Genomic DNA, 57,671 nt, shown 5'->3' with positions numbered 1-57,671 from the left:
TTATGTAAAGAATGTATTTCGAAAAACAGATTATTACAAAGATATGAGGAAATACATTTTGTAAGACCTTTGGAGGCTAATATGCAAAATTTACTCGATAAGATAAGAAAAGTGAATAAAGTACTACAATACTCTATTAGTGACGATGTAGAGACATTTTCAAAAATAAGCGAAGTTTTAAGTGAGGTAATGAGCTGTAATGTATATATTGCCGATGAAAATGGCAAATTACTTGGTTATGCATTTACAGAATTATTTACATGCCAACTCAATGTTTCAACTTTAGAAGCCAAGGGGACAATGTTTCCCCAAAGCTTCACTAAAATAATCAATTCATTTGTGGAAACGTCCGCAAATATTAAAGAAATAGACCCTATTTGTGTATACAATAGCTCAATTAATTGTCCATTTGAAGGCGATCGTTATTCTACATATGTCCCTATCAATGCTAGTGGCTCTCGATTAGGGACTCTCGTCTTGGCAAAATTCAAAAACAGCTTTAGCGAAGAAGATCTTATTCTAGCAGAGGTATCTGCTACTGTAGTAGGACTAGAAATGCTTGGCATCAAAAACAGGGCATTAGAAAGAGAAGCTCATCATAAGAATGTAGTGCAAATGGCTATTAGCACCTTATCTTATTCCGAATTAGAGGCAATGATACACATTTTTAAAGAGCTAAACGGAAATGAAGGTATGCTAGTAGCAAGTAAAGTAGCAGACCGAGTAGGAATTACTCGCTCTGTTATCGTCAATGCTCTTAGAAAGCTAGAAAGTGCTGGCGTAATTCAAACCAGATCTCTAGGAATGAAGGGTACTTATATTAAAATATTAAATGATAAATTGTTAGAAGGACTTGAGAAAGCACACGATTAACCTTCTCATGGGCATTTTTCTGGGGTCAACCATCAGTAGCCAGCTATCAGCGTTCAGTTTAGGGCATTTCTTCTGGGTCTTATAGCTACCTTTAGGTAGCAAAAGGCTGGTGGCTGATTCCTAGCTGCTGAAATTTGTTAGTGCTTGAAATTTAATAGTTTAATAAATATAAAATAAACTTGCTAATATTAGCGAATTATGGTAGAATTACTACCGTCAAAACACACACCTTTTGATGCTTTGCATGGTGCCCTTTTTTGTTGTAAGTTGTAAGTTCTAGATTGTAAGAATTGTGTCACCTTTGGTGACTATGCTTTTACATAGAACTTAGAACATAAAACTTAGAATAAAAGTGGTCCGTAGAGTATGTGATAAAGGTGGAGGTTAAAAAACCAGGAGGTAAAATTATGTCACAAGTATCAATGAAACAATTATTAGAAGCTGGTGTTCATTTTGGACATCAAACAAGAAGATGGAATCCTAAAATGGCTCCATACATCTTCACAGAAAGAAATGGAATCTATATTATCGATTTACAAAAAACAGTTGGTCTTATTGACAAAGCTTATAACTTTGTTCGTGAATTGACTGATGCAGGTGAAAAAATCTTATTTGTTGGAACAAAAAAACAAGCACAAGAAGCAATTAAAAAACAAGCTGAGCGATGTGGAGCTTATTATGTAAACCACAGATGGTTAGGCGGTACATTGACAAACTTTGAAACCATCAGCAAGAGAATAAAAAAATTACATGAAATCAATGTAATGGAAGAAGATGGAACATTTGATGTTCTTCCTAAAAAAGAAGTATTAAACTTAAAAGCTGAAAGAGATAGATTAGAAAAATATCTTGGCGGTATTAAAGGAATGACAGAAATGCCAGGTGCTATGTTTATCGTAGACCCTAAAAAAGAAAGAATTGCTATTGCTGAAGCAAAAAATCTAGGAATTCCTGTTATTGCTATTGTAGATACAAACTGTGATCCTGATGAAGTTGATTACTTAATCCCAGGTAATGATGATGCAATTCGTGCAGTAAACTTGTTAACTGAAACTATTGCAAATGCAATTTTAGAAGGTAATCAAGGTGCACAAGGACAAGCTGAGTCTACTGAAAGTGTAGAAGAATCTGTTGCTTCTACTGAAGAAGAAACAACTACTTCCGAAGAGTAATTAGATAAGGAAGAAGTCAGGAGTAAAGCCTTACTTCTTTCTTTTTACGTATACTATAATTCAGATAAATAAGGAGGTCATTTTAATGGCTACTGCTCAACAAGTTAAAGAATTAAGAGAAAAAACTGGAGCTGGAATGATGGATTGTAAAAAGGCTCTAGTACAATGTAATGATGATATGGAAAAAGCAATTGAATTTTTAAGAGAAAAAGGACTCGCTTCTGCTTCTAAAAAAGCTGGTAGAATTGCTGCAGAAGGAATTGTAGAATCATATATCCATTTAGGTGGAAAAATAGGTGTATTAGTTGAAGTAAACTGTGAAACAGATTTTGTTGCTAAAAATGAAGATTTCAGAGCTTTTGTAAAAGATATTGCAATGCATATTGCTGCTTCAAATCCTCTTTATTTAAATGAAGAAGAAGTGCCAACAGATGTAATTGAAAAAGAAAAATCTATTTTAAAAGCACAAGCTTTAAATGAAGGAAAACCTGAAAAGATCGTAGACAAAATGGTAGAAGGTAGAATCAAAAAATACTATAGCGAAATATGTCTATTAGATCAACCATTTGTAAAAGATCCAGACAAGACAATTCAGCAACTAGTAAATGAACAAATCTCTACTATTGGAGAAAATGTTAAAATCAGAAGATTTGCTCGTTTCCAAATGGGTGAAGGTTTAGAAAAGAAAGAAGAAAACTTTGCTGAAGAAGTAGCAAAACAAATGGGTAACTAATTCCCGAACACAAAGCTGGATACTCTAAATACGCTTGTCTTTCTGATTTTGTTAAATCATTTGTATGGCAGGCGGTTTTGAGCTTGAAAAGAGTTTTATTAAAGGAACTCATTTTCTTTCCGGTTTTGTGTTATTTTTTTATATAAGTGAAGAAATTGTTAGGAAATAATGGTATTATATTAGGAGGATAAGATGTTACCAAAGTATAAGAGAGTGATTATCAAATTAAGCGGAGAAGCTTTAGCAGGAGATGCTGGCTTCGGTATAGACCCTGCAACCATACAAAATATTTGTTTAAGCATAAAAGAAGCCAAAAACTTAGGCGTTGAAATCGCTATTGTTGTCGGTGGAGGAAACATATGGCGAGGCAGAAATGGTGAAGGTATGGACCGTGCAACAGCTGATTATATGGGAATGTTAGCTACAGTGATCAATGCATTGGCTCTTCAAGATGCACTAGAAAATATGGGTGTAGATGTGAGAGTTCAAACAGCTATTGAAATGAAAGAAGTTGCAGAACCTTATATTCGGAGAAGAGCTATCAGGCATCTTGAAAAGGGAAGAATTGTCATCTTTGCTTCAGGCACTGGTAACCCATATTTTTCTACGGATACGACAGCAGCATTAAGAGCAGCTGAAATTGACGCCGAAGTAATTCTTTCAGCTAAAAAAGTAGATGCAGTTTATGACAGCGATCCAAATATAAATCCTGATGCTAAAAAATTCACTAAATTATCTTATATTGATGTTTTGAATAAGGGTCTAAAAGTTATGGATTCTACAGCGATATCACTTTGTATGGATAATAGCATTCGCATTTCCGTATTTGGTCTTCACGATCCTAATAATATTGTAAAAGTTCTTTGTGGCGAAAATATTGGAACAATCGTTGAGGAGGATTAATTATGATCAAAGAAATCAAAGATGAATGCAAAGTAAAGATGGAAAAAGCCATTGTTAGCTTAAAGTCCGAGCTAAATACCATTCGAGCAGGAAGAGCTAATCCAAAGATTTTAGACAGAGTAGTAGTAGAGTATTATGGAACGCCAACTCCATTAAATCAATTGGCTAATATTTCGACTCCAGAGCCAAGAATGATTATGATTTCACCTTGGGATGCAAAATCAGTAGGGGATATCGAAAAGGCTATACTAAAGTCGGATTTAGGACTAAATCCAAGTAATGACGGCAAGATTATTCGTTTAGTCATTCCTCAACTTACAGAGGAAAGACGTAAAGATTTAGTTAAAGTTGCTAAAAAAACAGGAGAAGATGCAAAAATAGCTATTCGTAATATTCGCAGAAACGCTAATACATCTTTGAAAAATGCTGAAAAAGAAACTCTTATTACGGAGGATGAATTAAAAACAGCAGAAGCGGATATTCAAAAAATGACAGATGCTGAAATAGTGAACATCGATGAAATTATCGCTGATAAAACAAAAGAGATTTTAGAAGTATAATTAACCATAGTTGAACAATTGTTTAACGTTCGTTTGACTATTGCTCTACAATCGTTTCACTATTGTTAGAAAAGACACCCTTTTAAAAGGGTGTTTTACATTTAGGAGGTGTTGTCATGGCATATGAAGCAGAAATTGACAAAAAGAACCTACCCAAGCATATAGCCATTATAATGGATGGCAACGGGCGATGGGCAAAAAAGAGATTTCAACCAAGGTTATTTGGCCATAGGGCTGGAATCGAGTCCCTACGTGAAATTATTCAAGTTTCTTCCGATTTAGGTATCAAAGCCTTAACAGTTTACGCCTTTTCTACTGAAAACTGGAAAAGACCCAAATCAGAAGTAGATGGTTTGATGAAGATGCTTATAGAATATTTTAATAAAGAAATTGATGAACTAAATAGGAATAATGTAAAAATTAGAATCCTGGGTGAACGATCTGCCTTGTCAAAAAAAGTAAAATCTACAATTGAAAAAGCTGAACGTAGAACAGAGGATAATAGAGGGCTTATTTTCAATGTAGCCATAAATTATGGTGGTAGGGATGAAATCATTCAGGGTATAAAAGCTTTATATCAGGACATGATAATGGGGAAATATTCCATAGAAGACTTAAATGAAGATCTATTTACAGAATATCTATTTACAGAATATCTAGAAGATCCTGATTTAATCATACGTACTAGCGGTGAAGTTCGAATGAGCAATTTCTTAATATGGCAAAGTGCTTATAGTGAATTGTATTTTACGGATATTTTGTGGCCCGATTTTAAAAAAGAAGATTATTATGATGCTATTTGTGATTACCAAAAAAGAAAAAGAAAATTTGGTGGCATAATTGTATAGGAGGCTTGTATGTTAACGCGAACTTTAACAGCCATATTAGGTATTCCACTTCTCATATTTATAATACAAAAAGGGGGGAGCTTATTATTTGCTTCCTTACTTGTACTTTGTAGTGTGGGCTTATTAGAATACTGCAATGCAGTAAATACAGATGAAAAAATAAATGTGAATCCAATGTTAGAAGCTCTTTTAGGTATCTTCTTATTGTGCCTCTTTTATTTTGAAATTCAATTTATTGTACCCGGCCTTATTCTTTGTTTTATGCTGATTTTCATTCATCAAATATTGAGTAATAAAGTTTACGTCCTACAAGGGATTTATGCGTTTTTGGGTTTGTTTTACGTAGCTTTTTTATTAGGTCATATCCTTTTATTTGAAAAGTTGGAAAATGGAACGTATATATTATGGTTGGTCTTTATTATTAGTTTTACTACAGATACTTTCGCCTACATATCAGGTGTGAATTTTGGAAAACACAAATTATGTCCACAAATTAGCCCCAAAAAGTCTGTAGAAGGTGCCGTTGGCGGTGTAGTAGGTAGTATCATTGCTACTGTCATTTATGGTTATTTTATGAACAAATACGGCTATTTGAATTTTCCACTCTTCTTTTATTTTATACTGTCGCTTATAGTTAGTGTTTTTTCACAATTTGGAGATTTGACGGCTTCTCTTATAAAAAGGACATTTGGAGTAAAAGACTATGGACATATCTTTCCTGGACATGGTGGCGTATTAGATCGATTTGATAGTATTATTTTTGCCACACCAGTAGTATATTATATTACGTATTACTATATTTTGTTGAGGTGATTAAATGACTTTTCAAACCATCCTTATGGCAATTCTCATATTCGGCTTTTTAATTGTCATACACGAATTTGGCCATTTTATATTTGCAAAATTATCTGGAGTTGTTGTAGAAGAATTTGCCATTGGCATGGGTCCCAAACTCTTTGGTTATCAAGGTAAAGAGACAAAGTATTCCTTAAGACTCATTCCTATGGGTGGCTATTGTCAAATGCTCGGTGAAGATGCTGAAGATTATCAGAGAGGCAGTTTTAACAGCAAAAGCAAGCTTGCACGAATTCTTATTCTTTCAGCAGGATCTTTAATGAATCTTTTAGGTTGCATTGTGCTTTTAATGATTATATTTTTTATAGTTGGCGTTCCTAGTACTACCCTTGACCTTGTAGAAAGGGATTATCCTGCCTATGAAGCTGGTTTACGTCAAGGAGACACTATTGTAGCCATAGAAGGAAAAGATGTTGATTCCTGGGAAGATGTAACATCTCAGATTAGTTCTGCAGAGGAAAAGATTTATTCTGTTGACGTCTTGCGTGATGGTCAACTATTGAACTTTAGTATAGCATCAAAATTTGATGAAGAATTAAATCAACATCGCATAGGTATTACTTCACTAAGAGAAAAGAGCATCTTTTCGTCTTTTACAAATGGCTTTAAACAGACTTTCTTATATGGAAAGCTGATTCTTGAAAGCATAGGTCAACTATTTACAGGAGAGGTGTCCACAGATTCTCTAACAGGGCCTATTGGAATCGTATCTGTTGTAGGGCAAAGCATGGAATATGGCATAGTAGCAGTATTAAATTTAGCTGCTGTAATCAGTATTAATTTGGCAATTTTTAATATATTGCCTATACCAGCTCTTGATGGTAGTAGAATTTTATTTGTAATTATTGAAGCTATAAAAGGCTCTCCGGTTTCTCCTGAAAAAGAAGGTAAAATACATTTTGTGGGCTTTGCTCTGCTCATGGTAGTGGCAATATTTGTAGCCTATAATGATATTCTAAGATTGAGGTGATTGATTGATTACGCGAAAGAAAACTAGAGAAGTTCGAGTTGGAGAGATCACTATTGGAGGAAATAATCCCATCGCTATACAGAGTATGACGAAGACGGATACAAGAGATGTAAAGGCTACTGTAAATCAGATAAAAGAATTAGAAGATGCCGGTTGTGATATTGTAAGAGTAGCTGTAGTAAATGAAGAAGCAGCAAAAGCTATTAAGGAGATTAAGAAGTCTATATCTATTCCATTAGTTGCAGATATTCATTTTGATCATCATCTAGCCCTTACAGCACTAGAAAGTGGCGTTGATAAACTAAGAATCAATCCAGGAAATATAGGCGATGAATCTAAAGTTAAAGAAATTGTGCAAAAAGCAAAAAAAAGAAGTGTACCCATTCGAATTGGTGTAAATTCTGGTTCCTTAGAAAGGGATCTCTATGAAAAATATAATGGGGTCACACCAGCAGGTCTTGTGGAAAGTGCTTCAAGGCATATTGAAATACTAGAAAACCTAAATTTTGAAGATATTGTAATCTCCATTAAGTCATCAGATGTGCTATTATCTGTAGAGGCTTATAAAATATTTAGTCAAAAGTACGACTACCCCCTTCACATCGGGATTACTGAGTCAGGTACCTACAATATAGGTTCTGTAAAATCTTCAGTAGGTTTAGGGATTTTATTATATCATGGTATTGGAGATACTTTGAGGGTTTCCTTGACGTCTAATCCAGTAAATGAGATTAACGTGGGCGAAGAGATTTTAAAATCCTTAGGCATTTTCGAAAAATCTCGAATCGAGTTTATCTCTTGCCCTACCTGCGGAAGAACAGAAATTAACTTAATGGAAATTGCAGAGAAGATTGAAAAAGAGTGCAAACATATTCGAAAGAATATAAAAGTAGCTGTTATGGGCTGTGTAGTAAATGGTCCGGGAGAAGCACGAGACGCCGATATTGGCATCGCAGGTGGTAAAAATAAAGCTGTATTATTTAAAAAAGGGGAAATACTCCGTACTGTAGATGAAAAAGATGTTGTGGCTGAAGTGTTAAAGGAAATTCATAATTTGTAACTGGATTATTTTTGGTTTTAATGGATTATTAAATATAAAACCTTCAATTAAAAATGAATAGTGAACATTGATCATTGAACAGTACAAATATGCGATATTTTATTCAATCTTTATATATTGTTAACTATTCATTGTGCTGTGAGTCGCATATTGGTTGAAAAGGGGGGTCTATATGAATTTAACGATCACAGATATGACTATACGACTTGTGCTCTCTGTAGTATTAAGTGGTTTTATTGGCTTTGAAAGAGAGTATACAAAGAAGCCAGCAGGCTTTCGCACTCACATTTTAGTTTCTATTGGAGCTACTACTGTAATGATAGCTGGCTTGATGATGTTTCGAGACTATAGTAGTTTGTCTAATATGGATCCTAGCCGTCTAGGTGCTCAAGTTATCAGTGGAATTGGTTTTTTAGGAGCTGGAACGATTCTAAGAGAGGGCTTTACAGTAAAAGGTCTCACTACTGCTGCAAGCATATGGGCCGTAGGATGTATTGGCCTTGTAGTAGGTGGAGGCTATTATGAACTAAGTACCATCTCTACCTTAACTGTTTTTATTACTTTAAAGATATTTGGAAAAGTACAATATAAATACGAAAATACTTATGAAGTATATCTATTTCATATAAAATATACAGATGATTTTAGCGTTGAAACCTTGTTTCAATACTTGGATAAAAGGAGTCTACAGCTTTTATCCTTACGTTATAATGAAGAGGATGCTGAGTTTACCTTGCGAATCAATAAAAGTTTAGACTATATCGCATTGCTTAAAAGAATATCTGAAGAGAAAAAAATATACTATATAAACACTCAGGTAGAATCAGAGATAAGATGAAGTCCTACTAGTCATACATTATATAAGCATTCTAGGAGGTAATAAATTGGGAAATCATTCGAATCCACTAAGTGAAATACTAAATTCTTGTCCAATTAAAATCACAAAAGTAGAAGTAAACCCTACTAGTTGTAAATGGATATTACATATAGAAGATCCAACGAAATTTGATAAAGAATCTCTTGAAAGTGATTTGATAAGCACGTTTCCAGGCTTAAAATGTGTAGAATTTAAGAATGCAAACAGTCAAAATTCTATAAAAGAGTATCTATCTGGAAAAAAAGAATTTATCAAACAGGTTATCCGTAGCAAACATCCCGAAGTATTCTTACCAAAGAACAATTGGTCTCTTAAAGGAAATATTATTGAAATACCAATTTTTCTTAAAGAAGATTTTGAAGATTTAACTCAATCGGATATATGTCAGCAGATTCATAATTATTTGAGAGAAGCAGATTCAGTAAATTTACAATTTAAGTTTGTATACAAAGGTAAAATTGAAGATATGGCCCAAGAAATTCAAAAAGAAAAAGAGAATTTAAAAGTACAGATTTCGAAAGAATCTTTTAGTACAAACAATAAAAAAGCATCTCCAGGACGGAGTGCGGATAAGGTCATATTCGGAAAGCGAATTACCTCAGATGCTATAAAAATTGTAGATTGCGCACCAGATGAGCAATCTATTATATTAGGAACTGTCTTTAAAGTAGATTACAAGGATATTAAGAATAATAAAGCCATCATTATATTTAACATCACAGACTATACAAGTTCTATGACTGTTAAATTTTTTATTCTGCAGGACAAAAGGGATGAAACATTAGAAAGAATAAAAGGAGCTAGTGCGCTAAAAGTAATGGGAAGAGTTGAGTACGATACTTTTGCCAGAGAATACGTTTTTATGGCCAATGGCATTGAAGAAGCGCAAATACAGATTAAGACAGATAATGCAGAAGAAAAACGAGTAGAACTTCACCTGCATAGTCAGTATAGTGCTATGGACTCTGTAGCCAAAATTGAAAAAGCAGTGAAAAAAGCCTTGTCTTATGGGCATAAAGCCTTAGCCATTACAGACCATGGAGTTTTACAGGGCTTTCCTGAGGCTATGGAGTACACTAGGGGAAAAGACATTAAAATGATTTACGGCTTAGAGGGCTATCTCGTTGATGATAAAAAAAGTGCCAAGTGGGGTAAGAAAGATGGAAATCTAGATGGTACATTTATCGTCTTTGATTTAGAAACAACAGGTCTATCTTCTAGAAAAAATGAAATCATCGAAATAGGGGCCGTAAAGGTTCACAATCATCAAATTGTTGAAACCTTTGGCTCCTTTGTCAAACCCAAAGAAAAGATCCCTATGAAGATTACTGAGCTAACGGGAATTACGGACAGCATGGTAGCTAATGCAGAGACTATCGAAGCAGTACTTCCTAAGTTTTTGGATTTTTGCCAGGATTATATTTTAGTGGCTCATAATGCAAAATTTGACCTATCCTTTTTAGAGAAGGCTTGTCATATTTGTAATATGCCAAAAGACTTTTCAGCAATTGATACCCTTTCTCTTGCCCGAAATGCCATTCCAGAAATCAGTAGACACAATTTAAAGGCGTTGACAAAATACTATAAAATCAATTTAGAAAACCATCATCGAGCAGTAGATGATGCTATGGCTACAGGAAAGGTCTTTATTCAACTGCTTAAAACCTGTAAAGACAAAGGCGCTAGTAGAGCTAATGATATTGATAAGGTCTTTGATAATGAGCTAGCCATTCAAAAGATGGATACCTATCACATTATTATCTTAGTCAAAAATAATACTGGACTTAAGAATTTATACAAATTAGTATCAATGGCTCATTTAAAATACTTTTACAAGAGGCCCAGAATACCAAAAAGTGTCCTAGCTAAGTATAGGGAAGGTTTAATTATTGGTTCTGCTTGTGAAAGCGGGGAATTGTTTCAGAGCATTTTAAAAGAAGCTTCCAATGAAGAGATTGAAGATATTGCGAATTTTTATGATTATTTAGAAATTCAGCCCTTAGGCAATAATCAATTTCTAATTGATAAGAATATCGTTAGTTCAGTAGAGGATTTAATTGATATCAATAAAAAAATCATTCAATTAGGAAAAAACTGCTCAAAACCTGTAGTTGCTACTGGAGACGTGCACTTTTTAGATCCTCATGATGAGTATTTTAGACGCATCCTGATGCATGGTCAAGGTTTTAGTGATGCAGAAAACCAACCACCATTATATTATCGAACTACACAAGAAATGTTGGATGAATTCTATTATTTAGATCAAGATACTGCAAAAGAAGTAGTTATCACAAATCCGAATAAGGTGGCAGATGCAATAGAGAAAATTTTGCCGATCCCTGATGGTACTTTTCCTCCAGTAATAGAAGGTTCTGATCAAGAGATTACAGACATGGTAATGAACAATGCCTATGAAAAATACGGAAACCCACTTCCTGAAGCTGTAGCTAAAAGAGTAGATCGAGAGCTGACTTCTATCATTAAAAATGGCTATTCTGTACTTTATTTGGTAGCCCAACGACTCGTTAAGAAGTCAAATGATGATGGATATTTAGTAGGATCAAGAGGTTCTGTTGGTTCATCTTTAGTTGCTACATTTAGCAATATTACAGAAGTAAACCCACTACCGCCTCATTATGTCTGCCCTCAGTGTAAGAATTCAGAGTTCCTTGACAGCAGTCAATACGGTGTCGGACCAGATTTACCAGACAAAGACTGCCCAAGCTGTGGGGCAAAATATCATAAAGATGGCTTTGACATTCCCTTTGAAGTTTTCTTAGGTTTTGATGGAGACAAAGAGCCTGATATCGACTTAAACTTCTCTGGGGATTATCAACCAATCGCCCACAAATACACAGAAGAACTCTTTGGAGAAGGTAAAACTTTTAAGGCTGGTACAATAGGTACTGTTGCTGAAAAAACAGCCTATGGCTTTGTGGCTCATTATTTAGAAGAAACAGGTAAGCAGGTTACCGGTGCAGAAATTGATCGGTTAGTGGCAGGGTGTACAGGTATAAAAAGGACTACTGGTCAGCATCCAGGGGGCATCATGGTTGTACCTGAAGATAAAGATATATTTGATTTTTGTCCTATTCAAAGGCCTGCTGATGATACAAATTCTACTATTACTACTACCCACTTTGACTATCATTCTATAAGTGGTCGTCTTCTTAAATTAGATATTCTTGGACATGATGACCCTACTGTTATACGCATGTTAGAGGATTTAACAGGAGTAGATGCAACAAACATTCCCCTGGACGATAAAGAAACCATGAGCATATTTACTTCAAATGAAGTACTTAAATTGGAAGATCCAGATATGGGATCTCCTCTTGGTACCTATGGAATACCAGAATTTGGAACAAGCTTTACTCAAAGCATGCTTCTAGACACAAAGCCAACGGCTTTCGCCGATCTAATTCGGATCTCTGGCTTGTCTCACGGTACAGACGTCTGGCTTGGTAATGCTCAAACCCTTATTCAAGAAGGAACTTGTACGATTAAAGACGTTATTAACACTCGAGATAGTATTATGATTTATCTTATGCAAAAGGGACTACCACCTAAAACTGCCTTTGTAATAATGGAAAAGGTTCGTAAAGGTAAAGGACTGACGGAAGAAGATATTATAATTATGAAGGAACACGATGTGCCAGATTGGTATATTGATTCTTGCCAAAAGATTAAGTACATGTTCCCAAAAGCTCATGCAGCAGCTTATGTAACGATGGCTTTTCGTATTGCATATTTTAAAGTTCATTATCCATTAGCTTATTATGCAACCTATTTTTCAATACGAGGAGAAGATTTTGACGCCCACGTAGCTGTACAAGGAAAAGAGTTTGTAAGAAAAGAAATTAAAATGATTAGAGATAAAGGTAATGATGCTACGACAAAAGAAAAATCAAAACTAACGGTTTTAGAATTGGTTTTAGAGATGTACTGTAGGGGATTTGGATTTTTGCCTGTTGATTTAATGGAATCGCATTTTAATAAATTCCTTATCAAAGAAGATAAACTACTCCCACCTTTTAATGGACTAGAGGGGATTGGAGAAAAGGCAGCACAAAATCTGTACGAAGCAAGAGAAGAAGGACCGTTTCTCTCTATAGAAGATTTGCAAAGAAGAAGTAAAATCAGTAAATCAAATATAGATGTCCTAAGCAAACACGGAGCCATTAACTTCTTGCCAGACACCAACCAAATATCTTTATTCAGTCTTTAATTAATAATCGTTGGACTTTACGCGTTAGAGGCTATACTTTGAATGCTAGTCTCTAGTCGCTAGACTCTAGCACTTAGGCTACCAATGGTAGCCATAAGCTAGTGACTAATGACTAGGGACTGACCTAATAGGAATACTCCAGAGCTAGCGACTGAATTTAGAAGGCATAATATTCCTTGAATTTGCATATAATTAATGATATGATATAATAAGACAAAAGAAAGTATCGATTCATGTAAAGAGTGGGGAGCATCCCACTCTTTACTGTTTAGATGGAGGTTTCTATGGCAAAAATCAAAACAGAAGAAGTAGTATTCGACCTTGCAAAACCAATTACTGATGAATATGATTTTGAATTAGTGGATGTTGAATATAAAAAAGAAGGTCAAAATTGGTATTTACGCGTTTATATTGACAAAGATGGCGGTATTACGTTAAATGACTGTGAAATGGTTAGCAATAGACTTAGCGACATATTAGATGAAAAAGATCCAATTGACGGAAGTTACTTTTTAGAAGTATCTTCACCTGGTTTAGATCGACCATTAAAAAAAGAAAGAGATTTCATTCGCTATATGGATAGAGAAGTTGAAATAAGTCTTTACCAAGCAGTAAATAATTCAAAGAATTATAAGGGAATCAATAAGGGGATTAAAGACGATATACTGACTATTGAGCTAGAAGACCATGGTTTATTAGAAATTCCCATGAAATCAGTAGCGTCGGTAAGATTGTATTTTGAATTTTAGTTGGAGGTAACAGATGAATAAGGAGTTTATTCAAGCACTTGATGAAGTGGAAAAGGCAAAAGGAGTAAAAAAAGACGAGCTGATTGATGCAATCGAAGCCGCTATTGCTTCCGCCTATAAGAAAAATTATGGAACAAGCCAAAATGTGAAAATTAATATTAATCGAGAAAATGGAGAAATAAAAGTATTTTCCTTAAAAGAAGTAGTAGAAGAAGTGTTCGATGAGTTGCTAGAAATTAATTATGAACAAGCAAAGCAATTAAATGAACAATACGAAATTGGTGATATGGCAGAAGTTGAGGTAAAACCTAAGAATTTTGGTCGTATTGCTGCACAAAATGCAAAACAGTTGGTTGTACAAAGAATAAAGGAAGCAGAAAGAAACATTGTATACGATGAATTTATTGAACGAGAAGATGAAATCCTTACAGGAATTATTCAGAGAAAAGAAAAAAACAATGTGTTTATAGACATTGGCAAAACGGAAGGAATACTCGCTCCTACAGAACAAATTCTCGGGGAAGACTATTCTCAAAATAAGAGGATTAAAGTTTATATCTTAGAAGTAAAGAAAACTACAAAAGGTCCTCAAGTATTCGTTTCTAGAACCCATCCTGGTTTAGTAAAAAGATTATTTGAAAGTGAAGTTCCTGAAATCTTTGATGGTACAGTTCAAATCAAATCCATTTCTAGAGAAGCTGGTTCAAGAACAAAAATCGCCGTTTACGCATCAGATCTTAATGTGGACCCTGTAGGCTCTTGCGTTGGTCCTAAGGGTGCGAGAGTTCAATCTATTGTAGATGAATTAAATGGGGAAAAAATAGATATAATTAAATGGAGCGAAAATCCAATGGAATATATTTCTACTGCTCTTAGTCCTGCGAAAGTTTTAAAGGTTGAGGCAAAAGAAAATGATAAATCTGCTCTAGTAATTGTAGATGATTATCAATTATCTCTTGCAATTGGTAAGGAAGGTCAAAATGCTCGATTAGCTGCTAAATTGACAGGTTGGAAAATAGATATTAAGAGCAAAAGCCAATATGAGGAACATGCAAAATTAGAGGATATTGAGGATTCCATTTTTGACGATTTAGATTTAGACTTAGAATAAGGTTCAAGCTTTAAGGAGGCCTATATATGAAGAAAATACCTCAAAGAACTTGTATAGTCTGTAAAGATAAAATTGATAAAAGAGACTTAAATCGCATAGTAAGCACAAAAGAAGGAGATCTGTTTTACGACCCAACAGGAAAAGCCAATGGCAGAGGTGCTTACATATGCAGCAAAGACAGCTGTATTGATAGTATAGTTAGTACAAACATGCTAAATAAAACTTTTAAACGAGAAGTATTAAAAGAAGTAAAAGAAAAGCTTAGAGAAGATGTAATAAATGGAAAAAAACAATAGCGTTTTTTCGTTGTACTAAAATCATATGATAACAACTATAAATGGATAGGGGGAATTTGATGAGTAAAATAAGAGTATATGATTTGGCAAAAGAATTAAATGTTTCAAGCAAGGATTTAGTAAAAAAGTTAAATGATCTGGATATTCCAGCTAAAAACCATATGAGTGCCCTTACAGAACAAGAAGTGAGATACTTTAAAAGCCATCAAAATAATGTGAATACGGTGAAGGATCAAAAGGCAAATGAGTCAAAAGCAAATGAAAATGTAAAAAAAGATCCTCACAACAACAATAAAACAACGGTAGGAGCAAATCATAAAAAGCACCAAAATACTGCCACTAAAAGCAGTCAGAATAACACCCATAATGACTCTACCAAAAATAATAATAACAGTCAGAATAACACCCATAATAATTCTGCAAAAAACAATAACAATAATAAGGGTTTTAGCAATCAAAATAAAAACACAAAGAATCATGAAGGTAAAGGGGCAAGTCCATCGAAAACGCACAACACAAACAAAAAGAAAGACATTAACAAACCTAAGGTTACACCTGTAAAAATTGACAATAGTAAAAGAGTTAAAAAAACGAAAACAGATTATAAAAAAAGAAAAACAGAAGAAACTAAAGTTGAAGAGACAATTCTTTTACCATCACAAATTACAGTCGGCGATCTTGCATCTAAAATCAATATCTCTGTTACAGAGATTATTACGCACTTGATTAAATTAGGCATTATGGCATCCATTAATCAAGAAATCGATTTTGATACTGCTGAGGTCATTGCAAGTGAATTAGATATTAAAGTAGAATTAGAAAATGTGGAAGAAGAAGTACACAGTATCTTAGAAGAATACGAAGATGAAGATGATGAAAAAGACCTAATGAAAAGACCTCCTGTTATTACGGTAATGGGCCATGTTGACCATGGTAAAACATCCCTACTAGATGCTATTCGTCATACAAGTGTCACTTCAAGAGAAGCTGGTGGCATTACACAACACATTGGTGCTTATACGGTTCAAATAAACAATGAATCTATTACCTTTATCGATACTCCTGGTCATGAGGCATTTACTGCTATGCGTTTAAGAGGAGCTCAAATTACAGATATCGCTATTTTAGTAGTAGCTGCTGATGATGGCGTTATGCCACAGACTGTTGAAGCGATCAACCATGCAAAAGCTGCAAAGGTGCCGATTATCGTAGCCATAAATAAAATCGATAAGGAAAGTGCAAATCCTGACCGAGTTCTTCAAGAATTGACCGAACATGGATTAATTGCAGAAGCTTGGGGTGGGGATACCATTTGTGTTCCTGTGTCTGCTCATACTGGAGAAGGTATTGATACGCTGCTCGAGATGATCCTTTTATCTGCTGAAATGCTTGAACTCAAAGCAAATCCAAAGAGACTAGCAAAGGGAAGCGTTGTAGAAGCTCAATTAGATAAGGGTAGAGGAGCAGTAGCAACTTTGCTTATTAATACAGGTACATTACGCATTGGAGACATTGTCGTATCTGGTACAACCTATGGTAAAGTTCGTGCAATGGTCAATGATAAAGGGAAAAGATTAAAGTCAGCTGGTCCATCTGCTCCAGTAGAAATTATTGGTCTTTCCGAAGTGCCAGAAGCTGGAGATGAGTTTTATGTCGTAAAAGATGATAAAACAGCTAGACAAGTCTCTGAAATGAGAAAACATTATCTAAAAGACCAACAAGTTAAAAAGAGCGCTCCACTTTCATTAGATGATTTATACAATCAAATACAAGAGGGGGCCGTAAAGGATATTAATATCGTCATTAAGGCTGATGGTCAAGGTTCTGTGGAAGCCTTAAAGCAATCCTTGTTTAAGCTTACAAATGATGAGGTCCGAGTAAATGTAATACACGATGGCGTAGGTGCTATTTCTGAATCAGATGTTTTATTGGCATCGGCTTCTAATGGTATTATCATTGGTTTTAATGTTCGCCCAGGTGCAAATGTATCTAAAATAGCCGAAAAAGAAGCAGTAGATATTCGGTTATACCGAGTAATCTATGATGCAATAGAAGATGTAGAAGCAGCTATGAAGGGTATGCTAGATCCTGAATTTAAGGAAGTAGTCGTGGGTACTGCAGAAGTTCGTGAAACCTTTAAAGTGCCTAATATCGGCATAATTGCAGGTATTTATATTACAGATGGTAAAATCGCCCGAAATAACGACGTCAGAGTAATAAGAGATGGCATAGTTGTTCAAGAAGGCTCGATTTCCTCTTTGAAACGCTTTAAGGATGATGCAAAAGAAGTTGTTCAAGGCTACGAATGTGGTCTAGGTATTGAAAAATTCAATGACCTTAAAGAAGGAGATATTATAGAGGCCTTTACAATGGAAGAAATCCCTAGATAAGGAAGATTTATTATGTCAACTAGAATACAGCGAATTAACGAGACACTAAAACAAGAACTCAGCCATTATATTCGGTTTGAGTTGAAAGATCCAAGATTAAATAATGATATGATAAGCATTATCAGAGTAGAAGCAACAGGTGATTTACGTTTTGCAAAAGTATTTGTAAGCATCTTTGAAAATGCCCCTGATAAAAAGAAGGAAATGCTTGAAATCCTTAAAAAATCTGCTGGGTTTTTGAGAAAACAAATTGGCAAGAGCCTGACAACTCATTACACACCAGAACTTTTATTTGAACTAGATAATTCTATCGAGTACGGTGTTCATATTGATCATTTACTTCGCAAGATTAATCATAAGGATAATTAGTATGGATCATATTATAAAAGCAATTCACAAGTATCAAAGCTTTGCAATCAGTAGCCATAGAAATCCTGATGGAGACTCTATTGGCTCCTGTATTGCCTTAGGCTTAGCATTAAAAAAACTAGGAAAATCCGTCACTTATATTATGGATGATATCCCTCAAAAATTTGAATTTTTAGATGAGGTTAAGAATTTCAAAGTAGATGCATCGGAGCACTTTGATGTAGTCGTATGCTTAGATTGTTCAAATATTGCACATCTACATAATAGCCAAGATTTATCTAATGGTGACCTCATCATTAATATAGACCACCATATTAGCAATACAAATTATGGTGGATTAAACTATATAGATTCTGTTGCAAGTGCTACAGGTGAAATCATCTATGAACTTATATGCAAACTGTCCATCCCTATAGATAAAGATATGGCTGTTGCATTGTATGTGGCAGTTGTAACGGATACAGGAAATTTTAAATACAGTAATGTGACTTATAAAACCCATGCTATCGTTTCTGAATTATATAAAATCTCAGATATTTATTGGAAAATTAATACTATAATATTTGATCAAAATTCTTATGAGGGTATGAAGATTATCGGTAAATCCTTAGAAAACTTGTACTTAACTCATGAGAACAGAATATCTGTAATAGCTTTGTCCTTAGAAGATCTAAAAGAGTACGACAATGTAGATCTAGAAGGCATTATTAATTACGCAAGAGATATTAAAGGCGTTGAAGTGGCAGTATTTGCTAAAGAAGTAGAACCGAATTTATTTCGCGTATCCTTTAGAGCTAATGGAGATTACGATGTGAGTACACTAGCTACTATATACGGCGGAGGCGGACATAGCAAGGCAGCAGGTTGCACAATAAGGGGCAATAGCCTTAAAGATATCATGAATGATATAACACATAATATTGCAAAGGACTTACAATGAACGGAATTATAAGTATTAATAAATCACAAGGTATGACCTCACACGATGTAGTCTACAAAGTTCGAAGAATTCTTCATACAAAAAAAATTGGACATACAGGTACATTAGACCCTATTGCAGAGGGTGTTTTGCCCCTTACTATTGGCCAAGGGACTAAAATCTCCCAATTTATTGTAGAAAAAGAAAAAGAGTATGTAGCAGAACTTTCATTTGGCACTAAGACAGATAGTTTTGATCGAACAGGTCAGATAATAGGACAAGCTGATAAAATAATCACAGAGGATGAGTTAAAAAAGACTCTTCTTTTATTTACTGGAGAGATTGAACAAGTACCGCCTATTTATTCTGCTATAAAAGTAGATGGTAAGAAGCTGTACGAATATGCTAGGGAACAGATACAAGTGGAAATCAAAGCTCGGAAGATTTCCATCCGCGAAATAGAACTTCTTCATTTTGAATTTCCTAACGCCAAAATAAGAGTTGCCTGTTCAAAAGGTACTTATATTCGATCTTTATGCAATGATATTGGAGAAAAGTTAGGCACCTTCGCACATATGACCTCTTTGATTCGAACAAAGAGTGGCCCTTTTCACCTTGATAAAGCCATAAGTCTAGAGCAACTTGAAGCATTAAGCTCAGAAGAGATCAAACAACACTTGTACCCAATGGATTTTCCACTTGAACATTTAATTCGAGTTGATGTGCAACCTTTTTCAGCAAAGTATCTGCTCAATGGAAATCCTTTGATTCAAAAAAATATTGTACAAAATATAAATGATATTCCACTCTGCGAAAAGGTTCGAATTTACTTAAATGATGAATTTAAAGGGGTTGGTCTTATGGAAAATAAAGACTATTATCGAATCAAACCCTTAAGATTATTTACGAACCAATAAATCAAGCCTAACAGGCTTTTCTAATGTAATAGGAAAGTCCTACTTTTGACATTGGCTCCTGCCCAGTCATCCTGAGCGTAAGCGAAGGATCTTGACCCAAAAGGAATACCCCAACGCTTGTGACTAATGACTAGCAACTAAAGTGCCACAGGCACTTTCTTGTAACCACGTGCTTATGAAGACAGATACACCGAAACAATCTAGGTTTTTAGTAAGGAGACATAATATGGAGTCCATAGTATTAAATAAAGACACAAAACTACATTTTGATACATCTGTAGCCTTAGGCTTCTTTGACGGCATTCATTTAGGTCATAGAATGCTTATTGAAACAATGAAAAAAAGGGCAGAAGAGAAAAAATTACATAGTTGTGTTGTGACTTTTAATAGACATCCCTTGACGATCGCTTTTCCTAAATATGCTCCAATGCTCATATTATCTAATGAAGAAAAGGTCAAAATTTTAGAGACAATGAATATTGATCAATTAGTATTTCTGAAGTTTACTGAAGAAATGATGAATTATGAACCGATAAGATTTGTTGAAGAAATCTTAGTTGGTCAATTAAATATAAAGCATGTAGTTGTAGGATTTAATTATAATTTTGGATATAAAGGTATGGGCTCCCCTCAGTTACTTAGTCAACTAGGTGAAAAACATGGCTTTGAAGTAGACATCGTCGGCGAATATCAAGTAGAGCGTCAAACGGTGAGCAGTTCCTTTATTCGAAATTTAATTTCTACTGGAAAAGTGGATGCAGTAGAAAAATATATGGGCAGAAAATTTTCCATTTCAGGGGAAGTAATTGAAGGGAAAAAAATCGGTAGGCAATATAATTTTCCTACTGCTAATATAGAAGTAAAAGGGAATCAAATTACTCCTGAACCGGGAGTTTATTACACTCATGTTATATATAAGGGTAAAGAATATCACGCTCTTACTAATGTAGGTCACAATCCTACCTTTGCGAATCATCCGTTTAGAATTGAGTCTTATATTTACGACTTTTCAGAAACCATATACGGTGAAAAAATCAAAGTAATCTTTTATAAAAGAATAAGAAAAGAAAAAAAGTTTAATAATATTAATGATTTGTTTAAACAAATCCAACATGATATCGCCACTATTAAGGAGAAGTACGTTCTATGTTCTAAGATCTAAGTTTTATGTAAAAGCAAATAAATGATTATTTATTTGCTTTTAATACACTGTCGTGTTATAATCATACTGTTAATTTTAACCTTTATCTGTGTTTATTGAATCTCCAACAATATACTCTGATAGAGGCGTTTAACAAAAACATTTAGGAGGAAAGAAAATGAGTTTAAGTAAAGAAAAGAAACAAGCTATCATCGATGAGTACAAGTTAACAGAAGGAGATACTGGTTCTCCAGAAGTGCAAATTGCTCTATTAACTTATAGAATCAATGAATTAACAGAGCATTTCAAAATCCACAAAAAAGATCACCATTCAAGAAGAGGTTTATTAAAGCTTGTAGGACAAAGAAGAGGTTTATTAAATTACCTGACTAAAAAAGATATCAATAGATATCGTTCAATTATCGAAAAATTGAACATCAGAAAATAAATCGTAACAGATGATTAAGGGCGGAGATATCCGCCTCTTGCTTTATCTGGGTTTAAATAAACATGAATTGCAAAATATAGAAGTAACTGAACTACGAAAGGAGGAATACAATGACACATGTATTTAAAAAAATGATTGCAGGCAGAGAGTTAATCGTAGAAATCGGAGAGTTGGCGCAACTTACCAATGGTTCTGTATTTCTAAAATATGGACAAACTAATGTCTTAGTAACTGCTTGCGCTTCCAAAAAACCAAGAGAAGGAATAGATTTCTTTCCGCTAAGCTGTGATTACGAAGAAAAACAATATTCCGTTGGAAAAATTCCAGGAGGATTTATCAAGAGGGAAGGAAGACCTTCTGAAAAGGCGATTCTTTCTTCTAGATTAATAGATAGACCGATACGACCATTATTCCCTGAAGGATTTCGAAATGATGTACAAGTTGTAGCTACAGTAATGAGCGTGGAGCAAGATAATTCTCCAGAAATCGTTGCAATGCTAGGCTCTTCTATTGCATTATCTGTTTCAGATATTCCATTTGATGGACCAACTGGTTCTGTTTTAATTGGTTTAATTGATGGCGAATTTATCGTCAATCCTACAGTAGAACAAAGAGAGAAAAGTGATTTGCACTTAACGGTTTCTGGTACAAAAGATGCAATCATGATGGTAGAAGCTGGAGCTAACGAAATATCAGAAGAAACGATGCTAAAAGCAATTCTATTTGCTCATGAGCAAATAAAAGATTTAGTTGCATTCCAAGAAGAAATCATAAAAGAAATTGGCAAAGAAAAAATCCAAATAGATCTTTTCAAACCAGATGAAAATATCGAAAAAGAAATTCGCGATTACGCATCTTCTAAACTTGCTGAGGCAATAAAGACAGAGGAGAAATTAGAAAGACAAGAGAAAATTGACGCTGTTAATGCAGAAATCATGGAAATCTACTTAGAAAAATATCCAGATAATAAAAGAGATATTGATGAAGTAGCTTACAATATGTTAAAAGAAGAAGTTCGCAGAATGATTGTTCATGATAAGATTAGACCTGACAATAGAGCACTGAATGAAATTAGACCAATTACTTGTAAAGTTGGAAAACTTGACCGAGTTCACGGGTCTGGACTCTTTACAAGAGGTCAAACTCAAGTAATGTCTGTAGTCACGCTAGGGGCATTAGGTGATGTACAAGTTCTAGACGGACTTTCTGAAGAAGAAGTCAAAAAGAGATATATTCACCACTACAATTTCCCATCCTTTAGCGTTGGTGAAACAAGACCTATGCGTGGACCAGGTAGACGAGAAATAGGGCATGGTGCATTAGCAGAGAGAGCATTATTACCTGTTATTCCATCTGAGGACGATTTTCCATATACTATTCGTGTAGTATCTGAAGTATTAGGCTCAAATGGATCTTCATCCCAAGCAAGCGTTTGTGGAAGTACCTTATCCTTATTAGATGCTGGTGTTCCAATTAAAGCACCTGTAGCAGGTGTTGCTATGGGCCTTATTAAAGATGAAGATCAAGTAGCTGTTCTAACAGATATACAAGGTATGGAAGACTTTTTAGGAGATATGGACTTTAAGGTAGCTGGAACAGATAAGGGAATTACAGCTATTCAAATGGATATTAAAATTCACGGTATCGATGAAAATGTCCTTCGAAATGCCCTTCAGCAAGCATTAAAGGGAAGACTCTTTATCCTGGATAAAATGAATGAAGTTATTTCAGAACCAAAAGATGATTTATCTCCATATGCACCAAGAATCATTACAATGGAAATTAAACCAGATAAAATCAGAGACGTAATTGGCTCTGGTGGAAAAGTAATCAATAAGATTATTGACGAAACAGGCGTTAAAATTGATATTACAGACGATGGAAAAGTATTTATCTCCTCTCCAGATTCCATTTCTGCTGAACGAGCAAAAGAAATCATCGGCAATATCACAAAGGAATATGCAGTCGGCGAAGTATATCTAGGCAAAGTTAGTCGAATCGCAAAATTCGGAGCATTTGTAGAATTACCAGGCGGCAAAGAAGGGATGGTTCACATTTCTAAATTAGCTCATGAAAGAGTTAATGAAGTAGAAGATGTAGTCAAAATTGGTGACGAAGTCACTGTAAAGGTTATGGAAGTTGACCAACAAGGACGAATCAATCTATCAAGAAAAGCAACTCTTCCAAGGCCAAAGACAAATCATGATGATAAATAAGAGCCTTCGGCTCTTTGGTCGCTAGTCTTTAGTCACTAGCATCAGGGTATTCCTTTAAGGTCAAGATCCTTCGCTTGCGCTCAAGGATGACTCGGCAGGTGCTAGGGTCAAAAGCAGGACTTGCATATTAAATAATTGTTACAAAAGATACTATTATTGCTAGTAGAGACACATAGACTTCGGGGTTTATGTGTTTTTTTGATAATCGCTGAAGGCGGAAAGCTAAAAGCGGAACTCGCTAGATAGTATTTTTCTGCTTCAAAGTTTTTCCCATTCAACTATCCAACTTTTATTATTAAGGAGTAAACAATGAACAAAATAAAAATTCGAATTATTAACAAATCAAAAAGCTCTCTCCCTGCTTACCAAACAGAAGGCGCTGCTGGGATGGATTTATATGCTAATCTTGATGAACCGGTCATTATAGAGAAAGGTAAGATTAAATTGATTCCTACTGGCCTTTTTATTGCCTTGCCTCTAGGATATGAAGCTCAAATTCGCTCTAGAAGTGGAATGACTCTAAAACATGGAATCGTAGTGGCTAATGGAATAGGTACGATTGATTGTGACTATAGAGGTGAAATTCAGATTATCCTCATCAATCTAGGGGAAAAAGATTACACTATAAACCCTGGCGAGAGAATTGCTCAAATGGTTATCAATCAATACTCTAAGGCAGTATTTGAAGAAGTAGAAGTTTTAGACGATACATTGCGTGGAGAAGGCGGTTTTGGACACTCAGGCGTCTAAAGCGCCGAAGGCACTTTAACTGCAAGCTATTAGCTATCAGTATTTTGCATAACAATTAGCAATTGCCGAACAATAGTTGGGTAGTAATTAAACAATCGTTTAGTTTTGTAATTTAGTTACTATCTAAACCATCTTTATATGTAGTTGAATCTTTGACCTGTGAGACTTGACCCTAGCACTGGTGGCTGGTAACTGAACGCTGATAGCTAAAGTGCTTCGGTGCTTTTGCTTACCACCTTAAAACTTACCACCTGTTTTTAATCATATTTCTCCGAAAACCCTCATATAAATACATAAGATGAAGTTGGAGGCGGATGAAATGAGATTTGGCGAATTAAGAGACCGAGAAATAATAAATATTGAAACTGGCGAAAAATTGGGCACTTTTGGCAATTGCGAATTAGATATTGACATCTCCACAGGACAGATTATATCTATTATCGTCATAGAAGGTGCAGGCTCCTTTTTTTCCTTTTTAGGAAAACAGGAAGAATCTAAAACAGTGATTCCTTGGGAAAATATTAAAAAAATTGGAAAAGACACCATTATGGTATGCATTTAAATGAACGATGATTGAACAGTTGTCACAAAGAAGTATTATCGCTAATATAGTCACAGAGATTTTATCGTTTATGTGTTTTAATAATAGTGGAAAGCGGAACTCACTAAGTGGTACTTTTCCACATTCGCTTTCAGCTTTCCGCTTAAAAGTTTTTCCCGTCCAATGAACCAACCGACCAACGATTTTTTAATGTATAAATATTAAGTCAAACCACATACTATAGTAAGATTGAATCTTTTAACTATAATATGGTGGTGTGATATGAACAATAAGAATATATCTCAGAATATTAACCAAAACGAGAACAACAACGAATTACAAAATTTACAAGAATTAGGACAAGTAAATATTCCTGATTTTGAAAGCAGTATTTTTACTCTCCCTATTATTGGGGAAATTGAAGGTCATGGGGAATTACCTCAAGGGAGAAAATCCACAAAATACGAACACGTAATCCCTCAACTTCTAGCAGTAGAACAAAACCCTAAGTATGAAGGTCTATTTCTTATCATTAATACCGTAGGAGGAGACGTAGAAGCAGGGCTCGCTCTTTCTGAGCTCATTTCAAGCATGAAAAAACCAAGCGTATCTCTAGTGATTGGTGGAGGGCACAGTATTGGAGTGCCATTATCCGTAAGTACAAATCACTCCTTTATCGCACCTACAGCTTCTATGACCATCCATCCTATTCGAACAAGCGGATTAGTCATTGCTGTATCTCAAAGCTTCGAATATTTCCAAAAAATGCAAGAAAGAATCGTCTCTTTTGTAGAAAAAAATTCTAAGATACAAAAAGACCGTTTTGAAGAACTCATGTTAAACAATAGAGAGATGGCGAATGACTTAGGTAGCATACTTGTAGGACAAAAAGCTGTGGATGAAGGTTTGATTGATTCTGTAGGGGGATTAAGCGATGCCCTTATTAAGATTCAGGGGCTTATTGATGAGAGAAAAACCGAAAGCTAAAAGTATAGAATTAAAGGTATAAGGTGTAAATTTGTTATGCACAGTTTAAGGCTGTGCATTTTTATTTCATTATAAAAGTCTTATTTCTGATGTAGATCTTATACGTGTCATTCTAAGCGTTAACGAGAAATCTTGACCCAAAAGGAATACCCTAATGCTAGTGAGTAAAGACTAATAGCTAGCGACTAATGCGCCATCAGGAGTTTTGTGGTAAAATATAGAGTAGAACCTGAGGTGATTAAATGGCATCGACCACACAAACAAAGAAAAATACGAGAAAAAAAAGCACTCGTAAAAAAAACACTAAGAAAGTAGATTTTAGAGACACAAAGTTATTTAGTGAAATTGTTGGATTAATATTTGTTTTATTCGGATCGTTTGGATTTTATGCCCTAGTGGCTAAAGAAGCTGGAGCAATTGGAAATTCTTTAGGATCCTTATTTCACTTTCTATTTGGAAAAAGTAGTTATCTCTTTACCATATTTATTATAGTCCTTGGAATATACTTTATTGTAAAAGGACTGACCTATTGGATGTCCGTAGTACTTCCATTAGCTTTGTTTACTTTGAATTTTAGTATTGCAATTACCATGATCGATGATCTTATCATTGAGAATATCTTTAGCTTAAACATCTTTCAAACAGCATTACATACAAATGATGGTGGTGGATTTATAGGTATCTTTTTTACTTCGATTTTGGTAAAATTATTTTCTACATATGGTACAATTATTATCTTGCTTATCACTACTCTTATTGCAAGCATCTTGATTTCGCGAAAATCACTCTATGAGGGAATTGTAGAGTTTAGAGAAAATCATAAAAATCGACCTAAAAGAAAAATTCTACCTAATCTTGAATTCCCTATTGAAAAGCCAGCTTTAAGCAAGTCTAAGAGACATAGTATACTTAAAGAGAAACCATCTACAGAACCAGAAGAAATTGTAGTAAATAAGGATGAAAAAATCAAAATATTAGATTATGCAGATATACGCAATAAAAATATAGAAACAAATCCTACTACAAATAAAGGAATTAAAGTTAAGAATCAAAAAGAGGTAGAAGAAAAGATCATCCAGTTAGAAGACCAAACGAGCAATGGCCCTCTAATTCAAGAGCATATACCAAAAGATTATGTCTTTCCAAGCCCTGATCTATTAAATACGCCTATACCAGCAAATCCTAATAGCAAGAAGGAAATTATTCATAATGCAAGTACCTTAGAAAAAACCCTAAGAGACTTTGGTATCAATACAAAAGTTGTAGAAGTTAGTATGGGACCTAGTGTTACAAGATACGAGCTTCAATTAGAACCAGGAGTAAAGGTGAGCAAAATTGTCAATTTATCTAATGATTTAGCCTTAAGTTTAGCTACTACAAGCGTGCGAATCGAAGCTCCAATCCCTGGTAAATCTGCAGTCGGCATTGAAGTGCCCAATAAAGAGACCGCCATTGTCAATATCAGAGAAGTATTAGATAGTACTACCTTTAAGAATTTCAATAGCAAAATTTGTTTTGCTCTAGGAAAAGAATTATCTGGTAATGTAGTTGTTGGCGATTTAGCTAAGATGCCTCATGTCCTTATTGCAGGGGCAACAGGATCTGGTAAGAGCGTCTGTATTAATTCCATTATTGCAAGTATCCTTTATAAAGCTACCCCTGAGGAAGTAAAGCTCATATTAATCGATCCTAAAATGGTAGAATTAAATAATTACAATGGAATACCACATTTATTAATTCCTGTAGTAACAGAACCAAAACACGCTGCAGGAGCCTTAAATTGGGCTATAAAAGAAATGACAGAGCGTTACAAAACATTTAAAGATCAAGGTGTAAGGGATATTAACAGATATAATCAGGTTGTTGGTGAAAAGGGCAAAAAACTCATGCCAAGGCTCGTCATCATTATAGATGAGTTGGCAGATTTGATGATGGTCTCTCCTAGAGAAGTAGAAAATGCCATTTGTCGTTTGGCTCAACTAGCGAGAGCCGCTGGCATTCATCTCGTCCTCGCTACTCAAAGACCTTCTGTTGACGTTATTACTGGACTGATTAAGGCAAATGTTCCTTCTAGAATCTCCTTTGCAGTATCTTCTTCGGTTGATTCAAGGACGATTTTAGATATGGGAGGAGCCGAAAAGCTCTTAGGTAGGGGAGATATGCTCTATCACCCAGTAGGTGAGGCAAAGCCAGTGCGTATACAAGGTACTTTTATATCCGATATTGAAGTAGAAAAAGTCGTAGAGTTTGTAAAGCAACAGGGGGACCCAAGCTATAGTGAAAAAGTCATTGAAGAAATTAAAGATGTTAAAGTAGCAAAAGACCATGATGACTTTGAAGATGATATGCTCCCCCAAGCTATTGAACTTACCTTAGAATCTGATACCATATCCACATCTATGATTCAAAGGAAACTCAGGGTAGGATACGCAAGGGCAGGTAGAATTATTGATGAAATGGAAGAAAAGGGTATTATCTCTGGGCCGGAAGGAAGTAAGCCTAGAAGGGTATTATTATCAAAAGAAGCATATTACGAAAACATGAAATCACAAGAAGAATAGGAGATTTATTTTTATGAGTTACAATGTTGGGCTAGTATCCCTAGGATGCGCCAAAAATTTAGTGGACTCTGAAATTATGTTAGGCTTAATTGAAAGAGGAAGCTATACTATTACAGAAGACCATTCTAAAGCAGATATCATCATCATTAATACGTGTGGATTTATTGAATCTGCTAAGGAAGAATCAATAGATACGATTCTACAGTTAGGACAGTACAAAGAAAACGGGAATCTTAAGACTCTTATCGCTACAGGTTGTCTTTCAGAAAGATACAAGGATGAACTTCTAAATGAAATTCCAGAATTAGATGCAGTAGTGGGCACTGGAGACTATGAAAATATCGTACAGATTATAGAAGACACTTTGAAAGGAGAAAAGGTCTGCGCTTATGGGCATATTGATCACTCTTTTGATGAATCTTTGCCTCGAAGAATCTCTACACCTAAGTATACCGCTTATGTAAAAATCGGAGATGGCTGTGATAATCATTGTACTTATTGTATTATCCCTTATTTAAGGGGAAAATATAGAAGTAGAAAGATAGAAGATATTAAAAGAGAGGTTGAGCAATTAGTTCATAATGGAGTAAAGGAAATCATCATTATTGCGCAAGATATTACCCAGTATGGAATTGACCTTTACGAAAAACACTCCCTACCAATGCTTTTAAGAGAACTAGAGAAAATTAAGGACTTAAGATGGATTCGATTATTATATGTCTATCCTGAAAACATCGATGAAGATCTCATAGATGTAATTAAGAACAGCGAAAAGGTTTTACACTATTTAGATATCCCTCTTCAGCATACAGAGGATAGTGTCTTAAAGAAAATGGCAAGAAGAACGACAAAGACAAAAATTATAAATCTCATTAATACCCTTCGAAGAGAAATACCAGATATAACCATTCGATCTACTATTATTACTGGTTTTCCTGGTGAAAGTGAAGAAGAGTTTGAATCTATGGTTGAAACTTTAAAAGAGCTTCAAATTGATCGTTTAGGGGTATTTCCTTATTCTTTAGAAGAAGGAACTCCTGCAGCCTTATTAGGCGGTCAGATTGATGAAGAGGTAAAAACAAGACGACAAGAACAAATCCTTGAAATGCAACAAGAAATATCTTTAGCTCATAATGAATCACAGGTTTCAAGAGTTCTAGAGGTGCTTATCGAGGGAGCTACAGATGATCCTAATGTCTTTATAGGGCGTAGCTATATGGATGCGCCAGAGATCGATGGATACGTATATGTCCATTCTCAAAAGAAATTAGAGGAAGGGGATTTGTGTGTCGTTCGAATCGTAGATGCATTAGAATATGATTTAATAGGAGAGATAATAAATGGAGATGAACTTACCAAATAAATTGACTTTATTAAGAGTGATAATGATTCCTATCTTTATCATCTTTATGTTAGGAGAAATGGAAAATGGTCAAACCATTGCTGCCATTATATTTATTTTTGCATCCGCTACAGATTGGTTAGATGGGTACATTGCCCGAAGAGACAATTTAGTCACTACCTTCGGAAAATTTATGGATCCACTTGCAGATAAATTACTCGTATGCTCTGCACTTATTTGCCTTGTAGAAATTGGATTTATTCCCTCTTGGATCGTCATTATCATTATCGCAAGAGAATTTGCTGTAACAGGTCTTCGCACCCTAGCAGCATCAGATAATATCGTCATCGCTGCTAGCTGGTGGGGTAAGATTAAAACCGTAACACAGATGATAGCTATCATAGTAGCTTTATTTAATATCAACTTTAGTATTTACATTATGTATATAGCTACGTTCTTTACCATTCTTTCTGGCGTAGATTACTTCGTCATCAATCGTAAGGTATTTACACATACAAATAATTAAGATTTAATTCCGCAAGGAATCTTAGTTTTCTACACAGTAAAATTGATTTACAACCTTTATAAAGGTAAAAAAAGAAAGAGTGATTAGATGAAAAACAATCCATTAAATAGGCTTCAAAAGTGGATGATGGGCAGAAATGGTGGAGATCAACTCTCCCTTGCATTACTTATACTATCTTTATTGTTATCTATTGTTTCTGGCATATTGGATTTACCTATTATAATCTATATTAGCTATATTCCCTTTGTTCTTGCCGTGTATCGGATATTCTCTAAGAAAGTAGACAAGAGAAGATTAGAAAACTACAAGTTTATGATGAAAGTAAGTCCTATATACTCCTTTTATCATAAAAGAAAAACCACACTAAAAGACAGAAAAACCCACAAATACTTTAAATGCCCAAATTGCAAGCAAGGGCTACGAGTACCTAAAGGAAAAGGAAAAATAAATATTACCTGCTCAAAATGTGGAACAAAATTTATAAAGCAAAGCTGAAGCGCCCTTTTAAGCCGTCAGCGTTTAGCTACCAGTAACTTGCACCCTCGGTGGCATTTGAGAAGGAGTTTATTCAAATTTGTACATAATAAACAAACACTCAAAAAGCAGAAATGAAAAACTTTAGTCACCTTTGTGACATAATGCTGATCGCTGGTTGCTAGCTTTTTAGAGGAATCTTACCTTACCTCGCCTTTAGGCGAAAACGGTTTTGCTCACGACCTTAAAGCTTACTACCTTAAAAATAGGAGATGAATTATTGGACAGTCAAAAAAAAATCACTTGGAGAGGAGGCGCTATGCTTGCACCGGTGCCTCCTGTTATGGTTACTTGCGGTACTTTAGAAAAACCAAATGTATTGACTATTGGTTGGACGGGTATTCTAAATACGATTCCACCAAAAACCTATATATCCGTTCGACCTTCTCGATATTCCTATGATTTGATTAAAGAAAATGGGGAATTTATCATTAACTTAACAACTACTCATATGATAAAAGCAGCGGATTACTGTGGGGTTCGTTCAGGGCGAAATGAAGATAAATTTGCTGTCACTGGTCTTCACATAGAAGAAGCCTCTAAAGTAGCCTGCCCTATGCTTGTAGAGAGCCCTGTATCCTTAGAATGCAGTGTAACAGATGTGGTCTCTTTAGGCTCTCATGACATGTTTATAGCAGATATTTTAGCTGTCAATGTAGACAGCAGTTTTATAGATAAAGACGGAAAATTTCATTTAGATAAGTGTTCTTTAGCTGCTTACGCTCATGGAGAATACTTTTCATTAGGTCAAAAGATCGGCAGCTTTGGTTTTTCCGTAAAAAAGAAGAAAAAGAAGAAGAAAACAAAAGAAAAGGTGGGAAAGGTGGTCGTTAAATGATAGGTGAATTAATTAATGTAGGCACTGAAATTTTAATTGGTGATATTGTAAATACCAATGCACAGTACATTTCAAAGGAGTTATCAAATATAGGTTTTTCTATATACTATCATACAACAGTAGGAGATAACCCCAATCGCTTAAAAGAGACTTTAGAAAATTCTATTAATAGAAGCGATGTAGTCATTTTGACAGGAGGTTTAGGACCTACTCAGGACGATCTTACAAAAGAAATACTAGCTGAAATTTTAGGCGTAGAATTGGTTTTAGATCAAGAAATCTACGATGAAATAACAGAACGCATTTACAAATCCGGCTATTCACAGGTTACACAAAACAATTACAAACAAGCTTATATTCCTAAAGGAGCCTCTCCTATACCTAATTCAAATGGTACAGCCCCTGGTATATTAGCAGAAATGGATAATAAATCAATCATTTTATTGCCAGGACCTCCAAGAGAAATGATTCCTATGTTTGAACAAAAAGTCCTTCCCTATTTAATGAAAAAGACTGACACAAAGTTTTATTCAAACTATTACAAAATTACTTCTATTGGAGAATCTGCAGTAGAAGATCGTTTGCTAGACCTTATTGACAAACAGAAAAATCCTACCATTGCAACTTATGCGAAACCTGGTGAAGTACTTATTCGAGTTACAGCAAATGGAGAATCACGAGAAGAAGTAGAGAGCCTACTTCAGAATTACGATGTAGTAATTAAAGAGAGGTTTGGACAGAATATCTACGCTTTTGAAGATCTCTCTCTCCAAGAAGCTGTAGGAAAATCGTTAGTTGAAAAGAATGTAACCATATCCATTGCAGAATCGTGTACAGCGGGGCAAATCGCCAGCAGATTAAGTGAATTTCCTGGTATATCTCAATCTCTTCATAGCGGCATTGTGTGCTATTCAAACGAAGCGAAGGTTCGTTTTGTAGGCGTACAACAAAAGACTTTAGATGAGTACGGTGCAGTTAGCGAAGAAGTAGCTAGGGAAATGTTACAAGGTCTATATGAAAAGAATAAGACAGATATTGTAGTGGCTACAACAGGTATTGCAGGTCCCGGTGGAGGAAGCGAAGATAAACCCGTAGGGACAGTTTATATTGGGATTTTATACAAAGGTCAATATACAGTGACAAGACATCAGTTTAGAGGAGATCGAAAAAGGATTCAATTATGGGCATCTAATGAAGCTTTAAATAAAATCCGAAAAGCTATAGTATAAATAGCCATCAGCAATCAGCGCCCAGCCATCAGTACTAGGGTCAAGTCTCACAGGTGAAAGCTAAGCTAAAAGTAGATCTAGTAATTAAAGAACAATTTTATTGACTAAAACTTAAGAGTGCTATAGAATGATATAGAACAAACGTTCTGTGTTATGATTTTAAGAAAAAGATTCAATAGTGTATTATAGGGGTACATCTATTATGTATTTATTTAGAAATAAAACGCAATTAGAGTTAAAAGGGAAAGGATGTTCGGATAAACATGACATTAGAAAAAGATAAAGCATTGCAAGCAGCCCTTGGTCAAATTGAAAAACAATTTGGTAAGGGGTCTGTAATGAAATTAGGAGAAGGTACTATAAATAATAATACAGAGGTAATTTCCACATCTTCTATAGGATTGGATATTGCTTTAGGTGTTGGTGGTGTACCAAGAGGAAGAATTATAGAAATCTATGGACCAGAATCTTCAGGTAAAACGACTGTTGCTTTACACATTATCGCTCAGGCACAAAAGAATGGCGGCAATGCTGCATTTATCGATGCAGAACACGCCTTAGATCCTGTATACGCTAAGGCATTAGGTGTAGATATCGATAATCTAATTGTATCTCAGCCAGACAATGGAGAGCAAGCTTTAGAAATCACTGAGGCATTAGTTCGAAGTGGCGCTATTGACATTGTAGTTGTTGACTCTGTTGCTGCATTGGTGCCAAAAGCAGAGATTGAAGGAGAAATGGGCGATTCTCATATGGGGCTTCAAGCTCGTCTTATGTCTCAAGCCCTTAGAAAATTAACAGGTGTTCTTCATAAATCCAATACTACAGCTATATTTATCAATCAATTACGTGAAAAAATAGGCGTCATGTTTGGTAATCCTGAGACAACAACTGGTGGTAGAGCTTTAAAATTCTATTCTTCTATTCGAATGGATGTACGAAGAGTAGAAACATTGAAGCAAGGTCAGGACATGATTGGAAACAGAACAAGAGTAAAAATCGTTAAGAACAAAGTTGCCCCTCCATTTAAAACAGCTGAGTTTGATATTATGTACGGAGAAGGAATCTCAAGAGTCGGAGATGTTTTAGATATTGCAGCCGAATATGATATTGTACTAAAATCTGGTGCATGGTATTCATACAAAGGTGAAAGACTTGGGCAGGGTAGAGAAAATTCAAAACAATTCTTAAAGGATAATCCTCATCTAGCAGATGAAATAGAGAATTTAATTAGAGAAAAGTTCAATCTACGACCTAATCCAGTAAGTCCACAAACTAAGGGAGATAAGATTGATTTAGACCCTATAGATGATAAAAATAATATTCAAAAAGAAGAATAGCAAAGCGCCTGTTTGCGTCCCTAGCATTAGGGTATTTCTTTAGGGTCACAAATTCCCTAGATGCTACAGAATGATTTGAGTAGTCGCTATTATTAAAAAAAGAGTGATTATATAAAAAAGTGCATTACCTTATTGGTTTGCACTTTTTTGTATAAGTGCACTTAAATTTTTGCTATTATTACAATCTGTTGAGAGTGTTATAGCTTGACACTGTTTTCAAAAAAGGATACAATAAATATTATTTGACCTTCTGAGCATACAAAGCTCAGTTAAATTATCAAGTGAATTAAAAATTAAAATTAAAATTGAAAAAGGCTATTTTAAAAAAAGGAGGTGTAAAATTTGGCAGAAGCATTAGGATATGGAATGTATATCTTATTTGCAATTTTAGTTATAGCAGCCTTTGTTGTAGGTTATTTTGTACGTAAAAACGTTGCAGAAGGAAAACTGAATAGTGCAGAGGAAACAGCGAAAAAAATTGTAGAAGATGCATTAAAAGACGCAGAAACACAAAAGAAAGAATTGCTCTTTAATGCAAAAGAAGAAGTTCATAATTTAAGACAAGAAGTTGATAAAGAAAGTCGTGATCGTCGCAATGAATTACAGCGCTTAGAAAGAAGAATAATACAACGCGAGGAAAACGTCGATAAAAGAAATGAATTAATTCAGAAAAAAGAAGATTCATTACAAGCTAAAATAAATGAAATCAGTGTTAAAGAGAATCAAATTAATGAATTAGTAGAGAAAGAAATGCAGGAATTAGAAAGAATCTCTGGTTTTACTACAGATGAAGCAAAAGATATTTTGTTAAGTGATGTAGAAAAGAAAATCAGAAGAGAATCTGCATTGATGATAAAGAGAATCGAATCAGAAGCGAAAGAAGAAGCAGATAAGCGTGCTAGAGATGTGTTGTCAACGGCAATTCAAAGATGCGCTGCAGACCATGTAGCTGAAACTACAGTATCTGTTGTTCATTTACCAAATGACGAAATGAAAGGTCGTATTATCGGTAGAGAAGGACGAAATATTCGAACATTAGAAACGCTTACTGGAATTGATCTTATCATTGATGATACGCCAGAAGCTGTTATTCTTTCAGGCTTTGATCCTATTCGAAGAGAAGTTGCACGAGTTGCACTGGAAAAATTAATCATCGATGGAAGAATCCACCCTGCAAGAATTGAAGAAATGGTGGAAAAAGCAAAGAAAGAAGTTGACACAAGAATTCGTGAAGATGGTGAAGCTGCATGTTTTGAAACAGGAATTCATACTCTTCATCCGGAAATTGTCAGACTACTAGGTAGATTGAGATTTAGAACAAGTTATGGTCAAAATGTATTAAAGCATTCTATAGAAGTATCTCATTTAGCAGGTATTATGGCTGAAGAAATTGGCGCAAATGTAAAAATTGCAAAACGAGCAGGATTATTACACGATATTGGCAAGGCAGTGGATCACGAAGTGGAAGGTCCTCATGTTGCTATTGGTGTAGATATATTGAAGAAACATAAAGAATCGCCACAGGTCATTCACGCCGTAGAAGCTCACCATGGAGATGTTGAGATGAATTCTGTAGAAGCTGTTCTCGTTCAGGCAGCAGATGCAGTTTCAGCTGCTAGACCAGGAGCAAGAAGAGAAACATTAGAATCTTATATAAAGAGACTTGAAAAACTTGAAGAAATAGCAAACTCATTTGAAGGTGTAGAAAAAACTTTTGCTGTGCAGGCAGGACGTGAAGTCCGAATTATGGTAAAGCCGGATCAAATTGACGATGTCGAGATGATACATATGGCAAAAGATATTGCAGATAGAATTGAAAATGAACTTGATTACCCCGGTCAAATCAAAGTAAATGTAATCAGAGAAACAAGAACAATTGAATATGCAAAATAAGAGAAAGGGCTTAGGCCCTTTTTTTTCGCGAACTGACGAGCCAAACGCCTATAAATAAGGCAATCTGCGGCTTATATATGATATAATAATTAACATACTCATCGTATACGGTAGGAGGAATTATTTTGAAAATATTAATACTAGGAGATATTGTTGGGCGTCCAGGTCGGAATGCTGTAGCAAACCAATTATCTCATTTAAGAGAAGAATATAAGCCAGATTTGGTTATTGTTAATGGAGAAAACGCATCTGCAGGGAGAGGCTTAACAGAGAAAAACGCAAAGGAATTATTTGAATTAGATATTGATGTGATTACAACAGGTAATCATGTTTGGGATAAAAAAGAAATTTTGACTTATATTGAATCTTACCCTCAATTGATCAGACCTGCTAACTATCCAGATCCTTGTCCAGGAAAGGGTTATACTATAATTCATAAAGGCGAAACCACAATTGGCGTAATCAACTTGTCTGGAGTAGTTTATCTTTCAAATTTAACGAATCCATTTCATACTATAGATAAAATTCTTCACGAGATTTCTAAGCAATGTAATATTATTATCCTAGATTTTCATGCAGAGGCTACATCTGAAAAATTAGCTATGGGTTATTATTGTGATGGCCGAATATCCTTAGTATACGGAACCCATACTCATGTGCAAACTGCAGATAAGAGGATATTAAATGGAGGTACAGGGTATATTACAGATATCGGAATGACAGGTCCCCTAGACGGGATTTTAGGAGTAGATAAAGACATTATTATACAGCAGATGCAAAACAATCGACCTGCTAGATATGATTTAGCACAAGGCCCTGTTCAAATCAATGGAATTATAACGGAAATAAATGAAGAAACAGGTAAATGCCAATCTCTTGATAATTTTATTAGAATTATAGAGGAATGACGGATTTAACGAATGGGAAGTATTTATCATTTGTGTTATAATATTCGAATCAGCACATTAGTTCTAAGTTGTGCGTTGTAAGCTCTAAGTAAGGAGAATCAATTATGTATTATGCGGATTTACACATGCATTCTACTCATTCAGATGGGAAATTGAGTGTAGAAAAGATTATTGAACACGCTAAAAACCGAAATCTAAAAGCTATTTCAATAACGGATCACGATACGATTTCTGGTACTATAGAGGCAGTACAATCCCTTAATAAAGGTTCTTTGGAGGTCATTCCAGGAATCGAGTTAAGTACTATATACCAAGGGGAAGAAATTCATATTTTAGGATATTTATTTGATTTAGAAAATAAAGATTTTGCTCAGTTTATTCAAAGTACGCAAAACCATCGCCTTGAGAGGGCAAATAAAATGATCGAAAAATTCGACTCTGTAGGAATTCATATTGATAGAGAAGAACTATCAAAAATAAGCCAAGGAGATTCTATTGGAAGACCTCATTTTGCTCGCTTGCTCATTAAGATGGGGCTAGTTCATAGTATAAATGAAGGTTTTGAAAAATACTTAACTCCTGGAACAGCTACTTATGTTGAACGATATAAACTCACTACATTGGATGCCATCAAAGAAATTAAAAATGCCAATGGCTTGTCTGTACTGGCTCACCCTGGTCTTATTAAAAATCAAGGTCTTATAAATCAAATTCTCCATATGAAAATAGATGGCATAGAAGTTTATCATCCAAAGAATAATTCTATGCAGACAAGAGAGTATTACCAAATCACAAAAGAAAATAATCTATTTATTACTGGTGGTTCTGATAATCACTCTGGAAATTCAAACGAATATCCTTTTATTGGATCTGTAAAAATACCCTATTCCTACGTAGAAAAGTTAAAAGAAAAAAGGTGATAAAATGGCATTAAAAAACGATAGAAATCGAAATGCGATTTTTAAAATAAGCATTACAGCAATGGTCAAACTATTAATACTAAATATGTTGAGTAAAAATTATATGTATGGTAACCAAATCATCGACAATATTTCACTCAAACTTCATGAAAAATGGGCACCTAGCCCTGGAATGATATATCCACTTCTTAGACAACTAGAAGACGAAGGTCACATTGTAGGTTGGTGGAGTGATCCCGTGAAGAGGTCTACTAGATACTATAAGATCACTGAAGAAGGGTCAAAATATTATAAAATTTTAAAAAAGAACTATCAAGGGCTGATTAATGATTCAATTGACATTCTTGAGAGTTTTAAAAAAGAAATTTATACATAATGGTGGAGGGTTAAAATGAAAAACATGATATCTAACAAAGTAAAGAGTATTCAACCATCAATGACGTTAGCCATTACAGCTAAAGCAAATCAGCTCAATCGCCAAGGTTATGATGTTGTTGCATTTGGTGTAGGAGAGCCCGATTTTGACACTCCTCACTCTGCAAAAGAAGCTGGAATTGCTGCCATCCAAGTAGGAAAAAGCAAATATACTCCTGTTCCAGGAATACTGGAACTGAGACAAGCAATCTGTGAAAAACTAAAGAAAGATAACCATCTCGATTATTCACCAGACCAAATCATAACCAATAGCGGTGCAAAACATAGCTTATCAACAGCATTTCAAGCTATTTTAGATCCTGGCGAAGAAGTTATTTTAGCTGCTCCTTACTGGGTCAGTTATCCTGAAATTATTAAAATTGCAGGTGGTAAACCAGTCGTCATTGAAACAAAAGAAGCTAATAATTTCAAGATTACTGTAGATGAATTAAAAGAGGTCATAACAGATAAGACAAAGGCCATTTTATTAAATAGCCCAAGTAATCCTGTAGGAGCTATTTATTCAAGAGAAGAATTAGAAGGAATTGCAAAGGTAGCTGTAGAAAACAGTATTTATGTGGTATCTGATGAAATCTATGAAAAACTCATATATGACGATAATCATCACGTAAGCATAGCTGAAATCAGTTCTGAAATGAAAGAACTTACAATCATCATTAATGGAATGAGCAAAAGTCACGCTATGACTGGTTGGCGATTAGGTTACACAGCAGCGAATAAAGAGGTCATCAAAGCAATGGGTATTATACAAGGTCATGCTGTATCTCATCCCTCTTCTATTACTCAGTATGCAGCTCTTGGCGCTTTGCAATGTGAGGAAAGTGTTCTTCAGAAAATGTTTGATGAATACGATATAAGGCGTAAATATATGATTTCTCGTTTAGATGAAATGAAACAGTTAACGTATATTTATCCTCAAGGTGCTTTCTATGTATTTATCAATGTGTTAGGACTTTTTGGAAAGAGCTATAATGGAAAATTAGTTCACAACTCATTAGAACTTGCTGATGCCTTGTTAGAAGACGAAAAAGTTGCTGTAGTCCCAGGTATTGCTTTTGGTTTAGATACTCATATTAGATTATCCTATGCAACGAGTATGGAGGAAATCAAAAAAGGGCTAGACCGAATTGAGAACTTTATAAAAAACGGAGTATAAGTATGTCATTTGGAACGGAACCATCAAACCAATACTAAAAGACAATAAAGACCTTCTCGGACAACACGAGGAAGTGAATGTGTAAAAAAACTGCTACCAACGTTCAGCAGCTAGCTATCAGTACAGCTGCCACCAATGGTAGCTTTTTTAATAGGGTAAAGTAAAAATCTAATTTATTACTATTGTAAAATTGGAAAAATTAACATAATATATATATTATATATAAAAAGGAGGAGATTAGGATAGAATTTGAATATCAATTATCCAGAGAAGAATTTATTCGCTTTCATCTAAATCATTATAAGAAAGCGCCTTTCTTTATAGCATTGATTATTACTATAGATTTATTTTCGTTAATTTTTGCGATTATGATACTAGCCAGTGGTATCAGATACTTTCCAATAATTATACCGTTGTTTTTGATTTATTGTTTTATAATTGTTCCTGTGATGGTATCCGATTTCTATAAAGTAAATATTAAAAAATTGTATTCACTAAAAATCTATGATAATTATTTTTGTAATACAACTATCGTTGTCAACGATGAAGGCATTGCAACACTTACTAATATATGTGAAGTTTATTATAAATGGAATGCTCTAAAAAAGATATATGTCGTAGATGGAAATGTATTTATTGAAACATTCATGCGTGATTTTATCTTTTTAGCACGAGATAGTCTTAATGAAATTTTGTGCAAAGAAATAGTAGACAAAATCAAAACAAATACGGGTATACAAGTAACTACAATGATGCCTAGCATAATATTTGCATAAAAGGGGATAGATAGTATTGAATATTACTTATGAAATTAATAAAAATGATTTTTTAGAGTTTCATTGTAAATATATTTTCAGTGCGAGTGTTTTAAAAAGGTATATAAAGTTTATTTATACTATCCTTATAACTGTTTTTTTTATCTGTGTCTTAATTGCTTTTTCAAATTCAATAAGAATTGCACTGATATGTATGGCTATTATTGCTTTTTTAATGAAAAATTTCATATTTAATATGTATAGTAAAACCATAAAAAGGAATCTATTGAAGCTATTTAATTCTGATATTTACAAAAATACATTTTCAAAAACCGAATTACTTTCTACTGAGCAATCCGTTCAAATAAAAACGGATTATGCTACGAAAATATTTTTATGGGATGCAATTTATGATCTACATATCATTGATAACTATTTAATTATTCGTACTCTTTCTGATGAAATTATATATGTGCCCACTAATAATAGTGATCATTTGGAAGAAATAAGAAAATTTATTGAAGATATTACGAATCATTCGGGTATAAAGTCATACAAAAAATACCCTCATGATCTGAAATATAAAGGATATTTTTTTTAATGGAGGATGAGTCAATCCATCCTCCAATATGGTTTTTATATATTGTTTCTTATATAATTAAATATTTTATTTGTAAAAAATATCATAAAAATTATAACAACTCCAAAAGTTGCTATTCCTTGTGAAATTGCTGATGCTAATGCTGCTAACACAGACATTACACTTACACCCGCTAACGCTAAAACTGCTACAACACCTGCGATTATTACTACACCTAAAATTAATCTTGAATTATCTTGTATCCATTCTATCACCTTATCATATGCGTTTGCTAATTGTATTTCTAAAATATCTCCATCAAGATTTTTAAATTCAATAGTTAATTTTTCTGTGACGTACCCTATGCCATTAAAATGTTCGGCATTGAATTGGTTAATTAAATTTATTTTAAAACTATTTGATGTTGTTTGCATACTAACTTTAAAATCAATTCCTTCCCAAGAGGAGAGAATACTTCCTAATGTTGCAGAATTTATCCCGAAAGCTCCAAAAATGTCAAGTACGTTAGAACCTGCGCTAATTATTTCTCCATTGCGAACGGTAACAGAAATCCCATCACCTTCAACAAAAATACTGGATACAGAAAAAACTGCTTTTATATCTATAATTGGAGAAGTTATTATAGGGATTTCCAAACTTGGTGAAGTAAAGGTTATACCTAACCTATTTACTATCCCATCAAGATTATTTATAAGAGCTACCGTATCTGCTTCATTGGAATCTTCAGGCTCCTTTACACAATCTTCACCAGTGTAGTGTCCTCTACATATATTTTTATCAATTGCAATCTGACCATCCCCATTACCAATATTATATTCAAGAATTTGATCAAAATTCCAATCTAATGGTAACGGATATCCTAAGTTACCACTAAATCCAGTAGACATATCTGCCATAAAACTGCTAACAGAATATCCTGCATTTCCTACTCTGGAACATACATTTCTTGGACCATAAATACCAATTCTATATTTATAATTCATATTAGTGAACTGGTCACGAATTCCACGAAAATATGGTAAAATATCATTAGTTACATGAAAGTCTAAGGCATCGAAATCTACAGCAAAATAAATGATTGTATTGGATTTAAAGCCATATTTTTTTGCTGCGATTACAGCCTTTACAGCATCAACAGCTCCTTTTCCATAATTAAAATAACCCGTACTATTACCTGATGTTTGATATATTGGGAATATTTTTAATCCGCCATCAAAAATAGTGTCTATTTCGCCAGATTGAATCTGCTTCCATCCTCCAGTTAAATATCTACCAACAGTCCTATATCCTTTGTTATAAAGAGTGGCTGCTCTGGCAGGTGTTACAGTTGAACTACAATCACATGCCGTAGCACTTCTATTTACATCTCCTTTACTAATCATTAAAGAAGCCCATGTTTGAGTTCCTACAGATCCATCAACAGTTAATGCACAAAATTCTTGAAACGCCATTACTGCTTTTCTGCATCCATTGCCAAAAGAACCATCAAAGCCGTTTGGATTAAAACCATTTGCATATAAAGAGTATTGCAAAATATAATTATAAGCTCTTCGCGTGTTGCCATAAGTCAAAGCAGGCAAAGATGCTTGAGTAGCTGGGCCCCATATACCATCAACAGATACACCGCCTTCAAATTGAATAGCCATAATCATTGCTTTACATGTTGTTCTCCCGTATATTCCATCACAAGCAATTAAGTCTCCTATATTTGGAAAATAATCTTTGTTTAAATTCCTTTGAATTATTCGAACATTAGTATTTCCTCCAAGGAGCAATACATAGGCATCCATTGTTAGTAAAGATTTAAATAAGAGTGGAGTTACAACTCCATCTGCTGTAATATTTGCATCTGTTTGCATTTCCATAATCCCTTCTTTTGTCCTAAGACCAAAATTGCCTGTTATATCTCCAGGACTATATCCCTTGCAAAACATAGCACTTTGCAAAATTCTTACAATATTACTATCAACGATTAATGATTGGTCTGAATCTATAGAAAGTATTGGGCAAGCAGTCATAGTCTGACTACCAAAATTATCTGATGGCTCACTTATTCCTAGTTCAATTTGTAACGCTCTAGTCAATGCATAAATTGTATACCATCCAGTAATCCCGTCAGGTTTAATATAATTATATCCATATCTACCAAGATAGGTAGAATTAAGCCAATCTTGAGCTTCATAAACTTTTATATCTTTTATATTCATATTGTTTTTAAATACTCCTTTTGTAATTTTTATAACTATTTATTATGTACTTTATTTTAATTATAGTTACAGTTAAAGATCCTTTACCATAGTTTTTTAACACAAAAACAGAAATAGGAGTAGAATAATGGACAAACAAAAGGAGACATATAAAAAAACATGAAAACGCCTCAGATAGAGGGCTCCTCCATCTGAGTATATGGAAATTTCTTGTGTGAGAAGATGTGTACAAAAATTTTGCTTATTGCAGAAAAAGTTGGAGTATATACAAAGTTGTTGTAAGGGCCTAAATTTCGGTTGACAAATACAGTTGTAATAAATATTTCTTATTCTGATAGTAAAAAATGGTAGAATACAGCTATTACGCAAGTCCTTGGCAATAGGGGACGCTACGAATAAATGTCGATGAAAAATCTAGCCAGCATGAGCCGGTAATTTGGGGTAAGATATTGAAAAAAGCAATAGCAAAAGAAAAGCAATCAAAAACAAAATTTTACTTTGAAACTACTTTGTTTACAGAAAACTTTTTCAACTTGACCTATTAAAATTAAAGTGATAGAGTAAATATAAATAAATGTATATAATTAGATTAGATAGGAGATGAAGTATTGAAAAAATTTGTGAAATTCACAAGTACAATTTTAGTATGTCTTTCTCTAGTCGTTTTAGGATCAAGTTACCAAAGATTACTAACTGAAGAAAAAAAAGAGACATCTATTCTTAAGGACAAAGAAGGAAATATTTATAGCCAATTAAAGAGCGAAGAGAATGAAAAAAATAATGACGAGGCAATCATTGTAGATAAAAAAGGAAATGTTTATACTCAGATAAATGAGGAATAAAGAAACAAAACACACATTGTCACTCTACCATACACCTAAAATAGGCGTTGTCTACGAAAAAATGCTTGAAGCAACTGAAAAATAGGGATTTCATTACCTAAATACCTTGAAAAATTGAGTTGTAATTAACATACCCATTTTTATTGAATATATTTAAAACAGATGAAAGCTGACTCCTTAGGGTCAGCCTTCATCTTATTCTTACCATGGAAAGCTATTTTATTTAATAACTATTTAGTGTTCAAAGTATAGTTTTGTGGTAACAGCGTAACGTCGTTAAGAACATAAAGACCACTTGTTTCTATAACTAATCCAGTATTTGTTTTATAACCCCAACATCTAAGCATAGAGAAGTTAGAAGCTAAAAGATTATTATTGGTAGTATATCCTTGTCCTGCACCAATAATTATCCTATATATTGATGGAAGAGTCCTATTCCACGTGCCATCTGAATTATATAGCTTTACATCTTTTCTTACTCCATAATGAGAGCCACCTGCGTGAGCATGATTATCTCCATACACTCTTTTATTGAATTCGCTTATACCATAAATAATATTTCCATTGGAATCACCATAACCTGCTTTAATCGGTAGTCCCTCAACCTTAGTACCTTTATGATCAAATGCATGATAAAAGATATTTGCTGCATAATCTCTAATATACCCTTTTCCATCTCCGTTATTTCTAAAATATATTAATTGACCATGATATAATGTTCTGTTTTCTATTGTTGTATAATTATTCCCTTTATTTTTGTGGCAATATACATAGGCATGCCATGACACTATAAAATCATCCTTTTACATCTCAGAATTATTTTTCTTTAACAATTACTGAGTTATTAATATAATATGCAACAATACACATATTTAACTATTATATTAAATATAGACACAAAAGGTGAATATTTCAATCAAAAAGTGCTAGTGCATGCTTTCAGATTATTTAGAGCACTCTATCTAGAAAAAAGTGTGATGGCTTCCGGACAGAAGAGTGCAAATAATATATAGAAATTATCCAGATTATCCTGAACATGTGCCTATCAAATCATATGATTTACATAGGGATCTGTAGTCATGGAATCCTGATTATAATAAAACAACTGAATGCGCTCCTCATAATCTTTACTCCAGTAATAACAACCTGCAAGATTAGAAAGAGAGTATTCCAATGTGCTCCAAGAAGAAGTAATCAGAAAGGGATGCATCTATAATGAGCCATAAATTAATTTAATTTCTGTCAAGCTCGTTTATGATAATCATACAAATTATGAGCACACCATATAATCCAGAAAGTCTTTATATTAATATCGCTATGAAAATAGTAGTAACCGCAATCATATATTTGTTATCAGGAATTCTAGTGTTGCTCCAATTAAATTTTGAAAAAGAGGAAACTTCAAAATTGACTTTTTGAAACATTAAAAGGTAAAAAACAATTAAGATAATAGGAGAATCCAAAAAATAAAAACGACCAACAATATGTTGGTTTCCATAAATACTTATTGGCAGGGGTAGAAGGATTTGAACCCTCGGCACATGGTTTTGGAGACCACTGCTCTACCAACTGAGCTATACCCCTAAATTTTTTCTTTATTTTTGGTACATGTATTATTATACTGGCTTAATGGGAAGAAGTCAACTAAAAGATGAAAAAAATATAGGAAAAATTAACTGCAGTTAATTTTTCCTTAAAAGGTGAGGGGAGAGGTGTTTACCGCTTCTTTTAAGATTTCATTATCTGTGTGAGTATATATTTGAGTAGTTGTTAGCCTCTCGTGACCTAAAAGAGCTTGAATACTTCGTATATCTACACCGTTTTTATAGAGCAAAGTGGCAAAGGTATGTCTTAATTTATGAGGGCTAATTTTTTCGTTTAAACCACAATTATCAATTAATCTTTTAATCATATGTTCCGTAGTCCTTGGACTAATTCTTTGCTTTCGCTCACTTAAAAATAATGCTTTCGACTTAACCTCCATACCTTTTCGAATCTCTAAGTACTTTTCGAGGTAATTTTGAGCTACATCATTCAAATACACTTCTCGTTCCTTATTACCTTTTCCAACCACATAGATTGAATCTCTTTTTATAGAATTTAGGTTTAAACCGCAAAGCTCAGAAAGTCTCAAACCACAATTCAAAAACAAAGCTACAATACACTGATTTCGCTCTTTATTTCGACCCTCTACGGAATCGAGGAAATACTGAGCATCGTATTGATTTAAGTGTACAGGTAAGCGCCTTTCGATTTTTGGAATCTCTAGTTCTTCTGCTGGATCATGATTAAGCATCTTTGCTTTCCGATAAAGATATTTAAAGAAGGCCCTAATAGCAGATACTTTTCGAGCAGTAGTGGCGTTCTTATTCGATAGCTCCCCTTTGCAATAATTTAGGAATGCATAAAAATCATTTAAACAAATATCTTGAATAAAGTCAGCCTCAATAAAGGATAAATCTTCTAGAGGTGATGCTTCTTTATTAATTCCTTTGTAGTCTACTAAAAATTGAAACAATAAATAAAGATCATAACTATAGGATTCTACAGTGTTCGTAGATTTTCCTTGAATGTGATAAAGGTATTTTCTAAATTCATTGACTTGATGTGGATACTCCTTTTTCTCTAATAGTATCATTTTTATATCTTACCTCCTAAAAAACTAAGCCTATATTTGCATTTCTAGACATTTTTTGAGTATTGCATAAGGTATTTATCCTGCGAAGTGTAAAATCAAAATATAAGCGAATTTAAGCCATTTTGCATCTATTTACTTCTATTATACCACAACATGTCGCATAATATCAATTATGCGACATGTTTTTAGGATATTTTGTTAGCAGATGGGGGTATATGTAAGGGATGGTTGATGCTAATTTAACAATGCGTGCTTATTGTCAAATTTTAAATAGGGTTGAACAATAGTTAGAACGATTGGATGGGTTAAAGGCTTTTACATTCAATTTAAGGTAGTAGCATTTTTCTGCTTTCAATATATTCAAGATTGAAGTAATCTATACATTTTTCTCTAATTGTAAATATGCAGTTTTTAGTTATTACAACATTGCGCAAAATATTATTTCGCGCAATGTTTGGATATGGTATAATATACAAACAGTAGTTGAACGATTGGAAAATGCAAGAAAGTGCCTTTTGATAATTTAGATTTTTATTTTTCCACATTCAGCTTTCGATTTTCAGCAAAAAAGAAAGGAGTCCAGAAACCCAATGGAGAGAAAACTTCCAGTTGTATTAGAAGAATACCTAAACTATTTAAATTCCCGCAAAACAAAACCTCAAACTGCTCAGGCTTATTATTATGATATTTCATTATACTTAAAATATATGAAAAGTCGAATGAATCGATTAGAAGAAAAAGATATTGATTCTATTGATATCTCAGATATAGACTTAAAGCTCTTATCTAAAATTTCCGATGTAGATCTCATTTCTTATAACAATTATTTAGACAAAATTCGACAAAATGGGGGAGCAGCGAAGGCAAGAAAAATCTCTAGCTTAAAATCTTTTTACCATTTTATCGTCTATATCAAAAGATACCTAGATACAAATCCTTGCGACCAACTAGAAATGCCTAAAATAGCGAAAAAACCAAATAAAAATACAGGAGATGTATCATCTGATGATATTTTAGAACTTATACAAAGTATCCATGGCAAAAATCACTTACGGGATAAGGCTATTTTGCTTTTACTCTTAGACTCATCTATAAGTCTACAGGAGTTAGTTCATCTTAAATTACAAGATTTTGCTTTTGAAAAACATGAAATTAATAGTAGCTTTAATGATGGAGATGCAAAAAAATTTCCACTTAAAAGCGAAACAAAGATGGCTTTGCAAGAATACATAGATCAGGAGCGGATGAGTACTGATTGCAATTATCTGTTTTTAAGCCAGCGAAAAAGTCAAATAAGCGTTCGAACAGTACAGCATCTTATACAAACTCGAACAGAGCAAAATCCAAAATCAAGAAGAAATATTTCATCTACAGTTCTTAGAAATATGAATATTTAGTCAGTTAATTTGTATGTTTAGTCAAATTGAGAAGTTATAATTATTAATACTTAAACTCTTAAGAGTATTTTTTTATCTGGCAATTAAAATATATTTCATATTAATTTGAATTAATTTTAAACAATTGACCTAAAAATGATAAACTGCAATATACTAAAATAGAGAGAGTAAAATATAAAGAGTAGAGAATAGAAAAAAAATTCAATTCCATAAATTTACATAGGATACTCTGTTAAGGTCAAAAAATAGAGCAACTTTACCTTAAACTATTGTTTAACAGAAAGTTGAATTCGTCATTTCCTCCTTATTATTTCTATGATTTTCAAATTAGTACGTCTATTCTTTTCCTTATTGTTTTACTCTCTATCTCAATTCAAAAATCATTTAGCTATAATAATACTTGTTCATGATATCGCCAGCTTAAATTAATGATATAATCAAATTATAATTAGCTATTATTTAAACCCTCATTATATATACACATATAGAATCTTTGATTTCTGAGGATTTTCCCTAGTTTACATAGAACTTACAACGTAAAACTTAGAACTAATGTGCCGAAGGCACTATTTTGACCCGAGCTCCTGCCCAGTCATCCTGGAGCGCAGCGAAGGATCTTGACCCCAAAGGAATACCCTAGTGCTAGTGACTAAGTACTAATGACTAGCAACCAATGTGTATATTTATGCGATATTAATCACTGCCTTAAGGATGCCTTGTGACCCCAAAAGAATACCTGATGCTAGTGACTAGCGACTTTAAGTAAGGATGAGATAAATGAAAAATGAAAATTTTGCAAAAGAACAAGAAACTCAATTGACTCTTAAATTGAGAACATTAATGAAGGATCTCCCCCCTTTTTCGGAGATTTACTTCAGAGGCATTGAACCAAATACCTCCGTTAAAACTCGAATTGCTTATGCCTTTGATTTGAGGATATTCTTCTACTTTATTACCAACGAACTAGACCCTTTTTTTGGTCAAAAGATACAAGATCTTGTTGTAGGGGACTTAGACAAAATATCTTCCATTGATATAGAAAAGTTTCTAGAATTTTTGTCCTTCTACTCCCTACCCAATTACAAGGATCCAGATACTTTTATCGCCTATACCAACTCCAATACAGGAAAAGCTCGCAAATTATCTAGTGTAAGGGCATTTTATAAATACTTCTTTAAAAAGAAGATGATTATCACCAATCCAGCTATCTTAGTGGATATGCCTAAAAACAAAGAAAAGCCTATCACTCGCCTTGAAGTAGATGAAGTAGCCAATTTACTGGATTTAGTTGAATCTGGAGAAGAATTGACGGACTCTCAAAAGAAGTATCACAATCACAATAAAGAGCGGGATCTAGCCATACTCGCCTTGCTTTTAGGGACAGGCATTCGAGTGAGTGAATGCGTTGGTTTAGACTTAGATCACTTTAATTTTGAAAACAATAGCTTTAAGATCACTAGAAAGGGTGGAAATGAGACGATTCTCTACTTTAGCGAAGAAGTTGCTAATTTATTAAAAGACTACATAGCCGTAAGAGAGGCCATTACCCCCTACCCTGGCAACGAAAAAGCCTTCTTCCTTTCTATGCAGAGGAAACGAATTGGCGTAAGCGCCATACAAAAGCTCATAAAGAAGTACTCTACGATTATTACCCCTTTAAAAAATATCTCCCCTCACAAGCTGAGAAGTACATACGGTACTAATTTATACCGAGAAACAGGAGATATTTACTTAGTAGCAGACGTCCTAGGCCATAAAGATGTAAACACGACGAAAAAACACTACGCAGCCATCAGCGAGGATCAAAAGCGCAGTGCCGCGAAGGTTGTAAAGCTTAGGGAGGACTAATGGCTTGCTAAATGCGGAAAGCAGAAAGCGGGAATTCTATCGCCTTAAGGCGAGATTGTGTCTAGCGTTCTACTTTCTGCTCTGTTTATTAATAAAACTCACATCAGCATATGCTACTTCTTGCCCACTTCCTTTTACTTTGCAATATCTTATCTTACGACGCAACTTCATTATAGACTACTTTCTCCTTAAAATTCTTTCAGAAAATTTCTTATTATATAAGTATCGTAAATATTTACATCAAAATTTGCTTTATTCCGCAAATACCTACCTCTCATATTATGATACTCAATTTCTTACTATGATTTCTTTGATTAATCTAAAAAGGAAAATATCAATAGTTACAGCTACTCCCAAAAATATAAGCTTAACAATTAAGCTACTATCCATAGTTACCATTAGATAAATAAAAAACGCCATAACACTTAAACAAAGTGCCATAATTAAGGCAAACAAAATGTACCTTATTGGCTTAGGAACTCGCTTTGAATTTGATCCTTTTACAGCTACCTTAATAATAATTTCTAAAATGATTTCTATTAAATCGTCCATATGGATCTCCCTTTTAAGTGTAATATTCCTTAATTATTTAGAATTAATTTTTAAATCTTTTGTTTTAATATTTTCCATCGTGCATAAATTCATTATTGTGGAAAAGTCTATAAAAATTGTTCGTCACAGGAGGTCAAAGACCTCCCCTACAACTTAGATACCAATAGGTAGGGGCGCACCTTTGGTCGCCCATTTGCACGATGCAATTTTTCTACTGTTATGACACAATCTAATAAGAATGCGTCATTATAAAAGAATTTATTTTTTATTTTTTAGTTCTAAAAGTATAGGTGTTATATTAAGTACAATAGATATAATCGTCAAAACCCATAACGCCCTTTCCATACCAGGTACTACATCTAATAAGGCCGACCAATCCTCCACTTTTACCCACCTAGATACAAGACTGTATTCTGAACAAAGTTGTAATGCTGTAAATGATAATCCTATTGCCATAGCAAGTTTATAATCCTTTCCTGCTTTATACATATAAAGATTTATAAAAGTTGCTACTATAGCAATAATCCCTAATATTATCCACATAATTTTACCTCCACTATATTTTTATTTATGTCGTATAATTTTACTGTTATACAGTATATAAAGATTACGAGCTAAGTTTGTTTTATTTTTTCTTTTTTTAAATTAGTGTTTAAATAAATGAATAATAATTAATCTGATAAGCGAGATGAAATTAGCAATATAATTTAGTGATTGCCGCTTACGTTAAGGGTTTCATTTAATTAAATTTCTGAGCTGGTTTCTAAAAATGGTGAATACATCATTAATGCATGATTCTCAGTTATATATTGTTCATCAATAAATTTACCTGTAATACTATATCGTTTACGATATAGTTCATTGTGCCTGCTAAAACCGCCCCAATACTCACTCTTGAATTGATGATTTTTTTCTATAACTTCGTATTTATAAATTGGTTTATTATTAGATAACCAACTGCCTTCCAGGTAAGAGTGCCCTACACTAACTTTTAGCTGAAAATCTTCGTTTGTATCATTCCTAATCATTAAGTCTCTATATGGATAAACACAAGTGGCTCCGCTCCCAAAAGGTTGTGTACGATTTGAATCAGGGAAAACATCAAAAGAATGGCGATAGCGTTCTACAATCGTCAATGGTGTGTGAAGAGTCATCCAATATATTAAATTAGATAGTTGGCATAAGCCTCCACCTATACCCATCGTATAAGAGCCACAAAATAATATCATACCAGGAACATAGCCCTTTTTAAATGTAGGCTTTCCGATAAGTTTCCAATAGCTGAAGGTTTCTCCAGGCTTAATTATAATGCTATCAATTTTTTTTACAGCTATTTTTAGGTTAATAATTTTATTATACTGGTATTGCATATCAACATCTTTTAATTCTCTTAATAATAGAGTTTTATGAGAAAAATATTCATATTCTAATAACTCTAAAATTTTATGATGAGCAAATTTAAATTTACCAGAATTCCATAACAAATAACGGGATAATGTATAATAAATCTTGCCGGCAATTAAACGGTATTTACTTCTTTTTATTGGTTTCAATTTGTTAATTGTATCCATTTATTACCTCTTTTTAATACAGAACAAAGTGCTTCACTTCTTCGTTTTTTTTTTTGATTATTTGTAGCAATATTCTACTGATGCGACGCTAAATTCTACCTATACGACATGATTTATGAATATTGTTCATTACCTTATTCATTATTATCTTTAGTAATCCTCTTATGGATTATATAAACACTAACCCAAGAAAGAATACCTGCGATTGCAAATAAAATTGGTACAAGAATAAACAAATTGCCTTCTAACGCTATAATAGTATTTATTAAAAAAAGAGAACCAGCAAGTAACGATAAGGTTCTAGAACGTTTTAAATTTTTCATAAATTCCCCCCTTAAATGCAATTGCATAATATCCTACAATTATGAACTAATAAATGGAGTTTAATTAAAAAAATCATACTAAAATATGTAATCGTAGTGTAAATAAATGTAAAATATCCTAAATGCCGTGAAAAATGCACCTCTCAAAATTAGATATTGTCATATTCTCGAGGTGCATTTCTGCAGTTTATCGTATCCTATATACTAGTCCTCTAACTTTTTATTGTGAAATGCTAGATGTCCAATATATACAGTTAAGCTAATTAACAATCCTGTAACAACATAGTATACAAACTTATCCAAATTAAGGCTAGTCATAATGATAAGTATAGCTGTTATTAATACAAAATTAAATAAAAAATGAAATACTTTCATGCTATCACTCCATCTTTACAACAAATATAATATCATTATGATATGATCCACGATTTCTCACTTTTAGTATAACAAACGATTGTTAAAAAACAAGGGAGATGTTGCATTTAGCCGTTTTGACGTGGCATTTTTCACAATAGGGACTTTGCTATAGGGATATCAAACACTTGACCAAGACTTTTTAGTCGTATAATAGATTGATTGGGATCAAAAATTGCTCCACTGTTTTCAGACATCTTAAGTGGATCTTAGGCTCTTGTAGATGAGAAAAGATGTCTAACTGTACTGCCGAAAACAAAACCTCTGAGCTCCAATAAGAAGTAGCCAAGTCTTGTAAATACTGCACTCCATTGCCATTAGTCGCCAAATTAAGCACCTGGTGTCACCCCTGCTGCTTCGTAACTCAAGACATTATTGATTACTGCAGCAGCCCCTTCCACGATATACATAGCCAAAGCTGCGCCTGTTCCTTCACCTAATCTAAATCCCAGATCCAGTAAAGGCTTTAGATTTAAGGATTTCCACATATAATTGTGACCTGGTTCTTGGGATTTGTGTCCAGCAATCATATAATCTACAGTATTACAGTTTAGACCATAGGCAATTAGTGCTCCAGCAGTAGAAATAAGACCATCTACTATAACAGGAATCTTATAATATGCGCAGCCTAATATTACCCCTGCTATGCCCCCAATCTCATATCCTCCTACTTTAGAGAGAACATCGATAGGATCATTAGGATCTGGTTTATTTAGTTCAATGGCCTTTTCAATAACCTTAATTTTATTGTTCAATCTCTTATCGTCAATTCCCGTACCTCTACCAGTTACATCTGCTACCTTTTGGCCAGTCATTACAGAAAGTATAGCACTACTAGGCGTAGTATTGCCTATGCCTAGATCCCCTGTAGCAATTAATTGGGCTGATTTCTCATTTATCGCTTTTTCTACAGCCTTAATTCCTACTAGGATGGATTTCTCAGCTTCTTCACGAGTCATTGCTGGTCCTTTTTTCATATTTCTAGTACCGTATCCTATCTTCCAAGGAATTACAGTTCCCTGTTTAACATAGTCATCTAAATCTACTGCAACGCCAACATCAACAACCATCACATCCGCATGAACCGTATCTGCCAATGCGTTAATACTAGCACCCCTATGGGATAGATTGTCAATCATCTCAATAGTGACCTCTTTTTTACAAGCACTGACCCCTTCTTCTACAACCCCATGATCCCCTGCCATTAGAATGACGCATTTATTCTCAACAGTTGGTTTTAGCGTCTTCTGTATGGCAGCTAATTGTTTGGCTATATCCATTACCACACCTAAACTCCAATGAGGTATAGCCAAAGTTTCTAAATACTCGTGCGCTCTCTCCTTCCACGCCACATCCAAAGGTTCTATATCCGTTACATAACTTAAGAGACTATTCATCTCTAATCACTCCTCAACCTTTTCATATATTAGGAAACTGCAGAAATGTATTATCAATTCCCTTCTTTGTTTCTGCAGTTCTTGTGACTGGCTTTACCTATTTAAAAAATATCTTGCTGCAACTTGCATAGCCTCGTCTTCTATGCCATTGACATCCTGTATACCACTTGCAAAGGCATTCTTTAGCTTGTCTGGATAAATAGCATGGTCTATTTGCCCCTGAATATCATTGTCTACTCTTGCTTTGCTCATATTGTATTCACTTTGTAATACATGGGGTCTTTTGCGAGCGATATTTGCTGCCCTGGCTGCTATTCGAGTAGATATTACCCCTGTCCTTACATCCTCTTCATTGGGCAAACCTAAATGCTCTGCCGGAGTTAAATAGCAAAGGAAATCTGCACCATACATACCTGCAAATGCTCCACCTATTGCGCCGGTAATATTGTCGTAACCAGGTGCGATATCTGTAGCTAAAAAGCCTAATATATAGTAAGGAACATTGTGGCATAATTTCTTTTGTAGTTCCATAGTCGTTCTTATATGATTAAGTGGTACATGACCTGGTCCCTCAATCATTACCTGAACGCCTTTTTCTAAAGCTCTTTTTGTAAGATCTCCTGCAACCATTAAGCCTTTTATTTGTGCCTGATCTAATGAATCTGCAGTAGAACCAGGGCGAATGGCATCTCCAATACTGAGCACCACATCATAAGCCTTCATAATTTCTAGAAGACGGTCAAACTCCTCGTACAATGGATTTTCCTTTTGATTTTCAAGCATCCAACCTGTTAAAAAGGATCCACCCCTACTTACCACGTCTGTGACTCTGCCCGTCTTTTGGAGAGTATGAATCATGTCAAAGTTTAGCGCACAGTGTATGGCCATAAAATCCATTCCATCTGCAGCGTGCTTTTCAATGGTGTTAAATAAATCGTCTGAAGTCATATCGATAATACTTCCCTTATTTTCAATGGCTTCCACACCAGCCTGGTAAACTGGCACACTTCCCATAGCTACTGTTGCAAGGGATAAAGACTGTTTTCTCATACCATCAATGTCTCCCCCTGTGCTCAAATCCATAAATGAGTGGCAACCTGCTTCTTCTGCAATCTTTAATTTTTTCGCTTCCATTGACATCTGATCTCGATCACTAGATGTTCCAAATAGAGCGTTTACTTTGACATCTAATCCTCTTCCTATGCCACAGATGTTTTTACGATCCCTCAATCTATTTTTAGGAATGACAATATTTCCTTTGGCTACCCCTTCCCGTATAAATTCAATATCAACATTTTCCTGAAGAGCTACTTTTTCCATTTCTTCCGTATACTTTCCACTTCTTGCTGCATCTATTTGATTCATAATGAATTCCCCCTAACCTACTTTTTCTTTGCTTAAGAATTTTGAAACGATTTTCATTGCACAGTATTTGCCACACATAGTACACTCTGATGAAAAATCATCACTTCGTTCCGTCCAAACTTGTCTAGCACACTCTGGATCTATAGATAATGCAATTTGTTTGTCCCAGTCTAGGTTTTTTCTGGCTTTTGACATTTCTAAATCCCATGTTACCGCTTTTTCATTACCTTTTGCTATATCCGCTGCATGAGCTGCAATTCGAGCTGCTATAACCCCTTGATGCACTTGTTCTTTACTAGGCAAACCTATATGTTCTGCTGAAGTAACATAGCAGATAAAATCTGCACCTGCATAGGCACTGATCGCTCCGCCTATGGCCGCGCTGATGTGGTCATAACCAACAGCAGTATCTGTCACCAAAGGACCAAAAACAAAGTAAGGTGCTCCTTTACATAAACTCTTTTGGATCTTAACAGTTGTCTCTATCTGATCAATTGGCACATGCCCAGGTCCTTTTACCATCACCTGAACTCCTGCATCTCTAGCTCTAGTGATCAAATCACCTAAAACAATATACTCTTGAATTTGTGAACTAATAAGAGAATCCTGAGTACATCCAGGTCTCATAGCATCTGCAAAACTTAGAACAATATCGTATTTGTATGCAATCTCTAATAGTCTGTCAAAATTTTCATATAAGGGATTTTCTACATTATGATGAATCATCCAGCCAATTAATCTAGAGCCACCGTAACTGACTAGGGGATCAAGTCTTCCCTCCTTCTTAACCCTATTAACTACTTCCATGGTGGTACCACAGTGAAGTGCAAGGAAATCGATTCCATCTATTGCATGTCTCTCTATAACCTCAAATAAATCCTCTATGGTCATTTCAAGAGAAGAACCCTTTTTCTTCTTAGCCTCAGCCATAGCCTGATACAATGGTAACGATCCCATTGGTTTTGTAATAGTAGTTAGGGCTGTCCTTCTCATAGTATCTATATCATTTATTACGCTTAAATCCATAATTGTATCTGCTCCAGCAGAGACAGCAGTAAAAATCTTATCTAGTTCATTTGCTACGGTATCATTTTTATCATACATTCCGACGCTGGCACTAACTTTTGTAGATAGGCCTGCGCCAACAGCTACTGGTACAGCCTTCACATGATTTTTACTTTTTAGAATGACAATTTCGCCATTTGCAATTCCTCGTCTAATAAATTCTTCACTCACCCCCTCAATAATTGCTACTTGTTTCATTTCATCTGTAATGATTCGTTTTTTAGCACTTTCTAAGATGGTCATAGTAGTCCTCCTTTTTTAATAAACTTTGTAGCTATGCTACTTATTCATTTTATAGTTAAGGAATAACCTAATACTGCTTATTCAGATCCATATTAACCATCAATAAGGTGTTTTTATCGATTGTATGGTTAGTATGTGAGGTTTTAGCTAGTAATTAGAGTTTTCCTTTTCTAACATTAAACTGTTTTCACTCATTATTTCTCGAAAAAAAAGTCCACAGTCTAATGACTGTGAACTTTACCGTTATTCACATATTTATAATTATCTGGCAGGTCTCCTGACTTCCGCATCATCGTAAATTTGCGCCTTCCCGGAATGAAACAGTGGCATTTAGCAAATTACTCTTCGGTTACAGTGGTGGGTCCGTGCAGGAATTGAACCTGCTTCCCTATTATCCTCTACAAAGGCACCAAAATAATTACATAACATATATATTGACATCATTATAATCATAACTTAATAAATTTGTCAATATTTTTTATATACAAATTATAACAACTGTTGGATATTTTAATTATTTTTCTTACAAAAAACAAGCATTACAGTGCAGAATTTAAATAGGATGCAGTTACCTATTATTATTCATATTGTAAATATATTATAAATCAGCTACTAATCATAACCGCATCTCCTCAAATCTAGAAATATTCAATCTATATCTTGTTTTATTCTTTTAATTATTTATACAACTTCATTATAAACCACCAATCTATATGTTTCAATTCGATTGTTTCATCCCTCCATCCACACGAATAATTACTTCTATTATCCCATCATTGTTTTCTATGCAAAAAAGGACAAAACTTCCTTATGAAAAGTCTTGTCCTATTTCTTCTTAAACACAGATTTATTTACCTG

At 34.2% G+C, this 57,671-nt stretch carries 53 protein-coding genes, 1 tRNA gene and 1 riboswitch (1 of these 55 running past the window's edge); of the genes, 42 read left to right on the top strand and 12 right to left on the bottom strand.

Features of this window, described 5'->3' with window-relative positions:
• The 39 genes from hslU to DES36_RS11665 form a co-directional block, all read left to right on the top strand.
• Window positions 1-64, top strand: partial view of an ATP-dependent protease ATPase subunit HslU gene (gene hslU, locus DES36_RS11855; protein WP_113921416.1) — the final stretch only. The gene continues 1,334 nt to the left of window position 1, outside the view; only the last 64 of its 1,398 coding nucleotides appear in the window; its start codon lies off the left edge, out of view; it ends in the stop codon at window positions 62-64.
• Window positions 65-81: 17 nt separating this feature from the next.
• On the top strand, window positions 82-873 hold the full coding sequence (gene codY / locus DES36_RS11850; RefSeq protein ID WP_113921415.1) for a GTP-sensing pleiotropic transcriptional regulator CodY: 792 nt from the start codon (window positions 82-84) through the stop codon (window positions 871-873).
• A gap of 407 nt (window positions 874-1,280) precedes the next feature.
• Window positions 1,281-2,045 (top strand): 30S ribosomal protein S2, encoded by a 765-nt coding sequence (gene rpsB / locus DES36_RS11845; RefSeq protein WP_113921414.1) that lies wholly within the window; start codon window positions 1,281-1,283, stop codon window positions 2,043-2,045.
• Between the two features lie 85 nt (window positions 2,046-2,130).
• Window positions 2,131-2,778, top strand: a complete 648-nt coding sequence (tsf, locus tag DES36_RS11840) for a translation elongation factor Ts (protein ID WP_113921413.1) — start codon at window positions 2,131-2,133, stop codon at window positions 2,776-2,778.
• Between the two features lie 192 nt (window positions 2,779-2,970).
• Window positions 2,971-3,681, top strand: a complete 711-nt coding sequence (gene pyrH, locus DES36_RS11835) for a UMP kinase (protein WP_113921412.1) — start codon at window positions 2,971-2,973, stop codon at window positions 3,679-3,681.
• 2 nt (window positions 3,682-3,683) lie between these two features.
• Window positions 3,684-4,241, top strand: coding sequence for a ribosome recycling factor (frr, locus tag DES36_RS11830; RefSeq protein WP_113921411.1), 558 nt, complete (start codon window positions 3,684-3,686; stop codon window positions 4,239-4,241).
• A gap of 116 nt (window positions 4,242-4,357) precedes the next feature.
• A complete protein-coding gene (locus DES36_RS11825) occupies window positions 4,358-5,089 on the top strand; it encodes an isoprenyl transferase (RefSeq protein WP_113921410.1) in 732 nt (243 codons plus the stop codon).
• Between the two features lie 9 nt (window positions 5,090-5,098).
• Window positions 5,099-5,902: a phosphatidate cytidylyltransferase gene (locus tag DES36_RS11820; RefSeq protein ID WP_113921409.1), complete on the top strand. Its 804-nt coding sequence runs from the start codon at window positions 5,099-5,101 to the stop codon at window positions 5,900-5,902.
• Between the two features lie 4 nt (window positions 5,903-5,906).
• A complete protein-coding gene (gene rseP / locus DES36_RS11815) occupies window positions 5,907-6,914 on the top strand; it encodes an RIP metalloprotease RseP (protein WP_113921408.1) in 1,008 nt (335 codons plus the stop codon).
• A gap of 7 nt (window positions 6,915-6,921) precedes the next feature.
• Window positions 6,922-7,974, top strand: a complete 1,053-nt coding sequence (gene ispG / locus DES36_RS11810) for a flavodoxin-dependent (E)-4-hydroxy-3-methylbut-2-enyl-diphosphate synthase (RefSeq protein ID WP_113921435.1) — start codon at window positions 6,922-6,924, stop codon at window positions 7,972-7,974.
• A 172-nt stretch (window positions 7,975-8,146) separates the two neighbouring features.
• Window positions 8,147-8,812: an MgtC/SapB family protein gene (locus DES36_RS11805; RefSeq protein ID WP_113921407.1), complete on the top strand. Its 666-nt coding sequence runs from the start codon at window positions 8,147-8,149 to the stop codon at window positions 8,810-8,812.
• 46 nt (window positions 8,813-8,858) lie between these two features.
• Entirely contained in the window at window positions 8,859-13,079 is a 4,221-nt protein-coding gene (locus DES36_RS11800; protein WP_170128285.1) for a PolC-type DNA polymerase III, read from the top strand.
• Window positions 13,080-13,363: 284 nt separating this feature from the next.
• Window positions 13,364-13,828, top strand: coding sequence for a ribosome maturation factor RimP (rimP, locus tag DES36_RS11795; RefSeq protein WP_113921405.1), 465 nt, complete (start codon window positions 13,364-13,366; stop codon window positions 13,826-13,828).
• Between the two features lie 13 nt (window positions 13,829-13,841).
• Window positions 13,842-14,939, top strand: a complete 1,098-nt coding sequence (nusA, locus tag DES36_RS11790; protein WP_113921404.1) for a transcription termination factor NusA — start codon at window positions 13,842-13,844, stop codon at window positions 14,937-14,939.
• 26 nt (window positions 14,940-14,965) lie between these two features.
• Window positions 14,966-15,235 (top strand): RNase P modulator RnpM, encoded by a 270-nt coding sequence (rnpM, locus tag DES36_RS11785; protein ID WP_113921403.1) that lies wholly within the window; start codon window positions 14,966-14,968, stop codon window positions 15,233-15,235.
• Between the two features lie 59 nt (window positions 15,236-15,294).
• Window positions 15,295-17,625: a translation initiation factor IF-2 gene (infB, locus tag DES36_RS11780; protein ID WP_113921402.1), complete on the top strand. Its 2,331-nt coding sequence runs from the start codon at window positions 15,295-15,297 to the stop codon at window positions 17,623-17,625.
• A gap of 12 nt (window positions 17,626-17,637) precedes the next feature.
• A complete protein-coding gene (gene rbfA / locus DES36_RS11775; RefSeq protein ID WP_113921401.1) occupies window positions 17,638-17,994 on the top strand; it encodes a 30S ribosome-binding factor RbfA in 357 nt (118 codons plus the stop codon).
• 1 nt (window position 17,995) lies between these two features.
• A complete protein-coding gene (locus DES36_RS11770; protein WP_113921400.1) occupies window positions 17,996-18,934 on the top strand; it encodes a DHH family phosphoesterase in 939 nt (312 codons plus the stop codon).
• A complete protein-coding gene (truB, locus tag DES36_RS11765) occupies window positions 18,931-19,830 on the top strand; it encodes a tRNA pseudouridine(55) synthase TruB (protein ID WP_113921399.1) in 900 nt (299 codons plus the stop codon). Before DES36_RS11770 ends, truB begins: the two co-directional genes overlap by 4 nt.
• 226 nt (window positions 19,831-20,056) lie before the next feature.
• Window positions 20,057-20,992, top strand: a complete 936-nt coding sequence (locus tag DES36_RS11760) for a bifunctional riboflavin kinase/FAD synthetase (protein ID WP_170128284.1) — start codon at window positions 20,057-20,059, stop codon at window positions 20,990-20,992.
• A 157-nt stretch (window positions 20,993-21,149) separates the two neighbouring features.
• On the top strand, window positions 21,150-21,419 hold the full coding sequence (gene rpsO / locus DES36_RS11755; RefSeq protein ID WP_113921397.1) for a 30S ribosomal protein S15: 270 nt from the start codon (window positions 21,150-21,152) through the stop codon (window positions 21,417-21,419).
• Between the two features lie 110 nt (window positions 21,420-21,529).
• On the top strand, window positions 21,530-23,635 hold the full coding sequence (locus DES36_RS11750) for a polyribonucleotide nucleotidyltransferase (protein WP_113921396.1): 2,106 nt from the start codon (window positions 21,530-21,532) through the stop codon (window positions 23,633-23,635).
• Between the two features lie 309 nt (window positions 23,636-23,944).
• A complete protein-coding gene (gene dut, locus DES36_RS11745; protein ID WP_113921395.1) occupies window positions 23,945-24,385 on the top strand; it encodes a dUTP diphosphatase in 441 nt (146 codons plus the stop codon).
• 319 nt (window positions 24,386-24,704) lie between these two features.
• Entirely contained in the window at window positions 24,705-24,947 is a 243-nt protein-coding gene (locus tag DES36_RS11740; RefSeq protein ID WP_113921394.1) for a YlmC/YmxH family sporulation protein, read from the top strand.
• A 261-nt stretch (window positions 24,948-25,208) separates the two neighbouring features.
• Entirely contained in the window at window positions 25,209-25,913 is a 705-nt protein-coding gene (locus DES36_RS11735) for a ClpP family protease (RefSeq protein ID WP_113921393.1), read from the top strand.
• Window positions 25,914-26,155: 242 nt separating this feature from the next.
• A complete protein-coding gene (locus tag DES36_RS11730; RefSeq protein ID WP_113921392.1) occupies window positions 26,156-28,474 on the top strand; it encodes an FtsK/SpoIIIE family DNA translocase in 2,319 nt (772 codons plus the stop codon).
• 13 nt (window positions 28,475-28,487) lie between these two features.
• Window positions 28,488-29,837: a 30S ribosomal protein S12 methylthiotransferase RimO gene (gene rimO, locus DES36_RS11725; RefSeq protein ID WP_113921391.1), complete on the top strand. Its 1,350-nt coding sequence runs from the start codon at window positions 28,488-28,490 to the stop codon at window positions 29,835-29,837.
• Entirely contained in the window at window positions 29,821-30,342 is a 522-nt protein-coding gene (gene pgsA / locus DES36_RS11720) for a CDP-diacylglycerol--glycerol-3-phosphate 3-phosphatidyltransferase (protein ID WP_113921434.1), read from the top strand. The genes rimO and pgsA overlap by 17 nt, the downstream gene beginning before the upstream one ends.
• 87 nt (window positions 30,343-30,429) lie before the next feature.
• Window positions 30,430-30,837: a hypothetical protein gene (locus DES36_RS11715; protein ID WP_113921390.1), complete on the top strand. Its 408-nt coding sequence runs from the start codon at window positions 30,430-30,432 to the stop codon at window positions 30,835-30,837.
• A gap of 259 nt (window positions 30,838-31,096) precedes the next feature.
• A complete protein-coding gene (locus tag DES36_RS11710; protein ID WP_341457142.1) occupies window positions 31,097-31,714 on the top strand; it encodes a flavin reductase family protein in 618 nt (205 codons plus the stop codon).
• On the top strand, window positions 31,711-32,943 hold the full coding sequence (locus DES36_RS11705; RefSeq protein ID WP_113921389.1) for a competence/damage-inducible protein A: 1,233 nt from the start codon (window positions 31,711-31,713) through the stop codon (window positions 32,941-32,943). The genes DES36_RS11710 and DES36_RS11705 overlap by 4 nt, the downstream gene beginning before the upstream one ends.
• Before the next feature lie 263 nt (window positions 32,944-33,206).
• Window positions 33,207-34,283, top strand: coding sequence for a recombinase RecA (gene recA / locus DES36_RS11700; protein ID WP_113921388.1), 1,077 nt, complete (start codon window positions 33,207-33,209; stop codon window positions 34,281-34,283).
• Between the two features lie 366 nt (window positions 34,284-34,649).
• Window positions 34,650-36,176 (top strand): ribonuclease Y, encoded by a 1,527-nt coding sequence (gene rny, locus DES36_RS11695; protein ID WP_113921432.1) that lies wholly within the window; start codon window positions 34,650-34,652, stop codon window positions 36,174-36,176.
• 125 nt (window positions 36,177-36,301) lie between these two features.
• Window positions 36,302-37,084, top strand: coding sequence for a TIGR00282 family metallophosphoesterase (locus tag DES36_RS11690; protein ID WP_113921387.1), 783 nt, complete (start codon window positions 36,302-36,304; stop codon window positions 37,082-37,084).
• A gap of 104 nt (window positions 37,085-37,188) precedes the next feature.
• Window positions 37,189-38,004 (top strand): PHP domain-containing protein, encoded by an 816-nt coding sequence (locus DES36_RS11685; RefSeq protein WP_113921386.1) that lies wholly within the window; start codon window positions 37,189-37,191, stop codon window positions 38,002-38,004.
• Between the two features lie 4 nt (window positions 38,005-38,008).
• Complete coding sequence (locus DES36_RS11680) at window positions 38,009-38,380, top strand: PadR family transcriptional regulator (RefSeq protein WP_113921385.1); 372 nt, start codon at window positions 38,009-38,011, stop codon at window positions 38,378-38,380.
• Window positions 38,381-38,395: 15 nt separating this feature from the next.
• Window positions 38,396-39,595 carry a pyridoxal phosphate-dependent aminotransferase gene (locus DES36_RS11675; RefSeq protein ID WP_207657461.1) on the top strand — a complete coding sequence of 400 codons (1,200 nt, stop codon included), beginning with the start codon at window positions 38,396-38,398 and terminating at the stop codon, window positions 39,593-39,595.
• 446 nt (window positions 39,596-40,041) lie between these two features.
• A complete protein-coding gene (locus tag DES36_RS11670) occupies window positions 40,042-40,371 on the top strand; it encodes a YcxB family protein (RefSeq protein WP_148581885.1) in 330 nt (109 codons plus the stop codon).
• Window positions 40,372-40,387: 16 nt separating this feature from the next.
• Window positions 40,388-40,951, top strand: coding sequence for a hypothetical protein (locus tag DES36_RS11665; RefSeq protein ID WP_113921383.1), 564 nt, complete (start codon window positions 40,388-40,390; stop codon window positions 40,949-40,951).
• Window positions 40,952-40,986: 35 nt separating this feature from the next.
• Here the strand turns inward: DES36_RS11665 and DES36_RS11660 are convergent, their stop codons facing one another.
• On the bottom strand, window positions 40,987-43,158 hold the full coding sequence (locus DES36_RS11660; protein WP_113921382.1) for a glycoside hydrolase domain-containing protein: 2,172 nt from the start codon (window positions 43,156-43,158) through the stop codon (window positions 40,987-40,989).
• Window positions 43,159-43,766: 608 nt separating this feature from the next.
• On the opposite strand from DES36_RS11660, the gene DES36_RS11655 reads away from it, so the two are divergent.
• Window positions 43,767-44,000, top strand: coding sequence for a hypothetical protein (locus DES36_RS11655; RefSeq protein ID WP_113921381.1), 234 nt, complete (start codon window positions 43,767-43,769; stop codon window positions 43,998-44,000).
• Between the two features lie 230 nt (window positions 44,001-44,230).
• Here the strand turns inward: DES36_RS11655 and DES36_RS11650 are convergent, their stop codons facing one another.
• From DES36_RS11650 to DES36_RS11640, 3 genes are all read right to left on the bottom strand, one after another.
• A complete protein-coding gene (locus tag DES36_RS11650) occupies window positions 44,231-44,788 on the bottom strand; it encodes a hypothetical protein (protein WP_113921380.1) in 558 nt (185 codons plus the stop codon).
• Window positions 44,789-45,508: 720 nt separating this feature from the next.
• A tRNA-Trp gene (locus DES36_RS11645) sits at window positions 45,509-45,584 on the bottom strand.
• A gap of 109 nt (window positions 45,585-45,693) precedes the next feature.
• On the bottom strand, window positions 45,694-46,638 hold the full coding sequence (locus DES36_RS11640) for a tyrosine recombinase XerC (RefSeq protein WP_113921379.1): 945 nt from the start codon (window positions 46,636-46,638) through the stop codon (window positions 45,694-45,696).
• Window positions 46,639-47,228: 590 nt separating this feature from the next.
• Here DES36_RS11640 and DES36_RS11635 point away from each other — a divergent pair.
• Both DES36_RS11635 and DES36_RS11630 read left to right on the top strand, forming a co-directional pair.
• Window positions 47,229-48,035 carry a tyrosine-type recombinase/integrase gene (locus DES36_RS11635; RefSeq protein WP_113921378.1) on the top strand — a complete coding sequence of 269 codons (807 nt, stop codon included), beginning with the start codon at window positions 47,229-47,231 and terminating at the stop codon, window positions 48,033-48,035.
• A gap of 777 nt (window positions 48,036-48,812) precedes the next feature.
• Window positions 48,813-49,883 carry a tyrosine-type recombinase/integrase gene (locus DES36_RS11630; RefSeq protein WP_113921377.1) on the top strand — a complete coding sequence of 357 codons (1,071 nt, stop codon included), beginning with the start codon at window positions 48,813-48,815 and terminating at the stop codon, window positions 49,881-49,883.
• Between the two features lie 288 nt (window positions 49,884-50,171).
• Here the strand turns inward: DES36_RS11630 and DES36_RS11625 are convergent, their stop codons facing one another.
• The 8 genes from DES36_RS11625 to thiC all read right to left on the bottom strand — a co-directional run bounded on the left by DES36_RS11625 (window position 50,172) and on the right by thiC (window position 56,813).
• A complete protein-coding gene (locus tag DES36_RS11625; RefSeq protein WP_113921376.1) occupies window positions 50,172-50,435 on the bottom strand; it encodes a hypothetical protein in 264 nt (87 codons plus the stop codon).
• 258 nt (window positions 50,436-50,693) lie between these two features.
• Window positions 50,694-50,978, bottom strand: a complete 285-nt coding sequence (locus tag DES36_RS11620) for a hypothetical protein (RefSeq protein ID WP_113921375.1) — start codon at window positions 50,976-50,978, stop codon at window positions 50,694-50,696.
• Window positions 50,979-51,178: 200 nt separating this feature from the next.
• Window positions 51,179-52,006 carry a VanW family protein gene (locus DES36_RS11615; RefSeq protein WP_187387064.1) on the bottom strand — a complete coding sequence of 276 codons (828 nt, stop codon included), beginning with the start codon at window positions 52,004-52,006 and terminating at the stop codon, window positions 51,179-51,181.
• A gap of 134 nt (window positions 52,007-52,140) precedes the next feature.
• On the bottom strand, window positions 52,141-52,329 hold the full coding sequence (locus DES36_RS11610; protein ID WP_113921374.1) for a hypothetical protein: 189 nt from the start codon (window positions 52,327-52,329) through the stop codon (window positions 52,141-52,143).
• Between the two features lie 204 nt (window positions 52,330-52,533).
• Window positions 52,534-52,704, bottom strand: a complete 171-nt coding sequence (locus DES36_RS14890; RefSeq protein ID WP_170128283.1) for a hypothetical protein — start codon at window positions 52,702-52,704, stop codon at window positions 52,534-52,536.
• A gap of 368 nt (window positions 52,705-53,072) precedes the next feature.
• Window positions 53,073-54,140, bottom strand: a complete 1,068-nt coding sequence (cobT, locus tag DES36_RS11600; protein ID WP_113921373.1) for a nicotinate-nucleotide--dimethylbenzimidazole phosphoribosyltransferase — start codon at window positions 54,138-54,140, stop codon at window positions 53,073-53,075.
• Window positions 54,141-54,233: 93 nt separating this feature from the next.
• Window positions 54,234-55,505: a B12 lower ligand biosynthesis ThiC-like protein BzaB gene (gene bzaB, locus DES36_RS11595; RefSeq protein WP_113921372.1), complete on the bottom strand. Its 1,272-nt coding sequence runs from the start codon at window positions 55,503-55,505 to the stop codon at window positions 54,234-54,236.
• A gap of 12 nt (window positions 55,506-55,517) precedes the next feature.
• Window positions 55,518-56,813 carry a phosphomethylpyrimidine synthase ThiC gene (gene thiC, locus DES36_RS11590; RefSeq protein WP_113921371.1) on the bottom strand — a complete coding sequence of 432 codons (1,296 nt, stop codon included), beginning with the start codon at window positions 56,811-56,813 and terminating at the stop codon, window positions 55,518-55,520.
• Between the two features lie 250 nt (window positions 56,814-57,063).
• Window positions 57,064-57,243, bottom strand: a riboswitch (cobalamin riboswitch).
• Window positions 57,244-57,671 lie beyond the last annotated feature (428 nt).

Source organism: Alkalibaculum bacchi (genome assembly GCF_003317055.1).
Lineage (GTDB): Bacteria > Bacillota > Clostridia > Eubacteriales > Alkalibacteraceae > Alkalibaculum > Alkalibaculum bacchi.
This window is presented reverse-complemented; position numbering and strand designations above follow the sequence as displayed.

Bases quoted from the DNA above. Each gene is read 5' to 3' on its own strand.
- codY (WP_113921415.1), top strand. From the start codon at position 82: ATGCAAAATTTACTCGATAAGATAAGAAAAGTGAATAAAGTACTACAA.
- rpsB (WP_113921414.1), top strand. From the start codon at position 1,281: ATGTCACAAGTATCAATGAAACAATTATTAGAAGCTGGTGTTCATTTT.
- tsf (WP_113921413.1), top strand. From the start codon at position 2,131: ATGGCTACTGCTCAACAAGTTAAAGAATTAAGAGAAAAAACTGGAGCT.
- pyrH (WP_113921412.1), top strand. From the start codon at position 2,971: ATGTTACCAAAGTATAAGAGAGTGATTATCAAATTAAGCGGAGAAGCT.
- frr (WP_113921411.1), top strand. From the start codon at position 3,684: ATGATCAAAGAAATCAAAGATGAATGCAAAGTAAAGATGGAAAAAGCC.
- DES36_RS11825 (WP_113921410.1), top strand. From the start codon at position 4,358: ATGGCATATGAAGCAGAAATTGACAAAAAGAACCTACCCAAGCATATA.
- DES36_RS11820 (WP_113921409.1), top strand. From the start codon at position 5,099: ATGTTAACGCGAACTTTAACAGCCATATTAGGTATTCCACTTCTCATA.
- rseP (WP_113921408.1), top strand. From the start codon at position 5,907: ATGACTTTTCAAACCATCCTTATGGCAATTCTCATATTCGGCTTTTTA.
- DES36_RS11805 (WP_113921407.1), top strand. From the start codon at position 8,147: ATGAATTTAACGATCACAGATATGACTATACGACTTGTGCTCTCTGTA.
- rimP (WP_113921405.1), top strand. From the start codon at position 13,364: ATGGCAAAAATCAAAACAGAAGAAGTAGTATTCGACCTTGCAAAACCA.
- nusA (WP_113921404.1), top strand. From the start codon at position 13,842: ATGAATAAGGAGTTTATTCAAGCACTTGATGAAGTGGAAAAGGCAAAA.
- rnpM (WP_113921403.1), top strand. From the start codon at position 14,966: ATGAAGAAAATACCTCAAAGAACTTGTATAGTCTGTAAAGATAAAATT.
- infB (WP_113921402.1), top strand. From the start codon at position 15,295: ATGAGTAAAATAAGAGTATATGATTTGGCAAAAGAATTAAATGTTTCA.
- rbfA (WP_113921401.1), top strand. From the start codon at position 17,638: ATGTCAACTAGAATACAGCGAATTAACGAGACACTAAAACAAGAACTC.
- DES36_RS11770 (WP_113921400.1), top strand. From the start codon at position 17,996: ATGGATCATATTATAAAAGCAATTCACAAGTATCAAAGCTTTGCAATC.
- truB (WP_113921399.1), top strand. From the start codon at position 18,931: ATGAACGGAATTATAAGTATTAATAAATCACAAGGTATGACCTCACAC.
- DES36_RS11760 (WP_170128284.1), top strand. From the start codon at position 20,057: ATGGAGTCCATAGTATTAAATAAAGACACAAAACTACATTTTGATACA.
- rpsO (WP_113921397.1), top strand. From the start codon at position 21,150: ATGAGTTTAAGTAAAGAAAAGAAACAAGCTATCATCGATGAGTACAAG.
- DES36_RS11750 (WP_113921396.1), top strand. From the start codon at position 21,530: ATGACACATGTATTTAAAAAAATGATTGCAGGCAGAGAGTTAATCGTA.
- dut (WP_113921395.1), top strand. From the start codon at position 23,945: ATGAACAAAATAAAAATTCGAATTATTAACAAATCAAAAAGCTCTCTC.
- DES36_RS11740 (WP_113921394.1), top strand. From the start codon at position 24,705: ATGAGATTTGGCGAATTAAGAGACCGAGAAATAATAAATATTGAAACT.
- DES36_RS11735 (WP_113921393.1), top strand. From the start codon at position 25,209: ATGAACAATAAGAATATATCTCAGAATATTAACCAAAACGAGAACAAC.
- DES36_RS11730 (WP_113921392.1), top strand. From the start codon at position 26,156: ATGGCATCGACCACACAAACAAAGAAAAATACGAGAAAAAAAAGCACT.
- rimO (WP_113921391.1), top strand. From the start codon at position 28,488: ATGAGTTACAATGTTGGGCTAGTATCCCTAGGATGCGCCAAAAATTTA.
- pgsA (WP_113921434.1), top strand. From the start codon at position 29,821: ATGAACTTACCAAATAAATTGACTTTATTAAGAGTGATAATGATTCCT.
- DES36_RS11715 (WP_113921390.1), top strand. From the start codon at position 30,430: ATGAAAAACAATCCATTAAATAGGCTTCAAAAGTGGATGATGGGCAGA.
- DES36_RS11705 (WP_113921389.1), top strand. From the start codon at position 31,711: ATGATAGGTGAATTAATTAATGTAGGCACTGAAATTTTAATTGGTGAT.
- recA (WP_113921388.1), top strand. From the start codon at position 33,207: ATGACATTAGAAAAAGATAAAGCATTGCAAGCAGCCCTTGGTCAAATT.
- rny (WP_113921432.1), top strand. From the start codon at position 34,650: ATGTATATCTTATTTGCAATTTTAGTTATAGCAGCCTTTGTTGTAGGT.
- DES36_RS11685 (WP_113921386.1), top strand. From the start codon at position 37,189: ATGTATTATGCGGATTTACACATGCATTCTACTCATTCAGATGGGAAA.
- DES36_RS11680 (WP_113921385.1), top strand. From the start codon at position 38,009: ATGGCATTAAAAAACGATAGAAATCGAAATGCGATTTTTAAAATAAGC.
- DES36_RS11675 (WP_207657461.1), top strand. From the start codon at position 38,396: ATGAAAAACATGATATCTAACAAAGTAAAGAGTATTCAACCATCAATG.
- DES36_RS11660 (WP_113921382.1), bottom strand. From the start codon at position 43,158: ATGAATATAAAAGATATAAAAGTTTATGAAGCTCAAGATTGGCTTAAT.
- DES36_RS11640 (WP_113921379.1), bottom strand. From the start codon at position 46,638: ATGATACTATTAGAGAAAAAGGAGTATCCACATCAAGTCAATGAATTT.
- DES36_RS11635 (WP_113921378.1), top strand. From the start codon at position 47,229: ATGGAGAGAAAACTTCCAGTTGTATTAGAAGAATACCTAAACTATTTA.
- DES36_RS11630 (WP_113921377.1), top strand. From the start codon at position 48,813: ATGAAAAATGAAAATTTTGCAAAAGAACAAGAAACTCAATTGACTCTT.
- DES36_RS11625 (WP_113921376.1), bottom strand. From the start codon at position 50,435: ATGGACGATTTAATAGAAATCATTTTAGAAATTATTATTAAGGTAGCT.
- DES36_RS11620 (WP_113921375.1), bottom strand. From the start codon at position 50,978: ATGTGGATAATATTAGGGATTATTGCTATAGTAGCAACTTTTATAAAT.
- DES36_RS11615 (WP_187387064.1), bottom strand. From the start codon at position 52,006: ATGGATACAATTAACAAATTGAAACCAATAAAAAGAAGTAAATACCGT.
- DES36_RS11610 (WP_113921374.1), bottom strand. From the start codon at position 52,329: ATGAAAAATTTAAAACGTTCTAGAACCTTATCGTTACTTGCTGGTTCT.
- DES36_RS14890 (WP_170128283.1), bottom strand. From the start codon at position 52,704: ATGAAAGTATTTCATTTTTTATTTAATTTTGTATTAATAACAGCTATA.
- cobT (WP_113921373.1), bottom strand. From the start codon at position 54,140: ATGAATAGTCTCTTAAGTTATGTAACGGATATAGAACCTTTGGATGTG.
- bzaB (WP_113921372.1), bottom strand. From the start codon at position 55,505: ATGAATCAAATAGATGCAGCAAGAAGTGGAAAGTATACGGAAGAAATG.
- thiC (WP_113921371.1), bottom strand. From the start codon at position 56,813: ATGACCATCTTAGAAAGTGCTAAAAAACGAATCATTACAGATGAAATG.